Origin of the sequence: Chitinophaga sp. CF418 (genome assembly GCF_900142925.1) — a bacterium.
In the GTDB taxonomy this organism is placed as follows: domain Bacteria; phylum Bacteroidota; class Bacteroidia; order Chitinophagales; family Chitinophagaceae; genus Chitinophaga.
Window position 1 is genome coordinate 57,672 of sequence record NZ_FRCN01000011.1, and the last position, 57,671, is coordinate 115,342.

Below are 57,671 nucleotides of genomic sequence, written 5' to 3' on the forward strand. Positions count from 1 at the left end.
AGGCGACATGATAGATACTGCTTTACGCACATCTCCGGGTTCAAACTCATCTACCAGTCCCTGCAATGGCTGATGGAAGTTCCATCCGTTCCATTCGCGCGGAGTATAGTAGGTGGTAAAGTCTGAATAGCCCCAGGTATCGCTGGTCTGTACAGCAAACAGCATTTCATCGTTGTTGCTGGTCTCAGGTGTGAAGTTCGCTACATAAGTAGGCGCAAGATTATAATTGCCGCTGGTCAGTACTTTCTCACCATAGATGAGCGCCTGATCCAGTTTATCCCAGTACATGTACAGTTTACACAGCAGTCCCCAGGCAGAACCTTTGGATGCACGTCCTCTGTCAGAACCCTCATTCTTAGCCGGTAAAAGATCGGCTGCAGCCAGCAGGTCTGACTGAATGATAGCACGGAGACTGTCAGCACTTACTTTCGGTTTCACATAGTTGCTCTGCGCTACATCGTCTTCAGTAACCACAGGTGCTTCTCCATATACCAACAGCAGGCGCCAGTAAGCGAATGCACGCAGGAAACGGGCTTCACCCAGGCAACGGTTCTTGATGGTTTCATCCATGCCTTCGATCTTCGGAATATACATCAGCGCACTGTTCGCACGGTTGATCATTTCGTATTTCCATTTCCAGCCAAATCTTACCTGTGCATTGGCTGCATCATAAGTAAGGTTCTCAATGGCCACATCTTCAGAGTGGTCACCTGCACGGTACTGATCATCAGAAGGGTCATCAAAAGTAAATTCGGCATGTCCTGTGAAGTCTTCTTCCAGCAGTACGTTGTAGATACCAGTGATACCGTTGACTGCATCAGATTGTGAACGCCAGTAAGTGGCGGTTGTATAAGTGCCTTTCGGCGTTACGTCCAGGATGCTGTCGCATGAAGACATGGACAGTAACAGGCCCGCAGCTATTATTAAAAACTTATTGTGAATACGTGTTGTCATGATCCATTAGTTAAATGAAGCTTAGAAATTCATTGAAGCACCTGCGGTGAAACTTCTTGCCTGTGGGTAAGTGGCTACGTCCACACCTCTCTGTTTATTACCGTCTGTATAACCCAGTGCAGGATTCAGACCGGAATAATTGGTGATGATGAACATGTTCTGGCCTGCTACATATACACGGATGTTTGTAGAAGACTTGCTACCCCATAAGCGGGAAGGAATGGTATATCCCAATGCTGCATTACGGAGCGTAAAATAATTGCCACTTTCAATAAACCTGTCTGACGTACGGTAGTTACCGTTATTATCACTTAACGTCATGCGTGGTACACTGTTGCTGGTACCTTCACCATGCCAGCGCTGCAGTTCTTCTGCATAGTAATTATAGGAATAGGTTGGATCCAGCCCCTGCATTTTATCAGCATTGTACAATTTCACACCTGCTACACCTGTAAAGGACAGGCTCAGGTCAAATCCTTTGTAGTTGGCGCCGGCCTGCAGACCGTATTGGAGACGCGGATTAGGATCGCCCAGGTATACCCTGTCGGCTTCAGTAATAGCACCATCGCCATTCACATCGACAAAGCGCACATCACCTGGTTTGATGTTATCCTTTCTGCCATCTTTAGCGATATAAGGATCGCTGTCGATCTGTGCCTGGTTCTGATATAAACCGGCTGTTTTCCAGCCATAGAAAGAAGCGATAGGCTGTCCTTCATAAGTACGTGAGATCTCCTGGTTCTGACGGCCGTAGCTGCTGGAACCAATGTAAGTATTGGCAGAGTACAGTCTTGTTACCTTGTTCCTGATAACGGTAGCATTTGCCGCAATGTTGTAGGTAAATGCTTTTTTACCACCCTGGTAAGAAACTTCAAATTCCCATCCGTGGTTGTTCAGTTTACCGATATTCTCATCAGGCACAACGGAAGTACCATGCAGGTCTGGTTTTGCAGCAGGCACCAGCATGTCGATCGTGTTCTTATCGAAGTAAGAGATGGTTGCATTCAATGCGTTATTCAGGAATCCAAGTTCTGCACTGATGTTGGTCATATGCGCCTTTTCCCAGGTAATGTTAGGGTTTGCCAGGCTGGAGTTCCAGATACCTGTAAACGGCTGATCGCCGAAATTGTACTTACGATTCTTGATGATGGTAGCCAGGTACTGGAATTCAGTTACGTTCTGGTTACCCAGTACACCCCATCCACCAGTTACTTTCAGGTTGTTCATGAAGTGTACATTATCCTTGAAGAAGTTCTCGTCAGATATACGCCAGCCCACAGACACAGCCGGGAAGTAACCCCAGCGGTTGCCTTCTGCAAACCTGGAAGAACCATCCGCACGCATAGTAGCAGTCAGCAGGTATTTACCTTTATAGCTGTAAAAACCTCTTGCAAATCCTGATGCCAGGATGTTGGTAGCATAGTAGTTACCGGCAGCGTTGTAAACAATGCTACCGTTGTCCAGCACCAGTACATAAGGCGATTCATCATCGAAACCATTACGCTGTGCGCTGTAGTAGCTGCCACTGTATTTCTGGTAGGAAATACCACCGGTCAGGCTGAGCTGATGGTCTCTGGCAATTGTTTTATTATAAGACAGGAATGCCTCTCCCAGGTGAGTGCTGGTGCTGGTATTCGCCTGTGTTAATTCCGCATCGTCACGGGTACGTACCTGTGTTAATGTTTTAGGCAGGAAGTTGAAAGAGTTGCTCAGTGTACCATCAAACGCATAGTTCAAACGCAGTTTCAGGTCTTTGATGATCTCTACTTCAGCAAAGGCATTGGCCAGTATACGATAGTTCTTGGTCCAGGCTTCTGTTGTTTCTGCGGTATACACAGGGTTGTTGATATCGCCCAGTTCATTGTTTGCCTGTGCAGAACCATAGTTACCCATATCATCCTTCACTGGTATAGCAGGATTGAAACGCAGTGCGCTGAAGATCAGACCTGTCTGGGAAGAATAGGTATCCAGTGAGTTGCCTTTACGGGCAGTCAGCTGCAGGTTCTCTCCTACTTTCAGGCGACTGTTGATACGGTGCTCAGAATTGATGCGCACAGTATATCTTTTGAAATAGGTATTGGTGATCAGACCTTTTTCATCATAATAACCCATGGAGAACAGGTAGTTGGAATAAGCGCTACCACCTTTGATGGAAACGTCTGCATTGGTCACATGTCCTGTATTGAACAATGCCTTCTGCCAGTCTGTACGCTGTACTGCATAGTATGGGTCCTGCCAGAATGAAGGCACGCTGAGACCATCATTGGTATAACGTTCCTGTTTCAGTTTCACCAGATCAGGAGCGGTCAGTAATGGTATATAACGGTTTACATTGGAAATACCACGGTAGATGTTTACGTTGGTATTTAATTTCTCATTGTAAGATCCTTTTTTGGTAGTAATGATGATCACACCATTTGCCGCACGGGTACCGTAGATAGCGGAGGAAGACGCATCTTTCAGTACTTCCATGGAGGCGATATCATTATTGTTGATATCACTTAAACCAGTCAGGTTGGGAGCAGGTACCCCGTCTATAATGATCAGTGGTTCTGAGTTATTGATCGTACCTGTACCACGTATACGGATGCTGGGAGTAGTACCGGGAGATCCATCGGAACGAACGATGTCCACACCAGCCACACGGCCCTGTATAGCCTGGGCAGCATCACTCACAGGCAGGTTTTTGATATCAGCTCCTTTTACAGTAGAGATAGCGCCGGTGAGGTCGCGGCGGGTCTGCACACCATAACCCACTACTACAACGTCGGTCAGACTGGTAGTAGCAGTCGTTAATGTGATGTTGTCCAGGTTGCCGGTAGCACTTGCAGTCACGCTGGCGAAACCGATGGTTTTAAACACCAGGGAGTCTGTATGATCTACTTTAAGTATAAAGTTACCATTGGCGTCTGTTGCAACACCCCGGTTCTTTCCCTTTACACTTACGGTCACACCGATCAGGGGCTGACCTTTGTCATCCTTCACCTTTCCACGTACTGTAATGGAGGTATCTGCCGCCACAGCAGGTATTACACCGGCCAGGCTAAGATTGAACCCAGGTGTTTCAAATTTGCGGGTAATAATGATCTGTGTCTTATTCTGTTCAAAGTTCAGATCATTGGGCTCCAGTAACTGAAGCAGTATTTTCTCCACAGAAGTATTGCTGGCATTGATGCTCACAGGCCCTGCAGCTTTAATCTGGGACGAATTGTAGACAAAACGGAAAGGCGTGATCTGCTGGATCCTCTCCAGGACCGTTTCCAGCTTCATTTTGCTGGCTACGAGATTGATCTTTACCTCCTTAATATCCTGACCTTCAGTGCTCTTGGCGAACAGCGAAAGCGAAAAGGTATAGAAAAATACCAATATATAAGCCGAACATCGCATGAGGAATAATAAGTATTGAATACACGTCTTCCGTGTATACGCTGTTTTTTTCATAACTTTAATACGATTTGTTGTTATAAAATGATGAATCCAGGCCAGGGTATGCAGGTTTGGCGACATGAAATACCCTGCCATAAAACGCTCCCTGTATTTTCTTTTGCAGGGACGTTTTATTTATGCTACGTGCTGTTTGTCATTTTTAGCATATGATGTCCTGATATTTTGGTACGCTTCCTTAATTCTGTGACAAGTCTTTATGACAAGTTTCCATGACAAGTTATATGACAATCTTCCCCACTTATTACTGACATCCTTTTCCTTCCAAAGTAATAGTACTACTGTCCGCACTAAAGGTATAGGTCGCATTGTTGATCTTACATAACAGCTCTATCACACGTGAAACCGGCGATTCTTTCTCAAAAGTGGCGGTGATCATGCACTGTTCCAATGACTTGTTGGCAAAAACTATGTTCACATTGTATTTTCGGTTGATAGTCCTGGCAATTTCTTCAAATGACTGATCGTAAAATTCGAGTTGTCCCTTTGTCCAGGAATAGGCCACATCGGCTTTTACAGCTACTAATACCGGTGGCTGCTGGCTCGCATATTTTACCTGTTTATTTGGCGTTAAAAAGGTAACGGTTTTGGTCTTTTTGTCCTCTAACTTTACTTTCCCCTTCGTCACTGTAATGGCGAATGGTTCGTCGGGATATGCTTTTATATTAAAGGCAGTTCCCAGTACCTGTGTCACCATATTGCCCGACTGGATGATGAACGGTTTGTCCGGGTCGCTTGCTACATCAAAATAGGCCTCCCCTGTCAGGCTAAGCCGGCGTTCTCCCATAAATGGAAAATCTGTATAAACCAGCTTCGTAGCCGAGTTGAGCCACACCCTGCTGCCATCTTTAAGAACAACAAAACGGGGCTGTTGTTGTGCATTATATACCTGACGACCACTGAAAAATACAGATAGTAAGGTGGCAGTGAGCACCAGGAAGACGGCTGCTACCATCCGGTAAGGCTTTACTTGCATAAATATGCGCTTCCGGCGGCTTTCCTGTGCATTCAGCTCATCGATCCTCGCTTTCATCCTGCTTTCCAGCTCATACTCACTTTCTCCTGCCGGCAGCTCTACCACCAGTTCCCTGTCTTCAAAGGAATAATACCACTGTTCGATGAGTTTCCTTTCTCTCGCTGTCGCGGTGCCATCCAGGTATTTTGCAGTTAAGTCAGTTAGCTGCTCTTTAGTCATAATTTGATAGTAAATGCAGATAAAAAAAACTCCGTGACCAGATCACAGCAAACTGTATCCAATATAATAGTGTAAGAAAAAGCAGGCTACCCTACCTCATGATAAAAATATTTTTCCCGGAGAACGATTCAGAACAATAATAACATCAGCATATGCTTAAACTGGACCCTTAACTGGCGGAGCGCCCGGGTCATGTGCTTTTCCACGGCTTTGGTGGAGATATTCAGTTTTTCGGAGATCGTTTTGTTGGCAAGGCCCTCTTCCCGGCTATAGCGGTATACCAGCCGGCATTTTTCAGGCAGGCGATCTATTTCCCGCCGGATCTCTTCTTCCAGCAGGCGTGTATCGGCAGTACTCTGTTCTGCTGCCAGAACATGCAGCTCTTCCAGGGAACCTGTGTTCCTGGCCGGCTGGGCAAAATAATGGAAAATGGAATATTTGGTGGCAGTAGCCAGGTAAGTATACAGATGTTTGATCTCAGATCTTTCGCGGGAAGCCCATAGGCTCGCGAAGATCTCCTGTACTATATCTTCAGCAGCGTTGCTGTCTCTCAGGTGGTACAAGGATAAAGCGTATAATTTACGCCAATAACGACGGTAAATCTCGTCAAAGGCCTTCCCGTCAGAAAGCCTGACCTTGTCCATTAATTCATTGTCCTCCAATATGCTGTACGACATATGCGCCTATAAAGTGCCTTAAGGTAGCAATAATAATCTTTAATTCCAACCCTTCATTTTTTTAGAGGGCGGCGCAAAGGTGCAGTATTTTTTGGGAATACCTTCAAAGAATTAGTACCAGACATAAAAAAGGGGGCTCTTTGTTCTCTGAGCCCCCTTTTCCCGGTTTATAATTTTAATAATTTCTTCACCTGGTATTCATCCCCGACCTGCACTCCTATCAGGTAAATGCCCTGTTGCAGGCGTTCCGCATCAAAAGATAACTGGTAAGTATCCGATCCTGATGACTGCTTCATATCAACGATCTGACCATTGTTAAAGCTGATCACCCTTACATTGACCGCCGCCTGTTTAGTGAGGCGGATATCTACTTTATATTGTGTGGAAGCCGGATTTGGAGATACGATGATCTCTTTTATCAGCTTCTCCCTGTATCCAAGCAGGCTGTCGATATTGCCCTGTTCATCACGCGGCAATATGGTAATGCTCTTTTGTATGGATGAAGCACATTCACCAAGTCTTGCCAGCAAGCCAATATCGTAGGTGCCCGGCTTATCGAAGATGAGCAGACGGATGCTGCCATCGGCATTACTTCCTGCGTCGCGGCCTGCTATTGGCAATGTCCATTCCAGACGGGATGGCTTGGGACGGGATACATCCATGATCACCACTGTGTCGCCCACGGCATTGTAGCTGGACACCAGGAACTCCGTGGTCAATGCTTCCAGGGATGTTTGCAGCGAGAACGCAGCTTTCGCAAAGCAGCCTACTTCATTGGTCACAGTCAGGGTGTAATTACCGCCCTCTCCTATTGTTACCTGTTGCGTGGTAGCATTGAAACCGGCATCAGACTGCCACAGGTATTGTTTACCCGGATTACCGGCGCTCAGGTGCAATTGTTGACCTACACACAGTACCGTATCACGGAAGCCCAGGTCGATCTTTATTTCTTCCGGCTGAATGATCACCGTCTGATCTGTCAGTTCACAACCATGCGCATCTGTCATCGTCACACTGTAAATACCTCCTTCCAGTTTGTCTATGCGGGGCATTATGGCGCCGTTAGACCAATTATAACTATATGGCAGTGTTCCTCCATTCATAGCAACAGCAATGCTGGCATCTGCGGAATAACTACATACTGGTTGCTTCACTTCCTTACTGAACGTCAGCAGGGTAGGTTGTGATATGCGTTCAGATATATTCGCCTTACAACCATGCGCGTCTGTTGCAAGTAAGAGGTAATCGCCTGCCGGCAGGTGTTCAAACACAGGACCGGACTGCGCAGGCAGATTATTGAGGGAGAAACTGTAAGCAGCGGTTCCACCAGCAGCAGCTACTTCAATACGGCCTTCTGAACGGCCAAAACATTGTACATCATCCTTTGTAACCAACGATAAGGTAAACAACTCCGGCTGCACAAGGTCTGTTGAGAAAGACACATTACAAGCATTGGCATCGGTCACTTTCATTGCATAATGTCCGTGCGCCAAGCCCGTAAAGGCAGGTAATGTCTGCACACTGCTGTTTAATTGATAACTATAAGGTAGTGTACCACCAGTCGCCACCAATTCAATCTTACCATTAGTTTCACCATAACAACCAGGCGCCTGCTGTGCGCTTATACGTGCCGCCAGGGCATCCGGCTGACTGATAGTTACCGGTAACTGGCTGATACAGGCATTCCTGTCTCTTACATAACCAGTGTAGTTGCCAGCGCCTAACTGATCAAATACACCAGTAGATTGATAATTTACACCATCAATAGACCATTCATAAGTACCCACACCTCCTCTCGCTGTAAGCGTCAGTGCACCATTCTTCTCACCAAAACATTTTACCAGCTTCTTGTCCGTCAGCACCGGCTCCAGCAGTGCAGGCTCAGTGATACCGCTGCTGATCACGATATGACAGCTGTAAGGAACATCGCGTACATGCACTGTATAAGCACCTGCTTTAAGGCCTGTAAACACCGGGGATGACTGGAAAATGGTACCATCCAGGGAATATTCATAATTGCTGTTGCCACCTGTCACACCAGATACTGTCAGACTACCATTAGTGCCGTTCTTACAGGACACCGCAGAGGGTGTAACAACACCTCTGATAGTAACAGGACCATAAGGCGACAATACCCTGGTAATGATACAGCCATTGGCATCTTTTATATACACGGTATAATCGCCGTTCAACAACTGATCAAAAGTAGTGGCTGAAGTATAATTTAAGTCATCGAGGCTATATGCATATGGCGTCAAACCTCCATTTGTAGCCCTTATTACAATAGAACCCTTATCATCGCAGCTGGCCGGAGGATTGGATACCAGGTCCACTGACAATGGCGCATAAAGATCTACTATAGGTAAAGAGAAAGACTGCTCACAGCCATTCTGATCTTTCACTATCAGTGGATAATTACCTGCTGGCAGACCTGACCAGTTGCTTTCAGACTGATAACCGGCATTGTTGAAGTTGTAGGCATATGTACCCGCACCACCTTTCGCAATAAGACTGATAGCGCCTGTAGATGCACCGGCACAAAGCACATCTGTTTTAGTGGTGATGTCGATATCCATTTTACTGAATTCAGTAACTGTTTCCTGGATGGTGGTGGTACAACCATGACCATCTTTTACAGTGAGGTTGTAAACACCTGCTCTCAGGTTCTCAAACAAACCCGTAGCCTGGAATCCACCGCTATTGATAGCATAGGTGTAAGGTACTGTTCCGCCTGTAGCCTTTACTGTAATGCTGCCATTATTGCCGCCAAAGCAGCTCACTTTGCCAATACTGGTAGCTGATAACAACAGTGCAGAAGGTTCTTCCGTCAACCATGATTTGGACAACTGGCAACCATTACCGTCTTTCACAGTAATGGTCCTGTTACCGGCTGTAAGAGCTGTTATAACTGGTGAAGTACCAAATACGGCGCCATCCACAGAATAGGTATAAGTATTCGTACCACCGCTGGCTGTGATCCTGAGTTCACCGGTAGCACCAGCATTACACAATGCATCAGATCCGGTCATGGTAAAATCAACAGCAGATAATTGTGATACCACTGCTGTTTCCTGTCCCCGGCAACCTTTCTGGTCCTTGATGTAGATGGTATAGTTATTCGCAGGCAGATTATCAAACTGTGGCGAAGTACCAAACGCGATATTGTCGATAGCGAAGGTATATCCGCCATTGCCACCTGTTACATTATTCACGCGTACACTACCATTGGATTGTCCGAAGCAGCGTGCGTCTGTAGCTACCGCCTGTGCATCGATCTGTGTCGGTTGTGTTACCGTCACGTTAATAGTAGTAGTACAATTGTTATCATCTTTTGCAGTGATGGTATAAGTGCCGGCAGTTAAACCAGTAAAGGTACCGGCAGTAGCTACCAAAGGCGCAGTATTGATATAATAACGGATGGTACCTGTTCCTCCGGTTGCGATTACCCTGACCTGACCATCTGTATATCCGTAACAGCTTACCGGTGTAACTACATCCTGCTGCAATGTGAGCTGGGCCGGAGTATTAACTTTTACACCTGATACGCTGTTCTCACAACCTTTCGCATCTTTCACAGCGATAGTATATGTGTCTGCGCCTACCGTGAATTTTGTAACACTTTGCCATGCACCGCCATCAATGTTAAATGTATAAGGAGCAGTGCCATTCAAACCGCTAACGTTAATAATACCCGTAGGCGTATTATAGCAGGCCACATCTGTGACTGTTGTGCTGACAGCTACTTTCAGTGCCGGCTGACTAACAGTAACAGGCGTTGCGTTTACCGTACAACCTTTGCTATCATCTACACGCATGGTATAGGTACCTGCCGCAACAGTAAACACATTAGTTGTCTGTGGCAGTGCATTGTTGATATAATAAGTATAAGCACCATTACCGCCTGATGCAGTTACCGTAATAGTTCCGTTGTTCATATCGCGGCATATTGCATCTGTTGCAGTGACTTTGGTGATCGTCATTGCTGGCGGAGCAGACACCGTTGCCGGTTTGTTTAACTCAACACCATTCGCATCACGTACCCATACAGTATATGTACCACCGCTCAGGAAGCTGAACACCGGTGCACTTGCGCGATAAGCATCACTGTTTAGTTTATAAGAATAAGGCGGCGCTCCTCCTGTCACAGTTACCCTGATCACACCGTCTGCTACATCAGAACAGGAAGCAGCTGTAGTTGTCATAGTAAAATCAAGCGCCTGCAAAGTAATATTCAGCGGAGTAGCTGAAATACATCCTGCATTATCTTTCGAATAAAAACGATAGGTACCAGCTCCCAGCCCGGCAAAAGTAGCGCCGGTCTGCCAGTTAGTACCATCTTTTGAATACATATAAGGCGCACCACTACCACCACCCGCAACGAGTGTTACACTACCATTTGCGGCACCGCCTGAAGGCGCTACAATAGCGCCATTGCTGACTGTAACTGCCGCTAACATGGTCACTGTTTTATTTACGCTACAGGCATTCGCATCTGTCACCACAGCGGTATATGCAGTACCCGGCGTCAATCCTGTAAACAGGTTGTCGGCCGGATTCACTATACTGCCAATACTGAACTGATAAGGCGCCTTACCTCCTGATGCGCTCAACGTCACTGCCGGCGCGCCATTATAACATGAAATACTCGTAACAGGAATGATCTGCAGAGCAGGATCTATCACTATTTGACTGGGACTTTTCCAGACGCACGCCGAACTCTCCGTAGAACCAGCAAATTCAACCGCTGCGGCGTCATACCGTCCCGGAGGTACTGCTACATCAACATTCGCTTTATCTATCAACACATTTGTAACGGTTACTCCATTGTCCAGTTTAATATAAAACGCCGGACTACCAGTAAACACAGCACCTGAAGGTGTACGGATATCTGTAAAGTGAATGAACCCATTTTGTCCGTAACATTTAGGTGCTTCTGCACTTACGCTACCCGGTTTTGGCAAATCCTTCTCATAGGCGATAGGAGTTGAAGCTGGCACATCTACTGTAAAGCCATTATATGTGGCTACTGCAGAGAAATTAAAGTTAGTCCTGATAGGATTTACACCTCTTGCTGTCATAAAAGCTGCCACTTCATCATACTTCACTTCCAGGGACTTTCCTCCCGTCCTGTATAATACTTTACTTCCACCATCAGGCTGTATATACCAGTCAACGGAGGAGGGTGTTTCCGGTAAGCTTAACGTAACTTTTTCCGACTGACAATAGAGTACTTTTGAATTATCAGAAGATATTACCACCTTAAAAGATGAATAAGCGGCCGACATGGTAGAGCTAAGCCTCGGACAACTTACCGCTTCAATGGAATAGGAGGCGCTGCCACCACCGAAACCATCCTCTATAAAGTTTGGAGAGTTTCCAGTATGTCCACCCAAATTGATCTCTGTGGGCTTTGATATGGAATAAATATTATACTCCTCACCCTCCCAGAATCCATCACTTCCTCCCCAGTTCTTACTATATGCTGGGAAGACACTTCCTATTACGATAAAACCGCTGATATTGTTATTTGCGCAGCCCCCTGGCATGGAAACACTTGCGCTATACCAGATCTTATAAATAGTTGTCTGTGCAAAGACAAAAGCCGGCAGCAGGAACAAACCAATGAATACTATAAATACTTTATGCTTTAACATAAATAACGAACTAATAATTAACTGTTATTTCTTCCGTAAATAAGGATGCACCATCGCTCTGACGTTGCAACTTTACCTTATAACGATATACTGTATTAACCAACAGGTCTGTATCAATAAACTCCTGTACATTCCCATCCAACGTTTTGAATAAACGCATCGGGCCTCCCTCGGCAGAACGATATACCCAGATGCGGGTAGTGCCTTCCGCTCTTTTCCACTTCAGCTGGATATGCTTGTTATCACGATCAATCATCGCTTTCAGCGTCTTATCACCCTCCAATGTTCCCATATCAAGACGTTGCAGCGCAAGTGTTTTAGACATCCCCTTCAGGCCACTGTCATCAATTGCTGCAATGACATAATTATATTTCACACCTTTTTTTGCGGAAGTATCTGTGTATTGGCGAATGCTGTCTGCATTTTTAAAGACAGCTATTTCCTGCCATGCAGTGTCCACAGCACGCATCACCTTATGCAATACCACATCTTCACTGGTGCTGGGCTGCCATTGCAGAAAAACACCCTGCTGATCTGTATGCGCATCTGTAAATACAGGCGGCACAGGCGGTACTACATCAGGTCTTTTCAACTTTAATACCGCGGAAAACTCAGATGGATTATAATGCCCGTCAAGCGCCACGAGCTTGTAATAGACGTATTTGGTCAGCGTCTTCACAGTGATCGTATCTGTAAATGCATTTGTTTTCACAGGCGCTCTTGTTACCTGTACAAACTCTTCATCCGGTCCATTCGCCCTGAAAACACGGTAACCATACATATCTTCTTCCGTATTCGCTTTCCATTTCAATGATACAATACCTGAATCGCTGATCAGACCCGATAAGCTATCTGGCGCTGCCGGCGGCACACTGTCAAGCAGTTGTACGAATTGTGCGAAAGACACTGTTGAGCGTCCGTCCGCAGTATAGGCCCTTATCCGGTAGTAGTTGGAGCGCAAAGGCTGATTATCCATGAACACACTGTCCTTATCAGACAATAGCTGTTTATTGATCTTCGTGTATGTTTTTTTCAGCGCGCTGCTACGTTCAATATCAAAACCTTTCAGTTTTACAGGAGCAGGAGGCATCGTCCATTTGATCAGCACACCTGTGTTCATGATAGCTGTTCCGGTAATAGAAGGATGGGCATTCATCTCTTCCATCACTGTAGTGTGAATGGTATCAGACGCTGCACCTATCTGGCCAAAGGGAGTGATACCACGCACCCGGTATACCTTCGGCTCACCGGGTTTAGGTACAGTATCGATATAGAACATCCGCTGCTGTGGTTCTTTATTCTCTGCTTTATCTGTATTGATAATTGGTTCTTTTGTAACAGCACGGAAAGTCTTTCCATTATCGTCTGACCGTTCTAATACAAATGCATTATACAGGTTACTGAACAGCACTTTATCCCAGCTTAACATCACTGCCTTTGTTGTTTTTTCAGCACGCAGATCACGGGGAGCAGGCAATGGCCGTTTGTCGGCAGCGCCGGTATATACATAGCCTGTATCGCCTGTAATACCAGATATGAAAATGCGATATAGATATTTCTCATTCTTCCGGGTATCCTTATCTACAAAAGCCAGCGCGGAGGCTTTCGCCACCAGCCAGGACTGATCTGCTGCAAATAATGCGAAGCTATACCGGTTTTCCTGCTCAGTAGATTTCTGATAGAGCGCCATTACATTATTGCCCGCAGCACCCGAAGCATTGATACTGAAATCCTTTCCGTACAAGGCCTGTGCGGCAATAGCTCCCCAACGCTCGTCTGCATTGACCACTTTCTCCCATTGAGGCAGGGCAAGTGGTTTTAAGGGCTGAGTCGTTAGTACCTTCTCTTCCGGCTGGGGCAACATTTTACCATCTCTTAAGATGGTATAGCGCTTCACCATATACCCCTGCACATTGGCATTCCGCCAATAATCAGTATTTACCGGCGCCCAACGCAGCATGATCGAATCTTCTGCCGGAGACGCCATCACGGCGATCTTCACAGAAGACTTCTGCTGCGCTGTTGCCTGCATGGACCAAAAGCCGATGCAAACAACAACGATCCCTTTACACATATTCCTGACTGCTTTCATAAAATACTTCTCTATTTATATCCCTGAAAAAGGAACGGTGATTGTTTTTTCTGATGTTACTGTATTGATACCCGGCAGCACATACCTGATCTTAAACCTGTAGTTGCCCGGTGTAATACGTCTGAATTGTTTCTCCATGATTGTCTTCATCTCAGCCGGGATGGTCACTCCACCGCCGATCATGGCATTTACCACATTCGCCTGCATGTGTACAAAATCCCATGCGAAATAATAAGGCAGATTGTATACGAATGATGCATATCCCTGGCCTAAAGCAACGCTGTTTGCATCCAGCTTCAGTCCTGTTGGATTTTGTCTCAGGTAGATCGCTTTCACAGGTGGTGCACCCAGCAGGTCGGTATTTCTCCAGCCCAGTTTCAGGGAAGGCGCTACAGGATAGCCTGCATATACATAAGGGTAGATGTATTCCTTATACCAGGGGTTATCGTCCAGTATGGCTTCAAACTGCAGTATGGAACTGTTTCCATTTATATCAACCTCTTGTGCATCAAACAACTCATTGCTGTTCATCATATACCTGAGCTCATCGATACCGTTGTCCAGCGGCCAGCTGCTTGAGGTAGCCGGTACACGATCGATCTTTTCAGTGAATGTGCTGTACAGGGAGCTCCTGAACTGCAGGGTATATATCACACGCTCTGTCAGGTTGTTTACGCTACCTTCCGCTTGCTTCGTCTGTACGGTGAGACTACCGGTACCAGCGCCCTGATTGGTGGAAGATGTAGTCACATTCCTGTCTATTGACAGATCTCCTACAGTTGGCACGTGCAGCAGTTGCAGGGTGTAGGCCTTACCATTCTTCAGATCACGCGGCATAGAGAAACTCACTTTACCGGTAGTGTAGAATAATGTGAACTCTCTCGCAGGCTCACCGTCTGCAGTGATACGGCAGAGCTGTTTGAAATCATCACCCTTCGCAAAAAGGTTGTCCTGGCCTTTCTTCAGCAGGATATATCCTTTATCAGTTTCATCTTTATAGTAGTTCAGCTGATTGATCACCGGATAGGTATAAGCCACGTTATCAGGACGGATCTCCAGTGGTTCTTTATCTGTGACAAAATCATTCTCGATGGTTTCTGCATAAGGCACCCCGTCTACCAGATAAGGCGTCCAGCTGCCATTGCTTTCCTGTTCGAAACTCACGCGGGCAGTCATACGGAGCGTTTTCTCACCCGGCAGAATGTTAGGCGTATTCAGGATCACCACAGTATTATCATCATTCCATTCCATGGTAGCCGGAATATTGTTCGCCCCTTCTCTGACATTAAAGTATTCCAGTCTCGCGCGGAAGCTCAGTCGCTTACCGGCATCATCCGTAATATTGAATACCTGTCCTACAGGCATATTGAAAACGATCTGCGGAGCAGTGAAAACATCCACCGCCGTAGCTCCTTTGGAAGGTGTATAGTCGCCAATCACCTGTACACCCGCTTCTGCAAATATGTTGTTGCTGACGATCTTACATTCTTTACCCAGTGTTACTTCAAACTTACAGTTACCGCTGATCAGACCTCCGAGTATCCTGAACTTACCACCTACTATACCTCTCATCCAGGTTGGATTCGGTAGTTTAGCCTGCAGCACAACAGCTGCACCCAGGTCAATAATATCAAAGTTCCCTTTCTTGAAGAACAGGTTCACCCTGATACCGATTTTACCCTGGAAGTAAGCATACACCTGGCCATTCGCAAACCATCCGTTGATACCGATAGGACCTGAATTACCTTCACAATGGAAGGCATCTCCATAGTCTTTCAGCATCATGTCAAAACCTAGTCCTGCTGCGAAGCGCGCATAGAACATCAGGAAAGACATATCGCCGGTATCGAAGTTCAATCCGGCACCGAAAGCAAAGCCGGTACCACTTTTCAGGGAGTTCATGTCCCTCATGTAGTCGAGGTCGATACCTCCCAGTATCTGGCTGACGTTGGCCGGTGGCGGCGGACTACCCGGCAGGTCCTTACCCACCATGAAGTAAGAGCTGGCACGCGCCAGGCTTAGTATACTGATGCTGATCGGCTGATCCGGCGTACCTACAAACATATGCCAGCCATCAGGTCCTGTATAGATCTCACCTTCACCTGCCAGTCCGCGGGGACCAGAACCCTGTATAATACCAGCTACATTAATGAACGCCTTCAGGTTGGCAAAGAAGATGCTGTTCTCAAAGTCAATATCCACCATCAATCCTACTGATATCACTCCTTCCGGCACGACCTGGTTAGGATCGTATTTATCAGACTGCCCGTCGTTAGATTCCAGCTGTTTTGCGTACATGGATTTCATCATGTCCATACCCTTCAACATCGGAATGCTAAGCACATTACATTGTCCGCGGAAAGTGATACGGTTCACACCCCCACCCTTGTTAAAGGAGATCTCGAACGCTACCAGTCCATTGATCGCTTTTTCACTTCCGGCTATGAACTTGATAGATGCCTTGATACCAATGCCTGCATTCACATCAGGTTTATAACGTATACCTGTGGAAGTAGCGCCCAGTTCATATTTGGAAGCATCGTCCGTCAATGCTATCGGCTTCACGCCATAATAAAGACCTCCGCCGAAACCTTTCAAAGCAATAGCCGGCGGTATGATCAGGAAGGCAGTCGGTAAATCGACCATGATATCCGCATACCAGTATTTATGGTCCTGCACAGCACCAAACAAGGCAGTAGCATCCAGTTTAAGGGCGCCGCCACACATATTGATGCTGGCGCCTATATTACCTTTGAAGCCATCGCCATATATCTCATTATCATCAAAGAATTCGAGACTACCTTTTAATGCAAAAGCGCCCTGGTTGATGTCTATCGCGATACGGCTTACTTTCACATTACTGAACCGGTAATGTTGTCTTCCATCATCCCCCTGATCTACTTTTCCAAGGATGGCAAGAGACGCATCAGCAGCAAAACCATTCTTCGAATCTTTTGCGTTCATCAGGTTCACCGCCACATCAAACGCCAGCCCTCTTTTCTCTCCATCCTTTACAAAAGCGATCTTACTGATAGACATACCAAAGCCGCCCATCTTCGGCAGATTTAAGCTGCCTGATAAAGCGAATGTACCGCTATGAATATATGGCGCTTGTGTGGAGATAACCAGCTGCTCAAATTTGAGATCGGGTACAGTCAATTTTGTACCCTTACTGCTTTCACCGGAAGCGGCTTTACCCAGGATAGACAAAGTACCTGTAAGGCTTGCCATTGCCTGGAACTTACCGTCTTTCACTGCTACTTCCAGGTAGGAAGAAGGCAAGAGTGCTACATCAGCCGTGAATATGGGGAACTCAACGTTCTTTGTAGGCTTGATATTGAACACATATTCCTCTCCCGGATGGAACACCGCACTATAATCAAAACGGGTCGTATCTCCTGTAATAGGTACATTCACGCCACCGGCCAGAGAGCCAGCTGTCAGTTGGTTGGCAACGAAGTTCAGTTTAACTTCATCTACAGAGAATGACCATCCACCGAGATCACCATCTTTCAGCGGAATTAAATTTTTAGCAGCAATCTCTCCACTGAAACCTTTTTCATCGATAAGCGCATTTCTTACTGCGAGTGTTTTAGGCTTGTTGCTTGTCCTGTCTTTTATTTCGCGGGGTAGTTCCACCGTAAAACTGCGCAGGTAGAAACCACGCCAGAAGGCCTTGTCATCAGCAGTATATTCCGCAGGGAAAACCATTCCACTGCTGTTATTATCATCGCTCAGATCGATCACCGCATCCTGTACGGTAAAGGTCACACTCTTCACACCTCTCACCTGGAAAGGGTCAATGGCCACGGAAGCAAGGATATCGTGCAGGTTGGAGGCGGTGACCTCAAACTTACCTTTTACTCTGTCTGTCAGGTTCTGCGTACCATCACTGTTCACCTTCACGAGTTTTCTGCTCAGGTCTACTTCTGCACTCAGTCCTATTTTTCTGAAACCATTACAGTCAAACTCCACATAGGTCTTACCAGGCATAAAAGTGATAGCAGTGCTATCTCCAAAGAGATATAAAGGCACCTTATTCACCAGCTCCATACGGGCAGTGCCTACAAGTCCTCCGGCACTGCTCAGCGGCACGCCCCTGGCGGCAAACATCAGCTCCTTATCTGTACCTGGAAGTGTTACCACCATGAATGTGGTGATCTCTGCATGATTGGGCAGGAAACGGATACTGTCTACAATCACAGGCGGATTGCCGTTGTCAGTACCGCCGATTCCCAATGGCAGTTTATAACCACCAGCAGTATCTTTCAGTTTGTCGTATAGATTGGTACCATTGATCCCCTCAGTCACCCTGCGTTCCTGGATGATCTTCCAGGCATCGTGGATGTGTTGCTCCAGCGGCGTACGCTGCTGGGCCAATCCCGGTAATGTGCAGAGACACGCAATGAGGTATAGGTATAGGCGTTTCATCATAGTTTCTCCAGTATTCCGTTAACCCAGTTTAAAATTGACGTTTTAACATCCGGCAGTAAATCATCTTCTTTTGCAGTCTTCAATGCATTACTGATAAATGTTTTAAACGGCTGATCTTTTATGCTCAATGCATTGATCACTTTTTCTTCCTGGTCCTGTAATTTATTATCGTCGAGTATCTTTAATATCGTAGCCTTGTCCAGCGCCATACGGGCTGCCGTAAATGCTGTTATTTCCTCTGGCAGCTTTGTCAGCACAGTATCTGCAACAGTCAGTGTCTGCATCACCGCATCATTCACTTCTTCGGGCACTTTGAATCCTAACTGTGCATTATACTTGTCGATGAACTCCTTCGCAGTCTTATACTTCTCTTCAAAATCCTTTCTGAGTGCGGCTATCTTCTCAGCAGAATAATCATCCTTCATGGCAGATAATCCCTTACGGAAGATGCTCATCAGCTTCTTCAGTTCTTCCTTCACTTTTTCAAGGAGCGCTTTTGCCTGGTTGGCCAGGTTCTTCAGCTGCTCTGCTACTTTCTTCGCAGCAGTCGCCTTTTCTTCAGGTGTCATGTTCTCAGACTCCTGCAATTGTTGTAGTTCCTGCAACTTGTTCTGTATCTCGCCCAGCTTCTCCAGCGTAGCATTGTCCAGCTCATCCCATCCCTTCATTTTCTCCAACTCTGCCAGCATACCTGCAGCGTCAATTGATTTAAGACCTGCTGTGTCTATCTTGCCTACGATGTCCGTGATCTTTTCCAGGTAGCCGTCCAGCGACTCATTCATATTCTTAGTGACAGTATCGATATCATCGCGTTGCAACTCTATCACACCCACATACATCTTCTTGTCAGTATTCACACTGATGTTTTTAAACACAACCGGCAATGTCACGAAATTCAGGAAGGGCACCTTGATCTTTCCGCTTCCGGAGAATGAACCTTTGGAGCCTTCCGCCTTCTTCACTTCCACTTTAAAGTCGCCCGCGATGATCACATCTCCTTCTTTCAATTGCTCCAGTCCTTTACGGTTCGAGATCTCTCCTTCACCCACTACCTTACCACATACAAAATCGCCTGTCTCCATGGTTTCATTCGGCATAGTGAAAGACTGTACAACAGAGTAATCGCCATATCCCCATATACACTGGGCATTCACCTGGTATTCATATTTCTTACCAGGCTTCAGACCTGTAATAGTATATTGTGGCAGATAACTTGTTTCCTCGTACCACTGTGAAGGATTATCTCCCGCCTCACGGTAACGCACAGTAAATGCCTGCTGGGAAACACCTGATCGCCAGGTCAGTTTCAGTTCATTCTTACCCGACACTGCTGCCATCACATCTGCCGGTACACCACATTTTTCACCGTAAGTGAATCTCACCGCTTCACTGAAACCGTCGTTGATAAACATATCCTTTCCTTCCGCTTCAATGGCCTGTACCTGCACCGCATAGTTCTTTCCCGGCGTCAGCATCGGTTCGCCAGGCCCATATACCAGCATGGTCTGCGCCGTCATGGTTTCATATACCGGACGGGTAGTACGCAGGGCATCGTTAGGGTCACGGTCTGCAGGGATCAGTTCTACCAGCCTGAATTTATAAGCCACATTAAACGCTGCGTTGAACGAGGCAGTATGACGGGGCATCCACTGGAATACGACGTTCTGTGGCTCCATCGCATCTACCTTGGTATTGGCCATCGGTAGATTGATAATAGGTGGATAACTGAGGAAAGTAGATACAACGGCATTCCCCTGGTTGGAGACAACAATATTGCGGGTGTAGTCCATCACCTCTACAGTAAACTTGTAGATACCTTCAGGAAGTTTAGCGCCCTGTTTGGTCAGTGCACTGTTGTCCAGTCCCTGTATCAGGAGGTTCTGCGGATTCAGGTAAGTTGCCAGATCCGGCCCGCTGAGCGAGATCATCTCCCCCCCCTGTAAGATGATAGGTGCGGTATAAAAGCCCGGTTTACTTTGCAGCGTTACGCCAAAGCCTTCGATCTTTATTCTTAGCCGGCATTTGTAATCACTGACAGTAAGGTCTTTCAGCAGGATGTGCACCTGCATACGCTGCACATCGGGTGCTGCATAGTCGCTGAGGTACAGGCTGTACGGGGGATTGATCTGCATGGTGGCCATTACAGGATAACTTGTCTGTGCATAGGTCCTGCCGCAGCACAGCAATAGCGTCAACAACGCCCCCAACATATATTTAGTAAGTCTAAGCAAGGTTTCTCTGTACTTTTAAAAATTATAATTATATCCCAGCGTTGTGGTTAACTCGGATATCTTTTTATTGCTTCCTTTTGTATTCTGACGATTAAGGGCTGTTACCCCCAGGTTAAGGCTATGTACTTTCTTGATTGTATAAGCACTACCCGCTCTTGCAGTGAGGATGCGGGAAGTGTTCTCACCATTGGTAAAGCTGCCATTCCAGGTCAAGGTACCAGACAATCTCATTTTCTTATTCAATACACTTTTATTCACGCCCAGGGTCGGTCCGAATGTAACAGCTACCAGGTCGAGCGAGCTATTCCTGTTGGCGTTAAACCCAGCCATGATCGACATGTTCTTCGGTATCAGCTGCAGGTTATAGGAAGCATTCAGGTTGTAGAAAGTAGCGCCGGAAGCCTGCTTCACCCCTCCCTGTTTATCTGACGATTCCATATAGGAAACGTTACAGATGAACATCTGCATTTTCTCTTTACTCTGAGAGATGTTGTAGTTAAACCCTACGGAAGCATTGCTGGATAACTGGGTATAGTTCAGCGTATCCAGGTTCTCATAGGGGGTCAGCTCATTCAGGTAATCAAACTCGGAACGGATATTGACGAAAGACTGGAAATTGGAATAGCTGAAATTCCAGTTCATCTTCTTCGTAGCCGCAAAGCTGATATTCAGTGCTCCTACAAAACGACGCATCGTGCTAAGCTTATCATTATGCAGGTTATTGCGTTGCACACCCGCGTTCAGAGCGCCGGTAAGCCTGTCTTTCAGCATACGTAACTGGAAGTTGCCGGTGATGTTCTCGAAGTCGTTGGTGAAATAATAGGCGCCCAGTGTTTTATACTCCGGTGCTACCCATTCATAACCGAGGCCTATCGTATAATGCCCTCCATTGTAACTCAGACCTGTTTTATAAGCCGTGTACATGGCGGTAGAACTGTTCTTGCTGATCAATCCTCCGGTAGGCGCTTTAATATCACCCAGGCTGTCGGATGCGGCACGGGTATCTCTTGTCAGGGCGCTCACCGCCACTTCTGCGTTAAACAATAAGCGGTCGAAGAACTGTTTGGAAATATTCAGGCCCATGGCCACATTTTCCTGTGGCGTTAGCGTATATCCCTGTGGCACAGGGCGGATAGAGTTTTCGTCATCTTTTCCCCTGAATACCATTACCTCAATATTGTCCTTGCCGGTACTGTATCCCGCCTTAAAACCATAGCCCATACGCTTGTATGCCGGTATGATCTCAGGGCGAGAGGTATCTGCCTCCACTGCTTTCTGCAGGCGGCCATACATCACGCTGAACTTAAAGCGGCCCGGAGGCGCCAGGTCAACACCGATCCCGTTAAAGAGATGACCTGCCAGTGTATAACCGGAAAAGTTCATGCTGGAATAACCGATATGACCCGTTACCCATTTATAGGTCGGCGTCAGGCCATATTGATTGAAAGGCTGGGAAAACGCTACATTACTCTGATTGGAATAAGTGAAGCTGAATGGTACGGACCATCCATACAGATCAATATTCAGGTTACCGTTCAGGAAGAAATTGTAGGGATCTCTGCGTCCCTCTCCCAGTCCTGAGGACCAGTAAGCAATTTGTTCAAGACCAAGACCTCCAGTAATTTTAATTGGTTTCTCTTTTCCTATAGCATCCAGCCGTTGTGCATGCAGCTTGTAAAACGAACAACAAATGACAGCGATTAACAGGGTTAATGGCCGTAAGCACGTTACGAAACGATCATAGGTCGGGTATAACTTCGACAATACTTTGGGTTTTCTATTTACTAATGCTGGTCCCCTTTTAAAGAAAATGGCTCAAATCGGCGCAAATATATAAATATTTATTAATAAATAGAAAGTAAAATCCCTCCGGTTGCACGCCCTATCCTGAATTTCTATTACTTTTGCAGCCGGTATTTTTTCTCAGACAAGCTATAGACACAGTTAGTATTAAAGCATGCACATATTACTCAAAAGCGTACAGATAGTCGCACCAGCATCCCCTTTTCACGGGCAACAGCAGGATATTCTGATTGAGAACGGCATCATCCGCCAGATCGGGAAGGACATTTCTTCCGCTCAGGCCCGGGTGGTGACTGGCAATAATCTGCATGTTTCATTGGGATGGACGGATATCTTCGCGCACTTCTGCGATCCTGGCCAGGAATATAAGGAAGATCTCCAGAGTGGGGTTGCCGCAGCGGCCAGGGGTGGATACACCACCGTACTGATAGTGCCCAATACACAGCCGGCGCTTCACACAAAACCGCAGATCGAGTATGTGCTCAGCCGCACCCGCAACAGTGTCGTACAGGTGCTCCCTATAGGAGCGGTAACCAAGAACCTGGAAGGTACCTCCCTTGCTGAAATGTATGAAATGCAGCTGGCCGGGGCCGTAGCATTTTCTGACGGACTGAAACCTATCCAGTCGCCCGGTATCATGCTGAAAGCCCTGCAGTATGTAAAAGCAGTTAACGGCACCATTATCCAGCTTCCTGATGATCTGAGCATCTCTGCCCATGGCCTGATGCACGAAGGCATCTACAGCACCCAGCTGGGTATGCCGGGTAAACCCGCCATTTCGGAAGAACTGATCATCCAGCGCGACCTGGAGCTGGCGCAATATACCGACTCACGTATCCACTTCACAGGCATCAGTACACGAAAATCAGCAGATCTCATTGCCAATGCCAAAGGCAAAGGCATCAAAGTGACCTGCTCCGTAACGCCTTATCACCTGTCGCTTACCGATGCACACCTCGTCACCTATGATACCCACCTGAAGCTCAATCCTCCGCTGCGTAGCGCAGAAGATGTAAAAGCGCTGCAGGAAGCTGTAAAGACCGGTGTGATAGACTGCTTCGCCACCCATCACCTGCCGCAGGACTGGGATGCCAAACAGGTAGAGTTTGAATATGCAAAGAATGGCATGATAGGACTGGAAAGCGCCTTCGGTGTATTCCGCAAGCATCTGCCGGAAGTATCTGTGGAAAGACTGGTAGAGATGCTCTCTGCGCAGCCCCGCAAAATATTCAATCTGCCTGAACTAAGCCTCACTGAAGGTGCAGCGGCCAATCTGACCATATTCGACCCGGAAGAGGATTGGGTACTCACAGCAGATCACCTGGCCAGCAGGTCAAAAAATTCAGCGTATATTGGCGCGGAATTGAAAGGAAGTGTGAAAGGGACCATCAACGGGCAATATGCCCAACTTTAAAAAGTCATTCGTGTACTATGAGTAATGCATCATATCCTAATCCCGGTGTAAAATGGGGACTGATAGGCGGTTTAGTCGCCATCGCTATCGGCGTCGCCCTGTATTTTACCGATATACCTATGCTGTTTAGCCTGAAATACGGCATCCTCCTCCTGATTGTGTTTGGAATGACCGGCGTACTGGCCGGTCTGGAACGGAAAAAAGCCAGGGGCGGCCATATTGATTTCAAGGGAGCCCTGCAGCCTGTCTTTACCACTTTTGTAATCGGATCGCTGATCAGCAGCATTTTCATTTATGTGCTGGCTAATTTTATTGACCCGGGCATCATTGTGAAAATGAAAGAGGCCGCTATCAAAAGTTATGAAAGCATGGCGCCCATGCTACGCACAATTGGCACACCCAAAGACGAATATGATAAAGGATTGGCAGATATCAGGAACCAGGACTTTTCAGTGACCATCGCGGGTAGCTTCATGTCCTATCTCATCGGCCTTTTCCAGTATTTTGTCGTGTCTGCCATAATAGCATTTGCGCTCCGTAAAAAGTAGCGGACTCAGATTGGCACTTTATTAGATAGAATAGCATCCTAAACACATTGTTATATAACATGGATATTTCCGTTATCGTTCCTTTAAAAAACGAAGAAGAATCACTGCCCGAGCTGGCCGCCTGGATTGACCGTGTCATGCAGGAACATCAGTACTCGTATGAGGTATGGATGATAGACGATGGCAGCACTGATAATTCCTGGGATATAATCCAGCAGCTGGCAGCAGCTAACCCGAATGTGAAAGGGATCAAATTCCAGCGTAACTATGGTAAATCCGCCGCCCTCAATGAAGGCTTCAGGGCCGCCCAGGGCGATGTGATCATTACCATGGATGCCGACCTGCAGGATAGCCCCGACGAGATACCGGAACTCTACCGTATGATCAAAGAAGATGGCTTTGACCTTGTCAGCGGCTGGAAGAAAAAACGCTATGACAGCGCCCTTACTAAAAATCTCCCTTCCAAATTATATAACTATACCACTACCCGCATGAGCGGTGTCAGGCTCCATGACATGAACTGCGGACTTAAATCCTATCGCAGAAAAGTGATCAAAAGCATTGAGGTATATGGAGAAATGCACCGCTATATTCCTGTGATCGCCAAATGGAACGGTTTCAGGATGATCGGTGAAAAAGTAGTGGAACACCGTGCACGTAAGTATGGTACCTCCAAGTTTGGCCTGGAACGCTTTATTAACGGCTTCCTGGACCTGGCTTCCATTATGTTCATCAGTAAGTTCGGAAAACGTCCTATGCACCTTTTTGGGGCCCTGGGCACACTTTCTTTCATCATCGGTTTCGGCATCGCATTATACCTGGCAATTGAGAAAATTATCTATTCCCAATATAAGATGACCGAACGTCCTATATTCTTCCTCGCATTGCTGGCCATGATCATAGGGTCCCAGTTATTCCTTACCGGCTTCATCGGCGAACTGGTAACCAGGAACGCCCCTGAAAGGAATGAATATCTCGTGGAAACAATCCTGGACCGAACCAAATAATAGCTGATGGGCAAAAAGAAAATCCTCTTTCTCGGACCGGCCTGGCCCTACAGGGGCGGACTAGCCGCATACAATGAAAGGCTGGCGGAAGAACTGCAAAAGGATGCGGAAGTAGAGATCTGGACCTTCACCGTACAGTATCCTTCATTCCTGTTCCCTGGTAAGAGCCAGTACGCTACAGAACCGGCGCCGCCACACCTGAAAATACGCAGGCTGATCAACTCTATCAATCCGCTGAACTGGTTGAAAGTCGGCCGCATGATCCGCAAATGGCAACCGGACCTCATCGTCACCAAATACTGGTTACCGTTGATGGGCCCCTGTCTCGGCAGCCTGCTCCGCCTTGGAAAAGGCAAAAATACCCGGGTGGTTTCCATCCTGGACAATGTGATACCACACGAAAAAAGAGCCGGGGATGTACCCTTTACAAGGTACTTCCTGAAACCCGTAGATGCCTTCATCGCCATGAGCCAGTCCGTACTGGACGACCTCCGGCTGTTCGAACCCGGCAAACCGGCCTCCCTGATCCCCCACCCGATCTACGACAATTACGGTCCTGCCGTATCCAAATCCGTGGCCAGGGAACAACTGAAACTGCAACAAGACAAAAAATATATCCTCTTCTTCGGCTTTATCCGCCAGTACAAAGGGTTGGACCTCCTGCTCCGTGCCATGGCTGACGAACGAATGAAACAGATGGACATACACCTCATCGTGGCTGGAGAATTCTATGAGGATGCCGCTCCCTACCACCAGCTGCTGGAACAATTGCAACTGGGCGACAGGGTACTCATGCATACCGATTTCATCCCCAATGATGCTGTAAAGAACTACTTCTGCGCAGCTGACCTGGTGGTACAGCCCTATAAGAGTGCTACCCAGAGTGGTATTTCCCAGATCGCTTACCATTTCGAAAAGCCAATGGTGGTGACCCGGGTAGGCGGCCTGGTAGAGATGGTGCCCGACAACATTGTGGGCTTCCAGTGCGAACCGGAACCCGCGGATATTGCCGCCGCTATCGAAAAATACTACCGGGATAATCGCGAAGCCGATATGACAGCCGCTGTTCGCGTGGAAAAGAAACAGTACTCATGGGAACGCCTGGCAGGGGAAATACATAAACTGGCCGCCAGCAAATAAGGCGATCGTCCCATTTCTGTATGCTACAGGTCCAACTTAAGTCCAGCCTAAAGGCATGGTAAAAGCATGGTAAAGGCATGTATACGTCATGTATAGGCCATGTTTAAAACGTATTACATAACGGCATCATTCGCTCCAATCGGCTCCGCCAGGAGCCACGTGTTTGCAGCCCGGGGTGATAACCCCGGGAACCGGAAAACGGGGTATCCCCGAAACCGGAAAACAGGTCTGCATTGACATGCGAATTGGAAACGGGTCAAAAGCGAAAACATAAAACAAACCGGAAAGATCTTCCAACCGATCATTCCGGTTATTTTTTCTATAAGACATATAGACATATTTTAACTTCTTTTAAACAAGATAGAATCATATGCATGCGCAATTGTTTTATCTTGCAGCACTTATAAAAACGGAAATACTGTGATTTATCGTAGCAAAGCACCCTTACGCATTGGCCTTGCAGGAGGCGGAACAGATGTAAGCCCTTACTCGGATATGTACGGGGGAGCCATCCTGAATGCCACTATTTCGCTTTATGCGCGGGCAGCCATAGAACCAATCGCTGATAAAAAAGTCCTGTTTGAATGTGCGGACAGGTACGAAACACTGGCTTGTGACGCAACCTTTCCCCTGCCCCTTGACGGTAAGCTGGATATCCTGAAAGGCGTGATCAACCGGGTAGCGAAAGATTATGGCATTCCTTCCGGGTTTAAGCTAACCACTTTCGTGGATGCACCTGCCGGTTCCGGTCTGGGTACCTCCTCTACCCTCGTAGTGGCTGTATTGGGCGCTTTTGCTGAATGGCTGAAACTTCCCCTGGGGGAATATGATATGGCACACCTGGCCTATGTGATCGAAAGGGAAGACCTGAAACAGGCAGGCGGTAAGCAGGACCAGTATGCGGCAACCTTCGGTGGCGTGAATTTCATGGAATTCTACAACGGCGATAAGGTGATCGTGAACCCCCTCCGTATAAAAGAAAAATACCTGGATGAACTGGAGAATAACCTGGTACTGTACTATACTTCTACCAGCCGTTTGTCCAGTAGTATCATTTCCGAACAGCAGAAGAACGTACACGAGAAAAAGGAAGCGAGCATTGAGGCAATGCACCACCTGAAAGAGCAGGCTGTGATGATGAAGGAAGCCCTGCTCCGCGGTAGTATCGACAAGATCGGCGAGATTCTTGATTTCGGTTTCCAGCATAAAAAGAATATGGCGAAAGGCATCACCAACTCCCAGCTGGACGATATTTACGAAGCCGCCAAACGTGCAGGCGCTTCGGGAGGTAAGATCTCCGGTGCCGGTGGTGGTGGTTTTATGATCTTCTACTGTCCGGGCAATACCCGCTACAGTGTGGTGGACGCCCTCAAAGCTTTCGGCGGGGACGTAAAACGTTACCATTTTACACACAATGGGATCAATACCTGGTGTATCTGATCTTTTAACCAAAACGACTTACACGCTATGGCGAACAATATCATCAAAACAATACAGGAAAGCATTGCAGTAAAACAGGCCATTTGCCAGGACGAAACGCTGATCAATACTATCCAGCAGGTAGCCAACGTCATTACGGGCAGCCTGCAGCAGGGACATAAGATCCTCTTTTGCGGCAATGGCGGCAGCGCAGCAGATGCACAACACCTGGCCGCAGAATTCTCCGGCCGTTTTTATAAAGACAGAACGCCGCTGTACGCAGAAGCGCTCCATTGTAACAGCTCTTACCTCACCGCTGTTGGCAATGACTACGGCTATGACCAGGTATATGCGCGCATCCTGCGGGGTATCGGCCAGCCAGGCGATGTACTGGTAGGCATCTCTACTTCCGGCAATTCTGCCAACATCCTGGAAGCATACAAAGTAGCCAAAGGCAAAGGCATGATCGTTGTAAGTATGACCGGCCGTTCCGGCGGTAAAATGAAAGATGACAGCGACTACCTGCTGAATGTGCCTTCTGCCGATACACCACGTATCCAGGAATCACATATCACCATCGGACATATCATTTGTGAAATCGTTGAAAATAATCTCTTCCCATGATCAGGGAATGTATAGTACTGGCCGGCGGACTAGGTACACGTCTGCGCAGTGTGGTGGCCGATAAACCGAAATGTATGGCGCCGGTAAATGACAGGCCTTTCCTGTATTACCTGCTGCAATACCTGATTAAGCAGGGTATCACACATGTGGTGCTGTCGCTGGGGTATAAATCAGAACAGGTCATTGAATGGTGCGAAGAAGCAGGACTACCCATACAACTCTCCTATGCTATAGAGGCAGCACCATTGGGTACCGGTGGCGCTATCCTGAACGCCGTTTCCCATCTGAAGGAAAACGAGTGTTTTATTGTCAACGGAGATACCTTCTTTGATGTGTCGCTCTCCGCTTTTTACAACTTCCACCAGCAATCCCACAGTAAGCTGTCACTGGCCTTGAAACCTATGCGGGAGTTTGAACGCTACGGCAGTGTACAACTGGATAATGATGCGCGTATCACTGCATTCCTGGAGAAGAAATACTGCGAGGAAGGATTGATCAACGGGGGCGTTTACCTGACTTCCAGGCAATACCTGGAAAGCCTTCAGTTGCCTGCACAGTTTTCCTTTGAAAAGGAAGTACTGGAACCACAGGTGAAGCACGGACAGGTATACGGTTTTATCAGTGACACTTATTTTATCGATATCGGAATTCCGGCTGATTACGAGCAGGTACAAACAGATTTCCGTTCATAAAACCTGCAATGTAAGATTATGCATATTGACGCTTCATGGACATTATTCCTGGACAGGGACGGGGTGATCAACAACGAGATCAAAGATGGGTATGTGCTCAATTGGGATATGTTCCGCTTTGAAGAGGGCGTTCTTTCCGCTTTACCTAACCTGGCACGGAAATTCGGTCGTATTGTGATGGTCACCAACCAACGCTGTATCGGAAAAGGACTTTTAACAGAACAGGGCCTCCACGATATCCATGCTAAAATGCTGGACATCATCAGTAAAGAAGGAGGCCGAATAGATAAGATCTACCATTGCCCGGACCTTGATAATGACAGTCCCTGCCGTAAACCGAATGAGGGCATGGCCCTGCAGGCAAAGGCAGACTTCCCGGATATTGATTTCTCCCGGTCAATAATGGTAGGCAACACACTGAGCGATATGAAATTCGGTAAGGACAAAGGAATGATCACCGTATTCATCCCCTCCACCAAACCGGATCTCCCCTTCCCTCACCCGCTGATGGACTATCGCTGCAAAGGACTATTGGAATTTTCGGCCATCATACAATAATTTTGTGTCATATAACGTAATAAGCCTGTAGATAAAGTTTTCATTTCAAATAAAATTATGATCAGAGCCTGTCTTCTATTGTTATGCTGTACTTTCTTCACGTACGCCGGCCTCCAGGCCCAGCGTGCAAGGATAAGCCCTGCTAACGAAGCTGTCATGCGTACACAGCAGGACTCCCTGCAGATCCTCTCTGCCACCATCCTGAGAGGCAGGGATGAATCTACCAGGCAGCAGGCAAATGACCGTTTTATCCCCAAACTGGTACAAACACTGAAAACACCTTACTCCTTTGATTTTAAGTTCGATTCCCTGACCACCATCTCCATCCAGTACCCGGCAGATAGTACCTTCCGGATCTTTACCTGGGGACTGGAACAGGAAACCAGCTTTTATCATCACTACGGTGCTATCCAGATGAGAACTGAAGGAGGCGAACTAAAACTGTTCCCCCTGTTCGACGATTCTGATTATATGAACAATACCGACACCATCGCCGGCAACAAAGCCTGGTACGGCTGTCTTTACTATAAAGTGCTGCTGCGCCGCTACTTTAACCAGAATTATTACACCCTCTTCGGCTGGGATCCTAACAACGTACGCAGCCAGAAGAAACTGTTGGACATGCTGACATTCAAAGACGGTCAGCCTGTATTCGGTGGTCCGTTCTTCAGCTTTATGGAGGACACTATTCCTAAAAAAACACGTAACCGCTTTATACTGGAGTTTAAAAAAGATGCTACTATCAGTTTAAGCTACAATCCTGATATGGACATGATCGTATACGATCACCTCATTTCGGAAAGTAACCAGCCATCCAAACCTTCTACCTTCGTGCCCGACCTGGACTATGAAGGCTTTAAGTGGAAAGCCGGCAAATGGGTGCATATTGAAAAAGTATTCCATGATGCATTGCCGCTAGGTAAAGTACCTGTAGCGGCTCCGCTGAACCAGAAACAGAAGAAAATGACAAAACCGCGAACGGCAGAAGAGATCAATGAAGAGTTGCAACCGCAGCCCAAAAAGCCTAAACAATAAATAAAAAAAGGGTGTATCATAAGTCTGATACACCCTTTTTTATTTCCTCCTTACTGCACCAGCACCTCGTCCACAAACAACCAGGAAGTACTGCCCTTAAACAGATAACCATCCGGAATAGTACCGATCGTCTTTGCAGTGAAACGGATATACCGCGCTTTCTTCTTTTTCACATTGATCCGGAACGATTGCAGATAAGGCTCACCTCTCACCGATCCCTTCGCATTCCGCGCTGTGCCTGCCAGTTCATACTGCTTACCATCCACAGAAGTATATATTGATACTTCAGACGGCAGGAATATACCACTGTTAGGATCTGCAAGGAAGTTCACGCTCACATTACTAAGGTTCTCAATCGTCTGCATATCCACCACGGCACTCACATCTTTCCCTAAGAAACCCAGCCAGCGGCCGTCTTTGAATGCTGTCGTACCCATGATGCCATCCACCAATGTAGCCGCTCCTGCCGCAGGATACGAAGCATGAAAAGGCGTTTCCAGTGTTACGGGTTTACCCAGTGCTTTATTCACTGGAATGAACGCCTGACTACCTGCTATCAGCTTCCCCTTATCAAACAATGCCGCATATACGATACTGGCAGTATTTATTTTTAACGGTGAATGATATTCAGCTGCACCTGCATCAGGCAGACGATCTATAGCGTATTTCAATACAGCGTCATTGCTGCTGCTACTGATATTGACGTTGGCCGTATGGTCTGCATTGATCTCATAACGTATCACGGGATCGGGGCATACCTGCAGCAGGTCAAACCAGGCCATTCCCTGATCCGGTACTTCCAGCGTCAGGATAGCATTGGTAGAAGAATTCGCTGCCCGGAAAGTAAAACTGTATTTCTGCCAGTCATTGCTCAGCTTAAATACTTGTTCCTGCGCTGCTACCTCTATACCCATACGGAACGAAGGCATTTTATCCTGCTCTTTCGCCCTGGCCCAAACCGAAACAGTGTAACTGTTGCCGGCATTGATCACCATGGGCACCAGCCGGATCTTATTGCCGCCACTATCTGTGGGTGTGGTCAGGCGTAAGCTGAACATCCCTTCCTTACTCAGTCTCGAGTCGGCAAAGAACGTGGCCCCGGCATCTGCCTTCTCTCTCACTGTACTCTTTACATTAGATCCAATCGGCAAGCCCGGGCTCACTACTTTCTCAAAACCAGGATTCAGGGTCAGGTTACCCGGATATAACAAGGGAGAAGACTTTTCTTCCGCAGCACGTACCAGGTACACGCGAGTGCTGTAGGCATCAATGATATCGGAGATATCTCCGCCGGTGAACGGCACTGCCCTGTTCTCAAACCAGAGCTCCGCATCGGCAGACAGTCCTCCTTCTTTGACATCTGTATGCAATGATAATGTCTTAGGTTTATTCTCATTATTGACCGCCACGACCAGGAGGTTGCCCTTATAGCGGAATGCCCTCGTTAAAATAGTACGATCCTCGCTATGTACAGCCGGCGCCGGGTCGGCTGATAACAGGAAAGGCGTCATTTGTGCCGTCTCTACCGCCATATCGCTACAGGCCGACCAGGCAGAGACAGACTGCGGATTCAGGTTGCCCGGAGCATGTACGTAATACTGGATGCCTTTCGCACCGTTTACCAGCCCCATATACGTCATCAGACGTATTTCATTCGCTGTCGGTTCCCGCGACCACATTTCCTGCCCTCCGAAAGCCTGGGGCACCAGCCATACCGACTTCTCATACTGTAACCTGTTGTTCAGATACTGTACGTCTTCCGCTACCTTGTCTGCCTTCCCCGGTATGGGATAAGGGTCAGTCATGGCAATATCCATAGTATTACGGAAATCATTGATCTTTTGCGGCATCATAAACACCACAGAGATAGGGTGATAAGGGTCCAGCTCCTTAATCAGCTGATACGCCTTTTCCAGTACTGCAGGCGGCCTTCCCTGCCCGTCCGGTTCATCGTTGATGTACCAGGCTAATAAAGCAGGATGATCCCTGAACGCAAGTACCTCACGCTTCAATATGGCCAGCTTCTCATCCTCCGTCATGTCCAGTCCTTTGGCGCCGTTATGGCCGCCTCCCACCAGGGAGTTCACTCCATAATTCACCCGTACGCCCAGCTGTGCACAACGGTCCATATAGGCCTTCCGCTCTCCGAAAGTTGCCGCCAGGTTGCTCTGGTAAGTGCCTATCATATTAAAGCCGTGAGCAACCTCCTTTTCGGCCAGGTCACCCACACCTACACAATAGAAGCCAAAAGGGAAAAACGGTAGCCCGTCGGCTATCAGGCCGCCAGTCAGCCGGTCTATCTGCACTGCGTTCCGTTTTGCCGGCAATTGCCTGACCACTACACTACCACTATCCACCAGCTGCCTGGCATACAGCAGGCGGTATTGCAGCGAAGTTTCCCCTGCAGACAGTTGCTGTAATGCTACCGGCGCTGCCAGCCAGTGACCGCTGGCTCCGGCACTACGCCCCAGCTCCGTTGCATTATGGAATAACACAAGTTGATAATCCGCCGCCGGCAGACTATCAGGTATCACACAGACAACACTACCCGCCTGTAAGGGCTGGTAGTAATCATACCTGCTGAACACTTTAAATAGATGATTGCTGCGCTCCTGCGCACGTAAAGGCAATACTCCCAGCAGCGGGAGCAGCCATAGCATGATTCGTTTCATTGGACCCGTAATTAACCTGTTTCCAAGTTATACAAGCCATGCTGTTAATCCTAATTAGTGCTAATCCTAATTAATTAAAAAGCCGTCCGCTTGCGGCGGACGGCTTTTATAAATTGATGAGATATTATCAGAACAATTCTCCCTGAACACCATCCCCATCCGGTTCTTCCTCTTCAGACGCCAGTTCAGCACTGATCAGTTCTTCCCCGGCAATACGGGTACCTACCGTCCTGTAACTTGTCACTTCCACAAACTCAGCCAGATCTACTTCCTCCTCCTCCGGATTCCGTTTCTTACCCGTTCTCAGCAGTACCACAGGCTCTGCATGTGTAGTGATCATCTCCAGGTAGTTACCAGCACCTTCCTTGATGAACAGGAACTTGTTATTCAACGTCTGCGTTTCTACTTTGAAACGTTTGGCATTGAACTGTTTCTTGTCTGCATCAAAATAGATAGCAGAAACGATCTTCTCAGGATTGAACTTCTCAATATAAACAAGCTCATTTGGATCATAACGGTTCGTGAGCTCAAAGTTGGTCAGCTCGTAGGTACCGTTCTTGAATGCAACGAAGAGTTTGTCTTCTGCTTCAAATGAACCGATATAAACCCCTCTTTCCTCTGTATTGAGACGGCCCACTTCTGTGTCGTACCAGAGCTTCTGTCCCGACAGGGTGGATACACCTTTCTCCTTGAATTTCACACTGCGGATCGGGTATTTCGTTACCTGGTTACCCTGGGAGTTACGCCCCTTGATAGCGATGGTCTCAAAGTACAGGTCAAACTCTTTATTTCTTGCGGCACAGTTAGGGCTTAAGCGGATGCTTACCACTTCAGCTTCCCCATTCGGATTGGCAGTAAAATAATGCACCTTGGAGTTCTTTTCTCCCTTGATGGTCAGGTCATATTCCTTATCGCGTGTAATACCCGTTACATTGAAACGTTTGGCATAACTCATACCGGTTTTGCCATCCACATAGATCATGTTATAGGTAGTACGTTCGTCATTTTTCCTGAAGACGTCAATATGAATAATGTCTTTACCTACGAAGATCTTATCCGCTACTTTGGTAATGATCATTTTACCATCCCTGCGGAAGACGATGATATTGTCCAGGTCAGAACAATCTGCCACAAACTCATCCTTCTTCAGTGAGGTACCAATGAAACCCTCTGCCCTGTTCACATAGATCTTGGTATTGGCCATCGCCACCTGCTGTACCTGGATAGTATCGAAGGTTTTGATCTCAGTAATACGCTCACGGCCTTTACCATATTTCTTCAACAGGTTTTCGTAATAGTTCACGGTGAAATCGACCAGGTTAGCCAGGTCATGTTTCACCTGTTTGATATCCACCTCAATAGATTTGATCTGCTCATTCAGTTCATTAATATCCAGCCTGTAGATACGGCGTACCGGTTTTTCTGTCAGCTTGAGGATATCTTCGCGGGTGATCTCTCTTCTCAGGTTTTTCTTATAAGGGGCAAATCCTTTGTCGATAGCTATGATCACAGCTTCCCAGTCCTTGTGTTTCTGCTCCAGCTCCTTATAAATACCCTTTTCAAAGAAGATCTTTTCCAGGGAGGTGTAGTGCCATTTATCCTGCAGTTCCTGCAGTCTTATTTCCAGCTCACGTTTCAGCAATGCCTGGGTAAAGTCTACAGAAGACTTCAGCAGGTCGCTTACTGTCAGGAAGCGCGGTTTATCGTCGATGATCACACACGCATTTGGCGAAATAGAGATCTCACAATCAGTAAAAGCATACAGGGCATCGATGGTGATATCCGGAGAGATACCTGGCGCCAGCTGTACTTCTATTTCCACATCTTTAGCGGTATTGTCCACGACCTTTTTGATCTTGATCTTGCCGTTATCGTTCGCTTTCACGATAGACTCCATCAGGCCCGTTGTCGTAACGCCATACGGTACGTCTTTAATCAACAGCGTCTTCTTGTCCTTCTCTTCTATATGCGCACGTACACGTACCTTACCGCCGCGTTTACCGTCATTGTAGCTGGCTATGTCTATCATACCTCCGGTAGGGAAGTCAGGATACAGTTCAAACTTCTTCCCTCTCAGGAACTTGATGGATGCCTCCAGCAGTTCTATAAAGTTGTGTGGTAATATTTTAGTAGACAAGCCTACAGCAATACCTTCCGCTCCCTGTGCCAGTAGCAGCGGGAACTTCATGGGCAGGGACAATGGCTCGTTCTTACGGCCATCATAGCTCAGCTGCCATTGTGTGGTCTTGGGATTGAATGCTACATCCAATGCAAATTTGGACAGGCGTGCCTCAATATAACGAGCAGCCGCAGCATCATCGCCGGTACGCACGTCACCCCAGTTACCCTGGGTTTCGATCAGCAGGTCTTTTTGTCCCAGGTTAACAATCGCATCGCCGATGGAGGCGTCCCCATGCGGGTGATACTGCATGGTAGAACCTATGACGTTGGCCACTTTATTGAAACGGCCGTCGTCCATTTCCTTCATCGCATGCAGGATACGGCGCTGAACGGGCTTTAAACCATCTTCCACGCTGGGTACCGCACGCTCCAGGATCACGTAGGATGCGTAATCCAGGAACCAGTTCTCATACATGCCCCCCAGGTGGAGGATGTTATGTAATGATTCTTCTGTCGGTTGTGTATTATCGATGTCGCTCATAATCTTATTTATTGATCATCTTTTCAAATTCATCTCTCCAGATGCGTATGGAATCTTTCCGTACATCAGCCATGGAGTTCAGTTCTATAAAGCAGCAGTCTGTCACAGCTATCAGCTGATGCCATATATTGACTGGCACCTCTATCCTCGCGGGCGCTTCCATCTCCACCCGCTCGATCTTGCTTCCACCCAGCGGACACCAGTCCATTGCTGCTTTACCACTTACCAGGTACAGGACTTCCGGATTCTTATAATCCGCCTTCCCCTCATGATAATGTTGTCCGCTGCTGCTGCCGGCTTTCCGGTAACACAGAATGAAATCGCCGCTACGGTCTGTATTCCATTCATAGTTGCTGCCTCTTTCATCTTCTCCCACCAGCTGTACAGGCGTTACTTTTACCATGTGTTTATCTATTAACTGTAATTACTTTTCCTGCTTATAACACCGGTAGTAATTTCATTCAGAAATCTTTCGTTTATTACTGCTCTACTTACGCTGTCGGCAGTAGTTTCGCTTCAATATCCGTTGACCGTTTACTACCTTCCGCTTATTCTGCCGGTGGCAGTTTCACTTCAAAATCCCTGATCGTTTTCAGCTCTCCCTTACTTTCCAGTTTGCCCTGTTTGATCAGCTCTTTCAGCCTCCATCCCAGGAACTGGTCCATGACGGGATACTTCAGTTTACCGGTCACCAATCCCACCACTTTCGATGCTTTCTGAAACTCTGCAGTGCTCTGCTGCACCAGCTCCTTATCATAGAAAACAGCAGGTTCTCCCTTGATCTTTTTACCACCTTCCAGTAAACGAATACCAGCATTCTCGTTCATCATCCTGCTCCATTCATCTCCATCTATTTCAAATTCCGCCAGAGAAACAGGCCTCGCCAGTTTCTTTGCTTTCAGGAATTCTTTTGCCAGGATCTGATGCAGGTGAGTAGGATAAAATACACCTCCCTTTTCGTTCAGGAATGGAAGGTTATTGAGATAGATGATGTGAATACGTCCTGCAAAGTCGTACAACTGACTTACCAGCCAGTAATAACCGCATACGTCCCTTGAATTCTGTCCCGCCCATACATATACCTGCTGTTCCGGTTCAGATTTCAACAGGGCTTTGAGCTGCCGGAATTTCTCCTGGTCGCCGGCTTCCTCTTCCAACACAGCCACAGCCGGCGCGGTCTGAGCTTCAGGGGCGCCTTCTGCAACAGGTTGCGGCTGTATGCCAGCCAGCTGCATCCACCATTGTTTGCGGGCAGCCTGGCCATCTTTTGTGTCGAGGATAAAAAGAGGACCTATTGAGAGGTCGTCTTCAAAATAAAGTATGTCTCCTTTCAGCTGCTCATCCAGCTCGAATGCACCGGTCAGTGCTGTGGCCGATGATTCACCGAAAACGATATGTAACAGTGCCATTGATCTTTTAAAATAATGCTGATTTAATTACCTGCTTTTATTCCGCTACCGGTTCATCTATCAGGTCCTTTTCATAACGCAGGTTGCTGATAATGAACTCCTGTCTTGACTGTGTATTCTTACCCATATAATATTCCAACAGCTTCTGGATATGCGTGTCTGTCGACAGGATCACCGGTTCCACCTTCATATCTTCATTGATGAAGGCGCCAAACTCTTGTGGGGAGATCTCACCCAGCCCCTTAAAGCGGGTGATCTCAGGCTTGCCACCCAGTTTCCTGATGGCTTTCTGCCTTTCCTCATCACTGTAACAATAGAAAGTCTGTTGCTTGTTACGCACGCGGAACAAGGGTGTTTCCAGGATGTACAGGTGACCGTTCTTTACCAGGTCAGGGAAGAACTGCAGGAAGAAGGTGAGCAGTAACAGACGGATGTGCATACCGTCCACGTCAGCATCAGTGGCTATCACTATTCTGTTATAACGCAGGCCTTCCAGTCCTTCTTCTATATTCAATGCGTGTTGCAGCAGGTTGAACTCTTCGTTTTCGTATACGATCTTTTTAGTCAGACCGAAACAGTTCAGGGGTTTACCTCTCAGACTGAATACCGCCTGGGTTTCCACGTTACGGGATTTGGTAATGGAACCACTCGCAGAGTCACCTTCCGTAATAAAGATGGTAGTATTCAAACGTTTGGTTTCCAGGTCATTTTTATCCTTACCACTCACCTCTTCGTTCAGGTGGATGCGGCAGTCGCGCAACTTACGGTTATGCAGGTTCGCTTTTTTGGCCCTTTCATTCGCCAGCTTTTTGATACCGGCCAGCTCCTTACGCTCACGCTCACTCTGCTCAATACGTTTCTTCAGCGATTCCGCTGTGGAAGGATTCCTGTGCAGGAAATCGTCCAGGTGTTTGGACAGGAAGTCCAGTACAAACGCCTTCATGGACGGACCATTCTCAAATACGGTGAGTGACCCCAGCTTGGTTTTGGTCTGGGATTCAAATACCGGCTCCTGCACCCTTACTGAAACAGCAGCACAGATGGAAGCACGGATATCCGTAGCGTCATAGTCTTTTTTATAGAAATCGCGGATGGTCTTTACAAATGCTTCACGGAAGGCTGCCAGGTGCGTACCGCCCTGAGTGGTGTGCTGACCATTCACAAAAGAATAGTACTCTTCACCATATTGATTCTCATGGGTGATAGCCACTTCGATATCTTCCGCTTTCAGGTGAATGATCGGGTAACGCAGCTCATCCTCATTGGTTTTACGCTGCAGCAGGTCCAGCAAACCATTTTTGGAGACGTATTTTGTGCCGTTGAAGTTGACAGTCAGTCCGGCGTTCAGGAAACAATAATTCCAGATCTGGTTCTCCAGGAACTCGGGGATATATCTGTAGTTACGGAAAACAGTATCATCCGGGGTAAAGGTCACCAGCGTACCGTTCGGTTCCTTGGTCGCCGTTTCCTTGTGTTCTTTAGTCAGCACCCCACGCTCAAATTCCGCTACTTTGGAACGGCCCTCACGGATAGATTCCACCTTGAAATAGGTAGACAGTGCATTCACCGCCTTAGTACCCACACCGTTCAATCCTACAGATTTCTGGAAGGCTTTACTATCGTACTTGGCACCTGTGTTGATCTTGCTCACCACATCCACTACTTTCCCCAGCGGAATACCACGACCATAGTCACGGATGGTGACATTGTGCTCTGTAACCTTGATGTCGATCTGCTTGCCGAACCCCATGGTGTGCTCGTCAACACAGTTATCAGCCACCTCCTTTAACAGAATGTAGATACCATCGTCCATGCTGGAACCATCTCCTAATTTGCCAATGTACATGCCCGGACGAAGGCGGATATGCTCACGCCAGTCGAGTGACCGTATCGAATCTTCGGTATAGGAGCTCAAGAGATCTTTCTTATCCGTAGTAGCCATAATTATATAGAAATTCCAATTTACTTTGTTAAATGCCGGTTTCTATGCACCATTTATGCCAGGTTCCTCAATATCAGTCCGATGGGGCATTGCTCCGGAAAGGCAAATTTACTAAAACTTTTAGCAAAAGCCGGTTGCTGGCAAAAATAAAGGTTTCAGCGTATCATCCCAAGTATTAGTTATACACTATGCTTAAATAAATGAATAACAGTTATTTGAGGGCAGCACCAAAAAGTATCTTTACTCCTGGCAGGACTTTCCGGTTTTACGACGATAAAACAAATATAATTTCTTCAAATATTGTATAAAAGGGCTTAAAAATTTATTCACAAAAGTGATTCAGAAATGACAATTTATATAACTAAATAATTTATATTTACAAAGTCGTCTTTTTGAAAATAAACCTCCGTCCTAAACTATGAAAGCTACATTCTTTATCACACTGTTAGCAGTGCTGACCATTGCACTCATCGTTACTTACCTGGTAAATAAGGAGCAACGCTCTATGAGCCGCCTAAGCAACAGATTCATCAGATTGCTGGAAAGATTCAATTCCTGGCAGATGATGAGATAACATTATTTCATTATTAATAAGACATTTCCTATGAAAGCCGGTCTCTTATTTAAGTTGGCCTGTTTACTGATTGCCTCCATGGCCCTTGCCGTACATTTTATGCGTAAAGCGCTGGGGAAACTCGGGACAAGCAATGAACAGAAGTAAACCACTCATTATCCAGTAAAATTATAAAGGGCGCAAAGACAATCTTTGCGCCCTTTTCTATTCAACAAGTTTTAAGCAGTCGATTAAGGATCAAATTGAGCTCCTGGGAGGAAGGGCGTGTAGCTCAGCCGTCACAGGCAGGTTACGTGTTTGCCCGGGAACAAAAGATTACCTGTTGTAATATTTGTTCACGGCGTCAGTCCGGCTTCTCACATGCAGTTTCTCATAGATATTGTGTACGTGCCTGCGTACAGTTTCAATGCTGATAAACAGATTGCTGGCGATCTCCTTGTACAGGAATCCTTTCGATAACTGATCCAGGATCTCTTTCTCCCTGGATGTCAATGCTTCCAGCGCCGGATTAGGTTTTGCCTGCTTCTGGAAATAGGCCACCACCCTGCGCGCTATCTGTGAGCTCATGGGAGAACCGCCTTCATGCAGATCGCGGATGGCGCCCAGCAACTCACTTGGCGGCGTCTTTTTCAGAATATATCCGCTGGCGCCCGCTTCCAGTGCCTGGAATATTTTATCGTCGTCCTCGTATACAGTCAACATCATGAAATGCATATCCGGGTATTCCCCCTTTAAACGGGCTATACACTCGATCCCATTCATACCGCCGGGAAGATTAAAGTCCATCAACACCACATTCGGCAACAAATTCGGGATCTGCTCCACCGCAGTCTCCGCATTGTTGAACGCCCCAATACAAGCATACCCATCCGAGCCATTAATCAGTAATTCCATGGCTGTACGGATATCATGGTTGTCTTCTACAATCGCCACAGAAATAATATCCATGTTATCCTGAGATTTCTTTTTCGAGTATACAGTCATTTATAATCAGTTGTTATGTTTAGAGAGAGGTCAACGTAATACCACATTTATGTTATTTACAAATCTAGACTAAATTAATGGGATATCTAACAAAACTATCGTACCGTGATGCGATGTGATATCAGCATGTCCCCCTACCGCCTGCATTCTCTTCTGAATGTTCTTCAGGCCATTTCCAAACAACCGCACTTTCTCCTGATCAAAGCCTTTGCCATTGTCTTTTATCATAATCGTCATATTCTTATGCATCTCTATTTGTATTACTACCTCAGAGGCCTGTGCATGTTTTACCACATTATGTAAGGATTCTTTTACTGCCAGGTATATATTACGCCTGGTCCCGCCACTTAGTTTAATATTGGGGATAGATTCCGGGATATAAAACTGATGGGTTATATGGGCATGTTCCAGGAAGTCGGCTGCAAAACTACGCATATATGCAATCAGGTTTTCCAGGGAATCATTCGATGAATTCATCGCCCAGATGATTTCGCTCATTTTATCCACCAGCTCTCCCGCCGCTTCCGATATACGCTCCAGCTCTTTCGTCTGCGAAGTATCCGTTATTTTCCGCTTGGCAATTTCACTTAAAAGGCGGATCGTAGACAGCCCCGACCCGAGATCGTCATGCATATCGCTGGAAATCCTCGCCCGCTCCTGATCTACCGCCTGCTCTTTCTCCAGCTTCAACTTCTCGTGGCGGATCTTATAGTCAAGATATAATGTTGAAAAATAATAAGCTACTCCCAATAGTAGTAACAACAACAGGAACCTGAACCACAGTGATTGCCAGAATGGTATCCGTATCGTTATTTCCAGTGTGGTAGGCGTTGAGTTCCAGATATCATCGTTATTGGACGCACGCACATTGAACGTATAGGTACCCGGCCGCAGGTTCGTATAACGGGCCATCCGGAAGGCGCCAGCCTGTACCCAGTCCTCGTCCGCGCCATCCAGTTTGTACTGTACCTTGTTCTTCAGCGGATTAGTATATTCCAGCGGCACAAATTCAATGGCAATAGTATTATGGTTATAAGGCAGTTCTATCCTGCGAAGCAGCGACAGCGCCGTATCCGATTCATACGGTTTGTCCAGCACTTCCATCCGCATGATCACAACTTTCGGCTTCGACGGATTGTTCCTGAAGTCTTTAGGATAAAAACCGTTAGAACCCCGTATCCCGCCAAAGAAAAGTTCGCCGTCCACCGACTTGAAAAAAGCGCCGGTATTGAACTCATTGGATTGCAATCCATCTTCGTAATTGTAGGTCGTTATCTCATCATTGGCAGGATTGATCTGCGACAGTCCCTTGTTATGACTTACCCATATCCTGTCCTTCTCATCCAGCAGCACACCATACAGATAATCATTGATCAGCGCCGGATAATCATAGCTATTGTAATGCTTTTTACGCAGGTTGTCATCGTCCAGTATGAACAGCCCTTTGGAGGTAGCCAGCAACAGCTCTTTGCTCGCTCTTTTGGTGATGGATTTTACGATGGTACCCGGCGGCAGCGTAATAAGATCCCAGCGTGCACTGCCCACTTTTTTTACATAGGCGGCCACCTTCGTACCGACATACTTATTTCCAAGATAGTCTTCGTAATAGGTAGTCAGAATCTCATCGGGAAATTCATGTACGATCGCCACTTTGTATCCTCCCCGTTCTCCCCGGACCATCTGCAGCAGATAACTGCCATAGTTGAAATACACCTCTCCACTTGTACGTTTAAAGACAAAAGGATAAATATCTTCCTGTGGTGGTAAACCGGTGACTTTCATGTACTTTGTCAGGTCTTCAAACCTGCGGGTATGCACATTGAAAAGACCGATATGCATATCCGAAAAATGGAACCACAGGTGTTCAAAATCCTCTCTACAGATTGCATTCAGATTCTTAGCCGGAAAGATGCTCTTTCCCTCATCACCGGGAATACGTTCCATGAACTTCCCTCCTTTCTCATAAATATCCAGTCCGTCGTTCAGCAGGCCCACATAGAGCTTGCCGTCATCGTGCTTATACACAGCTCTCACCATATTGTGCGTAATGGCAGGAGAGCGGTACAGGTTAAAGACTTTTTTATTGGGAGAATATTTCTTGATGCCATCGCCATCCGTACCCACCCACATATTGTCCGCAGCATCCCGGTACAGGTAGGTTACAACGTTCCAGGAACGCGTTTCGGAACCGTTGAAGGAAACAATGCGGTTCACGATCTCATTACGCTTTACATTGTAAATCATAACGCCGTCAGTACCACCTATCCAGATATTGCCGTTATGGTCCAGCTCAAGGCATAAAGGAACGAAATTCGCGTCTTTAGGATCGCGTTGATCGAAAGACAGATCGCTGTACTTATTCAGTTTTTTATTAAAAATGACCAGATGACCTTTGCTGGCAATAATCAGGGTATCCTTGTTCAGATTGCGGAGTACGATGTGGGAAGTAATACCGGGCAGACAGTAGGTGGTCAGTCGCATATTCTGCGTATTCATGGCCAGCAGCTCACCCGCTTCGAAATTCATCCAGATGGTGTTGCCGTCTTTATATACGGCGCTGGCTGCTATACCCCGCTGTAACATGGGTTTAGGGTACAGTATCACCTTCTTCTTGGCGTAGGTGGAATCGTCGAGTACATAAAGCCCTTTTGCCGGCCGCCATACCCACAAATTATGATGTACGGAATCTTCCCCCAGTATCCTGAATTTAATGCCGCTGTCGCGCTCGCCGTTATTCTCGTAGGTAGTATCTTCCAGCATGCTTTCGAAGGAGTTCTTATACTCATCGTACAGACTGATACCATAGTTATGCGTCAGTATCAGCTGATGCCGCCGGTTACGGTACAGGGAGTAGCCCTTATACCCTTTCAGGGCAAAGCGGTTAATCAATGCACGTCCCCCGTTGTTGTTCCGGACCACCAGGTTTCCTTTTCCCTGACCGGCACGTTCCTGTAGACTAGGATTGAACCTGTATTCATTGAACCCATATCCGTCGAATCGGTTGATGCCATCATGCGTAGCAATCCACATAAATCCCTGATTATCTTCCAGGATATCATATACCGAGTTCTGGGATAAACCTTCATTTACGCCGTAAGAATCGAAAATGTAGGGCTTATCCTGTGCGCTCAACACAGATACGGATAAGGTACATAGGAAAAAAAATAATAAGGTCCTCGTCATCTGCGCCCGCGATTGCAATGCTTTTAAGTAATAGAGGTTATTAAAATACTGAGTCCACTATAACGCAGTGCTTGCAAATATATAAATCTACCGCACACTTTCTAATGATTTTGTATTTTTCTTCCCGCAATACAATCCCATTAAAAACACAAAAAAACATGCCCGGAAAAACTTCAGCAGCTACAGTCAAGGTTTCACAGTATAAAACACTCATTTTCACTCTGTTTTTGCCATTGCTTTTTTTACATGCAACGGCTCAGTCCGGGTACAGCATCCATCAACAGGATCCCCCTCCCATTAAAAGCATCCGGGGAATGAGCGTGCTCAATAACGGTGTTATCTGGATTTCGGGTACGGAAGGCAAAGTAGGCCGTTCTACCGATTATGGCGCTCACTGGGACTGGATCACGGTACCAGGCTATGATACCTGCGACTGGCGCTCGCTCGTAGCTTTCAGTGATAAGCGGGCGCTGCTGCTAAATGCAGGAGAACCAGCCCATTTGCTGCTCACCACCGATGGAGGCGCTACCTGGAAGGAAGTGTATTCCAATCATACAAAAGGCGTTTTCTTTGACGGCATGGCCTTCCGTAACGCAAAGGAAGGTATTGCCATCGGCGACCCCATCAACGGCAGGTTTACCATCATCCGTACAAAAGACAGTGGTAATACCTGGCAGGCAGATCCTTTTGAGGCCTCACCTCTTGCAAAAGAAGGTGAAGCTATCTTTGCTGCCAGCGGTACCAGCGTACGCATCATGCCCGGCGGACAAGCCTGCTTTATCACAGGTGGCACGAACAGCCGTTTCATCAGTGGATGGGAAAAGTGGTCACCCGTGGAATGGAGCTTCATACATGGTAGTTCCGGCACAGGTGCATTCTCCGTTGCTTTTGCAGATAAACAACATGGTGTTGCTGTGGGCGGCGATTACACAAAAGACACTGTTACTACCGGCAACTGTCTTGTCACAAAAGACGGCGGCCGTAGCTGGCAGCCAGTTGTTACGCCTCCGGCTGGTTATCGTTCCTGCGTACAATATATTGGCCATGATACATTCGTTGCAACAGGCACATCCGGCACAGATATTTCTGAAGATGGCGGTCTCAACTGGTATAAGATCAGTAAGGAAGGATATCATGTGGCAGGTATGGCTCCTGCGGGCAAACGTGTATGGCTGGCTGGCAGCAAAAAGCTTGCAAGTTTCGGCAGGTTTAAATTATAAATTTCCTCCACATAAAAGGGGTGCTGCTAAAGCACCCCCGGAGAAAAATAGGTTAAAGCAAAAAGTACATTATTGATTCTCAAGATAAGGTATACACGAATATGTTACATTGGTATTTTAGCGAATGTGTTAATTTTACCAGTAAACGATTAGTAAACAGCATCCATCGCAAAACAATGTGATAACAATATTTTTATCTAATTTGGGTGCTGACAGGGAATGGGAATCAAGGTGTTCAACGGTACTACAACTGTTACAAGCGGTATTATTACCGGAACGTTGATTCGGGAAACTTAAAAGCCAATTATGCAAGTAACAACCTCATCGGGTAAATATTCGGCCAAACATTATCCGGATATAATTAAAGAGTGGAAAAAAGAAGGGAACTACTTCTATTTTTATACATCAGAAACCATACTGGAAGTCAGAATCATTTCAGATAAGATCGTTCGCTTCCGCTACGCAGCAGACGGCAACTTTCAAAGGGACTTCTCCTATGCTGTCAGCGACCGGCTTGAAGAATCTCCGGTGAATTTCGGATTGCACGAATTCGAAGAGAATTTCGAAATATATACCGAAGCCTTACGCATTTATATCTCCAGGGATGATATGCGCCTTACTATCACTGATACCGAAGGCGTCATCATCAACCAGGACGAACTTGGCTTCCATTGGCAGTACTATCTGCAGAAAGGCGGCAAGATCGTATACTGCTCCAAACAGATCCAGGAAGACGAATACTTCTTCGGAATGGGTGATAAACCCACCGATCTGAACCTTCACGGCAAACGCCTGGAGAACTATGGAACAGACGCATATGGTTTCCAGAAAGACACTGATCCTTTATACCGTAACATTCCTTTCTACTATGGTCTGCATCGTGGAAAAGCATATGGTATCTTCTTCGATAATACCTTCCGTACCATCTTCGATTTCGGTAAAGAAAGAGAAAATGTGACCAGCTTCTGGGCAAGGGGCGGTGAAATGAATTATTACTTCATTTACGGGCCTGAATTGATGAAAGTGGCTGAAGGATATGCCAGTATCACCGGCACGGCGGAATTGCCGCCTTTATGGGCGCTGGGCTATCAGCAATGCCGCTGGAGCTACTACCCCGATAAAAGAGTAAAGGAAATAGCGACTGAGTTCCGTAAACGCCAGATCCCCTGTGATGTGATCCACCTGGATATTGATTACATGGAAGGATTCCGCTGTTTTACCTGGAGCAAGGAAGGATTCCCTGATCCCGTAGGACTGATTAAGGAACTGTCAGCACAGGGTTTCAAAGTGGTAGTAATCATAGACCCGGGTATCAAAGTAGATCCCGATTACAACATCTATAAACAGGGTATACAAAACAATTACTTCTGTAAAAGACAGGATGGTGCACTCATGGAAGGTGATGTATGGCCCGGCAAATGTGTGTTCCCCGATTATACCAATCCTGAAGTACGTAAATGGTGGGCTGGACTCTTCAAAGAACTGGTGGACGCAGGTGTCAGAGGTGTGTGGAATGATATGAACGAACCGGCAGTATTTGAAATGGGTACTTTCCCTGAAGACGTGCGTCACGATTACGACGGGGAAGCCGTGAGTCACCGTAAGGCGCACAATGTGTACGGACACCTGATGAGTAAAGCGACCGCGGCCGGTATGCGGAAATACCTCATGCCTAACAGGCCCTTCGTGATATCCCGCTCCTGCTATGCAGGTGCACAACGGTGGACCTCCTTCTGGACAGGCGATAACGTATCCAGCTGGGATCACCTGTGGCTGGCCTCTATTCAATGCCAGCGTCTCTCCGTATCAGGTATCTCCTTTGCGGGAAGTGATATCGGTGGTTTTATCGGTGAACCGGATGGAGAACTTTATGTACGCTGGATACAATTAGCTGTATTCCATCCGCTGATGCGTACCCACTCGGCCAGTAATGAAACCGGCTTTAACCAGGAACCCTGGAGCTTCGGAACAGAATATGAAACAGTAGCCAGGAAATTCATTCAGCTGCGTTATCACCTGCTGCCTTATCTCTACACTACTTTCTGGCAATACAGCCGCTGGGGCACACCTATGGTCCGCCCGCTGGCATTCGTCGCCCAGCACGATAAACAGACCTATGATCGCTCACATGAATTTATGCTGGGAGATTCCCTGCTGATCAGTCATGTGTCTCAACGGGGTATGAAAGAGAAGGAAATATACCTGCCGGAAGGACAATGGTACTATTACTGGAATGACCAGGTATATAACGGTGGACAGATTATCAAAATAGCCACACCGCTGGATGAGATGCCGCTCTTCGTAAAGGCGGGGACCGTAATCCCGAACTATCAGAAGATCCAGCACGTAGATGAACGCAACACAGAAGAGATGATCTTACAGGCGTATTATTCTACTGAGGAAACAAGCAGCTCCCTGTATGAAGATGCAGGCGATCATTATGGATATAAAAACGGGCAGTATAACGATATCCGGTTCAAACAGACTTCGGAAAAACATCGTTTCGCACTACGTAAAAAATATTTCGGTCAGTATAACGCCGCGTACAGAAGACATAACATAAACGTACATGGCTTACCGTTCAAAGCAAAGGAATACATTGTGGATGGACAGGCTATAAAGCTTACTGCTGCTAACTTTGTGGGGAATGTGTTAAATATTGTCGTAGACAGGAAATTTGAAAATATCGTTATCAGGTAGTATACTGCTTCGATCAGCTTCTCAATTATAAATCCCAAATTCTGCAGAGAATTTGGGATTTGTAGTTTTAAACCCTACATAAAAAAAAAGGGCACATTAGATTGAGATCTTAGTGCCTTTTCATAACCTATGCCAACTTTAGAGTTATCCAAAATTAACATGTTATAACTGATACACAAAGCATACGAACGTCGTAAAGCCAAAATGAACAAAATGAACGGAGTAAAATTCGCTGAACGGATGAGTTTTGTTAATATTAGGTTACAAAATGATTCCCAAATGATTAACAATATCATTTATTAACAACTCATTCACTTTCTTCATGAGTTAATTAGTGTCATGCCACCCGATTTGTTACTTTCATTAGTGTCGTACTCATGCTACAGTTTGTTAATACTACTCCACGATCATCATTTTTTTTGTGAGAATTTCAACCGGCCAAAGCTGTTATACAATGGGTTATACTATAAATCTGGCATACGCGGCATAATAGTTGTGCCTACTCTCACGATTCAATTCTATTTCCTCCGTTAAATGGAACCCATTTTTTAACCTTTCAAAATTCATTCTTATGGCTGCAGAACAAAGCAATCAATTCACACAAGAACAGGAAAAACTGGAAAGGGATCAGATGCGCGAAGCAAGGGACTCAGGAGCACATGCAGAGAACAAACAATCAACTACATCCGACGAAAAGAGTACTACAAACCGCAAAGATAAACGTGGTTTCGCATCCATGGATGCAGCGATGCAACGCGCTATAGCCAGTAAAGGCGGTCGCGCAGCTCATGCTCAGGGTGTTGCTCACGAATTTAACTCTGCTGAAGCCCGGGAGGCCGGACGTAAAGGTGGAGTAGCTGTCAGCAGAAACAGGCAGCACATGGCCGAAATCGGTAAAAAAGGTGGTGAAGCTGCTCACAACAAGAGGAAGAAGGATAATTCCAATTCGTCGGTGTAAACGCTACTCCCCATTTCAATTTCTCTTTCCTTAAAAAGGAATGCCTGGCATGTATTTCATATATACCAGGCGTTCCTTTTTTTTATATTTGTTGAATATTTTAATCGTTAAAACAAGCATCCTTGCAAAAACTAACTGCCAACTCCCGACAGCTTTATCCTTTTCTAATTCCCTATCTCATCCTCCTTATCCTGGTACTTGTCTTCAAAATATTATACTCCAAGGAGGACATTTATTTCTTCATCAACGGACTTCATTTCCCCGCGGGAGATGTTTTCTTTCCTTACATGACTGAATTCGGCAGCACCGTAACCGCTGTAGTGGCCTGCCTGCTCCTGCTTTTCGTCAGTTACCGCAGCAGTGTGCTTATGGCCTCCAGTCTCATACTGACTACGCTGATCAATGTGCCGCTAAAGAACCTGTTCTTTGCACCAAGGCCCAGGCTCTATTTTGCCGGAAGCGCACATCCAATCTACTACGTGCCCGATATGGAAGTACTTTCCAACAATTTCAGCTTCCCCTCCGGGCATACTGTATGTGCCTTTACAATGGCCATCGTGCTGACATACATTACTCCCCGGAAAACCTTCGGATATCTTTACCTCCTGCTGGCCCTCCTCGTGGCTTATTCCCGTATGTATATGAGCCAGCACTTCCTGGAAGATGTTACCGCAGGTTCTGCTCTTGCCACGGTGGTTACCATCATTTGGCTCTCCTGGTTCGATAGCAGGCCATTTCTTAATGATTCACGCTGGAATGGATCCCTGAGCAGGAAAAGGAATGCCGCGTAATATATACTACAAATAAAAGCTCCCTGGCCGACGACCAGGGAGCCTGAAGATTTTCTTTAATGAGACCATGTAACAGTTCTGTGTAACAGTTGGGCCCCGCCTTGATGGGGATTTATCCCTATAAAGTTCCTCCGGAAAGACTTATGACTTGCCTTTCTTCTTCTGATGTGGCAAAGATGCCGGTGGTGGTGGCGGTGCTGGTTTCGTAGTTGCAGGTTTTGCGGGCTCTTTCCCGAATTCTTCTTCTGTGATCGGCTCTCCTCTTCTGTAATATTCTTTCGTCATTTTACCTTCCTCATCATATATTTTCCACATCCCATTCCGCTGAGAACTGCCATCCCGCTTTACTTCCTCAAACCGCTCTTCTCCCGTAACAGGGTCTACGATCCTGTAATTGTCTATTTCCCCGTTAATACCCATTGCCACAAAAGATCCTTCGGCACTTACCAGGCCATTGGAATAAAAATAACGGCAGTAACCATTCAGCTGGCCATGTTTGTAGGTTTCTTCTGCAATCAGGCCGCCGGATAAAGCGTACTTCTTCCATACACCCTCCTTCAGGTTATCGACATAAGCCCCTTCCCAGCTATAGCCCGGCTCTCCGCGCACTTCAGGCATCTCCTCCTGCCATTCGCCCTGTTTGCGTTGCTGCGCATCGACCTTGTTCGGCTTGACCTGCGGCATCTGGGCAAAAGCCGCCAGCATCATGAACTGTAGAAATAAAAAGACACTCACTTTTCTCATAGGAATAATTTCGGCAAAAGTACTCATAAAAAAAAACCGGCACAACAAACGTTGCGCCGGTACTCAATAAGTCGTCTTTTTGCTTTAACCTCTTTTTTCCTATTTGCTCAATTTAATGTCGTCTACCTTCGTATTATCACCCCTCTTCACGGTAATACCCGTGATAGTAGTGTCCTTGTAACCATTCGAAGCATTTACAAACAGATTGTATGTACCTGCTTTCAGTCCTCTTACCTTATACTGTCCATCTTTCCAGGGTAATGCATAGGAAGTATCCTGGTCGTTGTACACAGTGATCACAGGGAAAGCATTCCATGGAGTAACCTTTCCGGAGATGCTGCCTGTCTGTTTCAAAGTGAACACATGGAGCACAGGACGCAGAATGAACTGTCCCTGACGGGTCTGGACGATAGAACGGTCAATGTCAAAGTCGAGCCAGAGGCGGAAATTCTTGTCAGAGAATTGCTCCCACTCGTCCTGACGCACCTGGATAATGATTTTTACCTGGCCGGAAGGTGATTTCAGCGGATAAGTAGTGCTGTCCTTCACCAGGTAGTTGTTGTCACCCAGGGTGATCCTGATCTTTTTCACCTTACCTTCAGGTACAATACCGTCGCCCAACAGCGTATCAGCGCCATTGCGCAGGGATAATACATCGTACACGCCGGCACGGATGCCAAGGGAATCCCACACATCGCAGTGATCCTTGTCATCGTGGTGGTCTTCCCACCAGCCGCAACGCTCGTAGTCGTTATCCCAACGGTCGTCGTCGTTGTCCGCATCAGTAGTACAGGTATCTACCAGTACTTCCACTTTGCGGATGTCCAGGAATACATTGTCAAAGTAACCCGGATCGTCAGCGAAATAAACACTTAATCTTTGTTGCCCTTCGCCAGGTGACATGGACGCGGAATTGTCCTTCTGGCAGGCATGGAAGGCAAAAGCCAACAATACTAATGTGGCTAATCCCCATCCGGTAGTTCGGAGATAGGTCTTCATAAAAAAAGAATGGTTTTGGTTAATAATACGCCCGCGTCAGATGGATTGCTTCCCTGAGTAAAGGCTGTATTTTAGATGGCAAAAATAAACAAAAGTTTAACAGAGAAGAAAAAACTATTATATGTCCACAAGCTCATCCTTATCAACCACTTACATTCTTATCGTATTACTCTTTTTAAAATAACCGCGCCCAGTGGGGGTATGCGCAGGCGCAGCACGTGGCTTTTACCGTTAAATGGTTCCTGTTGTGCCGTCAGGATGCCGGTATTGACTACGCCGCTGCCAAAGAAACGGCTGTCATCACTGTTGAGGATCTCCCGCCATTCACCGCCGCCTTCCAGTCCCAGCGCATAATGCTCCCGGGCTACCGGCGTCATATTCAGGATGATCAGTATATCATCTTCCGGGTTGTGACCCTTGCGCAGGTAAGACAGTACACTGATCTCATAATCGGATAAATTCACCCATTCAAAGCTATAATAGTCAAACTGCTTGATGTAAAGCGCAGGCTCTGATCTATACAGGTGATTCAGTTGCTTCACGAACTCCAGTAGTCCCTGGTGGGATTCATGCACCAGCAGGTGCCAGTCAAGTTCTGAACGGAAGTTCCACTCGCTTGTCTGTCCGAATTCATCTCCCATGAACAGCAATTTCGTTCCGGGATGCGTGAACATATAACTGTACATCAGGCGCAGGTTGGCAAACTTCTGCCAGTCATCTCCAGGCATTTTGTAGAGCATAGGCGATTTGCCATGCACTACCTCATCATGACTCAGCGGCAACATGAAGTTTTCCGTAAACGCATAGGCAATACTGAAACTCAGCTGGTCCTGGTGCCATTTACGGTGATAGGGATCACGTTTGAAATAAGCCAACGTATCATTCATCCAACCCATCATCCATTTCATTCCAAAACCCAGTCCTCCCATAAAAACGGGTTTGGACACCCCGTAGAATGAAGTCGACTCTTCTGCAATGGTCTGTACGTCCGGGAACAAACGATAGATCGTTTCATTCATATTTTTCAGGAAAGAGATCGCCTCCAGGTTCTCTTCTCCCCCATGTATATTCGGCTCCCAGGCCCCCGTATCCCGGGAATAGTTCAGATGGATCATAGAGGCCACCGCATCCACACGTAAGCCATCTACATGGAATTTATCCAGCCAGAAAACAGCATTACTCAGCAGGAATGAACGCACTTCATTACGCGCATAGTTGAAAATATAACTGTTCCAGTCGGGATGATACCCCTTACGCATATCTGCATACTCATACACATGCGAGCCGTCAAACCTGTACAGGCCATGCGCATCATACGGGAAATGGGATGGCACCCAGTCCAGTATCACGCCGATACCTGCATGGTGAAAGGCATCCACAAAAGCCATAAAATCCTGCGGAGAACCATATCTTGATGTAGGCGCATAATACCCCGTACCCTGGTAGCCCCAGGAGCCATCAAAAGGATGCTCCATCACCGGCATCAGCTCCACATGAGTAAAGCCCATTTCCTTTACATAGGGCACCAGCTTTTCAGCGATCTCGCCATAAGTGTAGAATACCTCATGATTATGTTTATCAGGACGACGCCAGGAACCCAGGTGTACCTCATATACGGTGAACGGACTTTCCAGGCTGTTGTGCACCTTACGGCTTTCCATCCAGCGCTTATCCTTCCACTTGTAATCCAGGTTCCAGGTTACGGAAGCCGTTCTCGGACGTACTTCCCAGTAGTTGGCGTATGGGTCTCCCTTCCTGAGCTCCTCTCCTGAATTGGAGCGGATAAAATATTTATAGAGGGCGCCTTTCTTTGCGTGCGGTACAAACCCTTCCCATATACCGGACTTGTCCCATCTGGGGTACAAAGTGTGACTATAATGGTCCCAATCGTTGAAGTCGCCGATCACTGATATGAAGGCGGCATTAGGCGCCCACACCGCAAAATAGGTACCCTTCACCCCTTCATATTCCACTGCATGTGCACCGAATTTCTCATATAAATGCGCATGTTTTCCTTCCTGGAACAGCTCAACATCCCGGGCGGAGAACAAGGAAAACGGCACTACTGCCTGAAGTTTCGGCTTTTTTTCTGTTGTCATAATTACGGTGCACTAAGGGTAACAATATAAACTAATTTTTCACATTTTGGCCCGCATGCTCTACTGAAAAAAGCAAGTTTCAGACCATTTACAACTGCGGTAACACCAAAAGAAAAGTCCACAGACAGTAGCCAGACATTCGAATGACTCCCATCTATGGACTGAATATTATGAAGCCGGCCGGGGGCTGTTGTCCACCAACCGCTCAGCTATTAATATTTCTTTTTAAAACCGCCGGGACGGCCAGCTCCGCTTCCGCTGCCGCTACCTTCCCAACGTCTGCCGCTACCGCCTTCACGTGGAGGACGGCCGCCACCGGAACGGCGTTTATCGCCATCCTGCGACATTTCAATACGCACGCTGCGACCATTGTATTCGGCTTTCTTGAATACCTGCTGGAATTTCTCCACCACGTCGTTCTCTACTTCGAAGAAGGAATAAACACCCTTCAGGTCGATGCGGCCGATCTTGTTGCCACGCACGCCACTGGTATCGCACAGGTAGCGTAACATGTCGCCACGGGTAAAGTCGTCTACAGAACCCAGGTTAATGAACAGGCGGGTAAATTTACCACCGCTGCTTCTGCGCTCAACACCATCCACTGATCTTCTTTCTTCCTTCACATTCAGGTCTGGTGCATCCTGGTAGTATTCCAGGAACTGGTTGAACTCCAGGGAAGCAAAACGTTTGATGATCTCTTCCTTGCTCATGGATGCAAACTCTTCGAATATGCGTTCCAGGTAAGGTTCTATCTGCTCTTCGTTTACTGTTACGTTGTGTACTTTATGTACCAGGCCAAACAGCTGTTTTTCACATACTGCGAAACCATCCGGTACTTCTACTTTGGTAAACTTCTTACCGATCACTCTTTCAATCTGGCGGATCTTTCCGATATCGCGACCGCTGATGATAGCGATGGATACACCGGATTTACCTGCACGTGCCGTACGGCCGGAGCGGTGAGTATAGTTCTCAACGTCGTCAGGCAGTTCGTAGTTGATAACGTGTGTTACGTTGTCAACGTCAATACCACGGGCAGCAACATCTGTAGCCACCAGTACCTGCAATGATTTCTCACGGAAACGTTTCATTACCTTATCACGCTGTTGCTGTGTAAGGTCGCCATGCAGTGCATCTGCATTATAACCGTCACGGATAAGTGATTCTGCAATTTCCTGTGATTCTATCTTGGTACGGGTAAAGATGATACCGAAGATCTCAGGGTTGAAATCCACGATACGTTTCAGCGCCGCGTATTTATCGCGCGGGCGTACCACGTAATATTCGTGCTCGATATTAACGTTACCACTGTTCTTGTTACCTACAGTCAGTTCAAAAGGATCTGACATGTATTTCTGCGCAATACGGCGAACCTCCTGCGGCATGGTAGCGGAGAACAACCAGGTGGTCTTCTCGTCAGGTGTATTGGATAATATATTGTTGATGTCTTCCTGGAAACCCATGTTCAGCATTTCATCTGCTTCGTCCAGTACAACATAACGCACATTGGTAAAGTTTACAGCTTTTCTTTCGATAATATCGAGCAGACGGCCCGGAGTAGCTACTACGATGTGCACTCCTCTTTTCAGATCGCGCAACTGCTGCACGATGCTGGAACCACCATACACGGCTACGATGCTCACATCACCCAGGTGCTTGCTGAAGTTCTTCAGGTCATTGGTGATCTGTAAACATAATTCACGTGTCGGACACAAGATCAATCCCTGTGGATGACGTTGTTTAATATCTATCTGCTGTAGCAGCGGCAGGCCAAATGCTGCCGTCTTACCTGTGCCCGTCTGGGCCAAACCTACAAAGTCCCTGTCACCCCCTAATAACACAGGAATAGCTTTTTCCTGTATTGGCGTAGGTGCGATAAATCCCAGGTCCTGGATTCCTTTTAAAATCGGCTCTTGTAAGCCTAATGTTTCAAATGTAGTCATTGATTTGCTTTGATCAGGCTCCGTCGGGAGCCTTGGTATACTATCTCAGCCCTTATGAACTGATTAATTTTTATAAAGTAATATATGGTCCGGTCAACACAATGGACACTACTGGCTTTTTATACCAGTTCACCTTCCAGGTCATAATCATATGCCTTGGTGATCCTTACATTGACAAACTCGCCGGGTTTCAGACGTTTGCTGGTGTTAATGATCACTTCATTATCCACTTCAACAGAGTCGAACTCTGTACGTGCCAGGTAACGGCCTGATTCTTTTTTGTCTACGATCACACGGAAAACCTTGCCAACTTTTTCCTGGTTCTTCTCCAGGGAAATTTCCTGCTGTACTTCCATGATATCCTGTGCCCTGCGTTCTTTCTCTTCTGCAGGGATATTGTCTTCCAGCTCGTAAGCGCTGGTGCCTTCTTCATGACTGTACGTAAATACGCCAACCCTGTCAAAGCGCATCTTTTCGAGGAAAGCTTTCAGTTCTTCCACGTCTTCCAGCGTTTCTCCGGGATAACCGGTGATCAGCGTGGTACGCAGACAAATACCAGGTACCTTTTCACGGATAGCAGTAACAAGTTCCTCCATTTCCACGCGGGTGATCTGGCGTTTCATGGATTTCAGCATATTATCAGCCGCATGTTGCAACGGCATGTCAATATAGTTACAAATATTGGGGAATTCATTCATTACGTCCAGCACTTCCATCGGAAATTTGTGCGGGTAAGCGTAATGCAGGCGGATCCACTCCAGCCCCTTTATATTTGCCAAAGCCCTTAAGAGGTCGGCCAGCCGGCGCTGTTTATACAGGTCCAGGCCATAATAGGTCAGTTCCTGCGCGATCAGCATGATTTCCTTCACACCTGAATTCACCAGTTTCTCCGCTTCCGCTACCAGTTGCTCTATAGGCCGGGATACGTGCCCTCCCCTCATCAGCGGGATAGCGCAGAATGAACAGGTACGGTTACAGCCTTCAGCTATTTTCAGGTAAGCATAGTGCGTGGGAGTGGCCAGCAAACGTTCGCCGATCAGCTCCGCTTTATAGTCAGCATCGAATTTCTTGAGGATCAGTGGCAGCTCCATGGTACCGAACCAGGCGTCTACACCAGGTATCTCCGATTCCAGGTCACCGCGGTAACGCTCACTCAGACAACCGGTAACATATACCTTTTCCAGGCGTCCGCGGTTCTTTAATTCAACCTGTTCCAGTATCGTGTTGATGGATTCTTCCTTGGCCTTATCGATAAAACCACAGGTGTTTACAACAACTATATTATGGTCTTTCTTGATGTTTTCATGCACCACATCAATGTCGTTGGCCAATAACTGACCGCTGAGCACTTCAGAATCAACCATGTTCTTGGAACAGCCAAGCGTAATAATATTAACCTTATCTTTCTTTAAAGTTTTTGTCTTCAAGCGCGAATATTTTAATCTGGCAAACCGGCCTGACACCTGTTTGCTTACCGCCACGAAGACATCCAGACACGAACCGAAGAGAACAGCGAGACTTACTGTTAAGTGACTATGAGCCTTAGTGGGGGTTATTTAACTAAAGAATTGCAAAGGTAACATTAAATTGCGAATTGTCAATTATTCCATTACGAATTATGTGTTAACAACCTTTCGGCTCTCCGTTTTGCCACTTTGCGTTTGTAATGATACCACCACTCCGGCACCAGCTTGATCAGCAGGTTGTTCATCCCCCGCAATCCTACCAGGTGATACAAACCATTCAGTTTTCCCGCCAGCGTCTCATCCAGCGCACGCAGGCTCATCGCAAACCCGCTTTCCATATACTCCATATGGTGCCAGTAGCCGGCAGGCATAAACAGTGTATCTCCATGTTCCAGTATGGTGGT

Annotated in this window: 36 protein-coding genes (2 of these 36 cut by a window edge); 14 read left to right on the forward strand and 22 right to left on the reverse strand. The window is 46.9% G+C overall.

Annotated elements, in window-relative coordinates:
* The 9 genes from F3I09_RS22970 to F3I09_RS23010 all read right to left on the reverse strand — a co-directional run.
* Positions 1 to 954 carry the 5' portion of a RagB/SusD family nutrient uptake outer membrane protein gene (locus tag F3I09_RS22970; protein WP_149697397.1) on the reverse strand. Its footprint begins 516 nt before the window's first position, so the window shows 954 of its 1,470 coding nt (coding positions 1–954); the start codon lies at positions 952 to 954; its stop codon lies off the left edge, out of view.
* Between the two features lie 21 nt (positions 955 to 975).
* Positions 976 to 4,341 carry a TonB-dependent receptor gene (locus F3I09_RS22975; protein WP_188133925.1) on the reverse strand — a complete coding sequence of 1,122 codons (3,366 nt, stop codon included), beginning with the start codon at positions 4,339 to 4,341 and terminating at the stop codon, positions 976 to 978.
* Between the two features lie 301 nt (positions 4,342 to 4,642).
* A complete protein-coding gene (locus F3I09_RS22980; RefSeq protein ID WP_149697399.1) occupies positions 4,643 to 5,593 on the reverse strand; it encodes a FecR family protein in 951 nt (316 codons plus the stop codon).
* A 128-nt stretch (positions 5,594 to 5,721) separates the two neighbouring features.
* Entirely contained in the window at positions 5,722 to 6,270 is a 549-nt protein-coding gene (locus tag F3I09_RS22985; RefSeq protein WP_149697400.1) for a sigma-70 family RNA polymerase sigma factor, read from the reverse strand.
* A gap of 167 nt (positions 6,271 to 6,437) precedes the next feature.
* Positions 6,438 to 11,924 carry a T9SS type A sorting domain-containing protein gene (locus F3I09_RS22990; protein ID WP_149697401.1) on the reverse strand — a complete coding sequence of 1,829 codons (5,487 nt, stop codon included), beginning with the start codon at positions 11,922 to 11,924 and terminating at the stop codon, positions 6,438 to 6,440.
* A gap of 10 nt (positions 11,925 to 11,934) precedes the next feature.
* Positions 11,935 to 14,016, reverse strand: coding sequence for a hypothetical protein (locus tag F3I09_RS22995; protein ID WP_149697402.1), 2,082 nt, complete (start codon positions 14,014 to 14,016; stop codon positions 11,935 to 11,937).
* A gap of 15 nt (positions 14,017 to 14,031) precedes the next feature.
* On the reverse strand, positions 14,032 to 18,450 hold the full coding sequence (locus tag F3I09_RS23000; protein ID WP_149697403.1) for a hypothetical protein: 4,419 nt from the start codon (positions 18,448 to 18,450) through the stop codon (positions 14,032 to 14,034).
* A complete protein-coding gene (locus F3I09_RS23005) occupies positions 18,447 to 20,681 on the reverse strand; it encodes a fibronectin type III domain-containing protein (protein WP_149697404.1) in 2,235 nt (744 codons plus the stop codon). Before F3I09_RS23005 ends, F3I09_RS23000 begins: the two co-directional genes overlap by 4 nt.
* A 15-nt stretch (positions 20,682 to 20,696) precedes the next feature.
* Positions 20,697 to 22,445: a hypothetical protein gene (locus F3I09_RS23010; protein ID WP_149697405.1), complete on the reverse strand. Its 1,749-nt coding sequence runs from the start codon at positions 22,443 to 22,445 to the stop codon at positions 20,697 to 20,699.
* Positions 22,446 to 22,638: 193 nt separating this feature from the next.
* On the opposite strand from F3I09_RS23010, the gene F3I09_RS23015 reads away from it, so the two are divergent.
* The 9 genes from F3I09_RS23015 (at position 22,639) to F3I09_RS23055 (ending at position 30,921) form a co-directional block, all read left to right on the forward strand.
* Positions 22,639 to 23,898 carry a dihydroorotase gene (locus F3I09_RS23015; protein WP_149697406.1) on the forward strand — a complete coding sequence of 420 codons (1,260 nt, stop codon included), beginning with the start codon at positions 22,639 to 22,641 and terminating at the stop codon, positions 23,896 to 23,898.
* A gap of 17 nt (positions 23,899 to 23,915) precedes the next feature.
* Entirely contained in the window at positions 23,916 to 24,446 is a 531-nt protein-coding gene (locus F3I09_RS23020) for a DUF4199 domain-containing protein (RefSeq protein WP_149697407.1), read from the forward strand.
* A 59-nt stretch (positions 24,447 to 24,505) separates the two neighbouring features.
* Complete coding sequence (locus F3I09_RS23025) at positions 24,506 to 25,453, forward strand: glycosyltransferase family 2 protein (RefSeq protein WP_149697408.1); 948 nt, start codon at positions 24,506 to 24,508, stop codon at positions 25,451 to 25,453.
* Positions 25,454 to 25,459: 6 nt separating this feature from the next.
* Positions 25,460 to 26,593 (forward strand): glycosyltransferase, encoded by a 1,134-nt coding sequence (locus F3I09_RS23030; RefSeq protein WP_149697409.1) that lies wholly within the window; start codon positions 25,460 to 25,462, stop codon positions 26,591 to 26,593.
* A gap of 420 nt (positions 26,594 to 27,013) precedes the next feature.
* The gene (locus tag F3I09_RS23035; RefSeq protein ID WP_149697410.1) at positions 27,014 to 28,033 is read left to right on the forward strand and encodes a dehydrogenase; all 1,020 of its coding nucleotides are present in this window, start codon (positions 27,014 to 27,016) and stop codon (positions 28,031 to 28,033) included.
* 27 nt (positions 28,034 to 28,060) lie between these two features.
* Positions 28,061 to 28,636 carry an SIS domain-containing protein gene (locus F3I09_RS23040; protein WP_149697411.1) on the forward strand — a complete coding sequence of 192 codons (576 nt, stop codon included), beginning with the start codon at positions 28,061 to 28,063 and terminating at the stop codon, positions 28,634 to 28,636.
* Entirely contained in the window at positions 28,633 to 29,328 is a 696-nt protein-coding gene (locus F3I09_RS23045) for a nucleotidyltransferase family protein (RefSeq protein WP_149697412.1), read from the forward strand. Before F3I09_RS23040 ends, F3I09_RS23045 begins: the two co-directional genes overlap by 4 nt.
* A gap of 18 nt (positions 29,329 to 29,346) precedes the next feature.
* Entirely contained in the window at positions 29,347 to 29,886 is a 540-nt protein-coding gene (locus F3I09_RS23050) for an HAD-IIIA family hydrolase (protein WP_149697413.1), read from the forward strand.
* A gap of 57 nt (positions 29,887 to 29,943) precedes the next feature.
* On the forward strand, positions 29,944 to 30,921 hold the full coding sequence (locus F3I09_RS23055) for a hypothetical protein (protein ID WP_149697414.1): 978 nt from the start codon (positions 29,944 to 29,946) through the stop codon (positions 30,919 to 30,921).
* A gap of 50 nt (positions 30,922 to 30,971) precedes the next feature.
* Here the strand turns inward: F3I09_RS23055 and F3I09_RS23060 are convergent, their stop codons facing one another.
* The 5 genes from F3I09_RS23060 to F3I09_RS23080 all read right to left on the reverse strand — a co-directional run bounded on the left by F3I09_RS23060 (position 30,972) and on the right by F3I09_RS23080 (position 39,606).
* Positions 30,972 to 33,593 carry a carbohydrate binding domain-containing protein gene (locus tag F3I09_RS23060; RefSeq protein WP_149697415.1) on the reverse strand — a complete coding sequence of 874 codons (2,622 nt, stop codon included), beginning with the start codon at positions 33,591 to 33,593 and terminating at the stop codon, positions 30,972 to 30,974.
* 127 nt (positions 33,594 to 33,720) lie between these two features.
* Positions 33,721 to 36,255 (reverse strand): DNA gyrase/topoisomerase IV subunit A, encoded by a 2,535-nt coding sequence (locus tag F3I09_RS23065; protein ID WP_149697416.1) that lies wholly within the window; start codon positions 36,253 to 36,255, stop codon positions 33,721 to 33,723.
* 4 nt (positions 36,256 to 36,259) lie between these two features.
* Positions 36,260 to 36,658, reverse strand: coding sequence for a cupin domain-containing protein (locus F3I09_RS23070; protein WP_149697417.1), 399 nt, complete (start codon positions 36,656 to 36,658; stop codon positions 36,260 to 36,262).
* Positions 36,659 to 36,803: 145 nt separating this feature from the next.
* Positions 36,804 to 37,664 carry a DUF1835 domain-containing protein gene (locus F3I09_RS23075; RefSeq protein WP_149697418.1) on the reverse strand — a complete coding sequence of 287 codons (861 nt, stop codon included), beginning with the start codon at positions 37,662 to 37,664 and terminating at the stop codon, positions 36,804 to 36,806.
* 37 nt (positions 37,665 to 37,701) lie between these two features.
* Positions 37,702 to 39,606: a DNA topoisomerase IV subunit B gene (locus F3I09_RS23080; protein WP_149697419.1), complete on the reverse strand. Its 1,905-nt coding sequence runs from the start codon at positions 39,604 to 39,606 to the stop codon at positions 37,702 to 37,704.
* Between the two features lie 418 nt (positions 39,607 to 40,024).
* Between F3I09_RS23080 and F3I09_RS34165 the strand changes: the two genes are divergently transcribed.
* A complete protein-coding gene (locus F3I09_RS34165; RefSeq protein ID WP_188133926.1) occupies positions 40,025 to 40,180 on the forward strand; it encodes a hypothetical protein in 156 nt (51 codons plus the stop codon).
* 315 nt (positions 40,181 to 40,495) lie between these two features.
* Here F3I09_RS34165 and F3I09_RS23085 read toward each other — a convergent pair whose 3' ends face one another.
* On the reverse strand, positions 40,496 to 41,128 hold the full coding sequence (locus tag F3I09_RS23085) for a response regulator transcription factor (RefSeq protein ID WP_223233347.1): 633 nt from the start codon (positions 41,126 to 41,128) through the stop codon (positions 40,496 to 40,498).
* Positions 41,129 to 41,233: 105 nt separating this feature from the next.
* Positions 41,234 to 44,296 (reverse strand): triple tyrosine motif-containing protein, encoded by a 3,063-nt coding sequence (locus F3I09_RS23090; protein WP_188133927.1) that lies wholly within the window; start codon positions 44,294 to 44,296, stop codon positions 41,234 to 41,236.
* A gap of 365 nt (positions 44,297 to 44,661) precedes the next feature.
* Between F3I09_RS23090 and F3I09_RS23095 the strand changes: the two genes are divergently transcribed.
* The 4 genes from F3I09_RS23095 (at position 44,662) to F3I09_RS23110 (ending at position 50,016) form a co-directional block, all read left to right on the forward strand.
* Entirely contained in the window at positions 44,662 to 45,567 is a 906-nt protein-coding gene (locus tag F3I09_RS23095; RefSeq protein WP_149697421.1) for a YCF48-related protein, read from the forward strand.
* 306 nt (positions 45,568 to 45,873) lie between these two features.
* Positions 45,874 to 48,267: a glycoside hydrolase family 31 protein gene (locus tag F3I09_RS23100; RefSeq protein WP_149697422.1), complete on the forward strand. Its 2,394-nt coding sequence runs from the start codon at positions 45,874 to 45,876 to the stop codon at positions 48,265 to 48,267.
* Positions 48,268 to 48,838: 571 nt separating this feature from the next.
* On the forward strand, positions 48,839 to 49,225 hold the full coding sequence (locus F3I09_RS23105; RefSeq protein ID WP_223233348.1) for a KGG domain-containing protein: 387 nt from the start codon (positions 48,839 to 48,841) through the stop codon (positions 49,223 to 49,225).
* A gap of 122 nt (positions 49,226 to 49,347) precedes the next feature.
* Positions 49,348 to 50,016 carry a phosphatase PAP2 family protein gene (locus F3I09_RS23110; protein WP_149697423.1) on the forward strand — a complete coding sequence of 223 codons (669 nt, stop codon included), beginning with the start codon at positions 49,348 to 49,350 and terminating at the stop codon, positions 50,014 to 50,016.
* A 141-nt stretch (positions 50,017 to 50,157) separates the two neighbouring features.
* On the opposite strand, the gene F3I09_RS23115 is transcribed toward F3I09_RS23110, so the two are convergent.
* From F3I09_RS23115 to F3I09_RS23140, 6 genes are all read right to left on the reverse strand, one after another.
* Positions 50,158 to 50,760, reverse strand: coding sequence for a toxin-antitoxin system YwqK family antitoxin (locus tag F3I09_RS23115; protein WP_149697424.1), 603 nt, complete (start codon positions 50,758 to 50,760; stop codon positions 50,158 to 50,160).
* A gap of 99 nt (positions 50,761 to 50,859) precedes the next feature.
* Positions 50,860 to 51,759: a DUF4382 domain-containing protein gene (locus tag F3I09_RS23120; protein ID WP_149697425.1), complete on the reverse strand. Its 900-nt coding sequence runs from the start codon at positions 51,757 to 51,759 to the stop codon at positions 50,860 to 50,862.
* Positions 51,760 to 51,917: 158 nt separating this feature from the next.
* Positions 51,918 to 53,858, reverse strand: a complete 1,941-nt coding sequence (gene glgB / locus F3I09_RS23125; protein WP_149697426.1) for a 1,4-alpha-glucan branching protein GlgB — start codon at positions 53,856 to 53,858, stop codon at positions 51,918 to 51,920.
* 212 nt (positions 53,859 to 54,070) lie between these two features.
* The gene (locus tag F3I09_RS23130; protein ID WP_149697427.1) at positions 54,071 to 55,801 is read right to left on the reverse strand and encodes a DEAD/DEAH box helicase; all 1,731 of its coding nucleotides are present in this window, start codon (positions 55,799 to 55,801) and stop codon (positions 54,071 to 54,073) included.
* Positions 55,802 to 55,920: 119 nt separating this feature from the next.
* Positions 55,921 to 57,228, reverse strand: coding sequence for a 30S ribosomal protein S12 methylthiotransferase RimO (gene rimO, locus F3I09_RS23135; RefSeq protein ID WP_149697428.1), 1,308 nt, complete (start codon positions 57,226 to 57,228; stop codon positions 55,921 to 55,923).
* 182 nt (positions 57,229 to 57,410) lie between these two features.
* Positions 57,411 to 57,671, reverse strand: partial view of a cupin-like domain-containing protein gene (locus F3I09_RS23140; protein ID WP_149697429.1) — the 3' end only. Its footprint extends 615 nt past the window's final position; the window shows 261 of its 876 coding nt (coding positions 616–876); its start codon lies off the right edge, out of view; it ends in the stop codon at positions 57,411 to 57,413.

Excerpts from the sequence above, each read along its gene's own strand:
- F3I09_RS23025 (WP_149697408.1), top strand. The coding sequence starts at position 24,506 with ATGGATATTTCCGTTATCGTTCCTTTAAAAAACGAAGAAGAATCACTG.
- F3I09_RS23095 (WP_149697421.1), top strand. The coding sequence starts at position 44,662 with ATGAGCGTGCTCAATAACGGTGTTATCTGGATTTCGGGTACGGAAGGC.
- F3I09_RS34165 (WP_188133926.1), top strand. The coding sequence starts at position 40,025 with ATGAAAGCTACATTCTTTATCACACTGTTAGCAGTGCTGACCATTGCA.
- F3I09_RS23130 (WP_149697427.1), bottom strand. The coding sequence starts at position 55,801 with ATGACTACATTTGAAACATTAGGCTTACAAGAGCCGATTTTAAAAGGA.
- F3I09_RS23055 (WP_149697414.1), top strand. The coding sequence starts at position 29,944 with ATGATCAGAGCCTGTCTTCTATTGTTATGCTGTACTTTCTTCACGTAC.
- glgB (WP_149697426.1), bottom strand. The coding sequence starts at position 53,858 with ATGACAACAGAAAAAAAGCCGAAACTTCAGGCAGTAGTGCCGTTTTCC.
- F3I09_RS23065 (WP_149697416.1), bottom strand. The coding sequence starts at position 36,255 with ATGAGCGACATCGATAATACACAACCGACAGAAGAATCATTACATAAC.
- F3I09_RS23045 (WP_149697412.1), top strand. The coding sequence starts at position 28,633 with ATGATCAGGGAATGTATAGTACTGGCCGGCGGACTAGGTACACGTCTG.
- F3I09_RS23075 (WP_149697418.1), bottom strand. The coding sequence starts at position 37,664 with ATGGCACTGTTACATATCGTTTTCGGTGAATCATCGGCCACAGCACTG.
- F3I09_RS23030 (WP_149697409.1), top strand. The coding sequence starts at position 25,460 with ATGGGCAAAAAGAAAATCCTCTTTCTCGGACCGGCCTGGCCCTACAGG.
- F3I09_RS22980 (WP_149697399.1), bottom strand. The coding sequence starts at position 5,593 with ATGACTAAAGAGCAGCTAACTGACTTAACTGCAAAATACCTGGATGGC.
- F3I09_RS23050 (WP_149697413.1), top strand. The coding sequence starts at position 29,347 with ATGCATATTGACGCTTCATGGACATTATTCCTGGACAGGGACGGGGTG.
- F3I09_RS23100 (WP_149697422.1), top strand. The coding sequence starts at position 45,874 with ATGCAAGTAACAACCTCATCGGGTAAATATTCGGCCAAACATTATCCG.
- F3I09_RS23120 (WP_149697425.1), bottom strand. The coding sequence starts at position 51,759 with ATGAAGACCTATCTCCGAACTACCGGATGGGGATTAGCCACATTAGTA.
- F3I09_RS23085 (WP_223233347.1), bottom strand. The coding sequence starts at position 41,128 with ATGGATATTATTTCTGTGGCGATTGTAGAAGACAACCATGATATCCGT.
- F3I09_RS23080 (WP_149697419.1), bottom strand. The coding sequence starts at position 39,606 with ATGGCTACTACGGATAAGAAAGATCTCTTGAGCTCCTATACCGAAGAT.
- F3I09_RS23060 (WP_149697415.1), bottom strand. The coding sequence starts at position 33,593 with ATGAAACGAATCATGCTATGGCTGCTCCCGCTGCTGGGAGTATTGCCT.
- F3I09_RS23070 (WP_149697417.1), bottom strand. The coding sequence starts at position 36,658 with ATGGTAAAAGTAACGCCTGTACAGCTGGTGGGAGAAGATGAAAGAGGC.
- F3I09_RS22985 (WP_149697400.1), bottom strand. The coding sequence starts at position 6,270 with ATGTCGTACAGCATATTGGAGGACAATGAATTAATGGACAAGGTCAGG.
- F3I09_RS23020 (WP_149697407.1), top strand. The coding sequence starts at position 23,916 with ATGAGTAATGCATCATATCCTAATCCCGGTGTAAAATGGGGACTGATA.
- F3I09_RS22975 (WP_188133925.1), bottom strand. The coding sequence starts at position 4,341 with ATGCGATGTTCGGCTTATATATTGGTATTTTTCTATACCTTTTCGCTT.
- F3I09_RS22990 (WP_149697401.1), bottom strand. The coding sequence starts at position 11,924 with ATGTTAAAGCATAAAGTATTTATAGTATTCATTGGTTTGTTCCTGCTG.
- F3I09_RS22995 (WP_149697402.1), bottom strand. The coding sequence starts at position 14,016 with ATGAAAGCAGTCAGGAATATGTGTAAAGGGATCGTTGTTGTTTGCATC.
- F3I09_RS23000 (WP_149697403.1), bottom strand. The coding sequence starts at position 18,450 with ATGATGAAACGCCTATACCTATACCTCATTGCGTGTCTCTGCACATTA.
- F3I09_RS23040 (WP_149697411.1), top strand. The coding sequence starts at position 28,061 with ATGGCGAACAATATCATCAAAACAATACAGGAAAGCATTGCAGTAAAA.
- F3I09_RS23115 (WP_149697424.1), bottom strand. The coding sequence starts at position 50,760 with ATGAGAAAAGTGAGTGTCTTTTTATTTCTACAGTTCATGATGCTGGCG.
- F3I09_RS23015 (WP_149697406.1), top strand. The coding sequence starts at position 22,639 with ATGCACATATTACTCAAAAGCGTACAGATAGTCGCACCAGCATCCCCT.
- F3I09_RS23105 (WP_223233348.1), top strand. The coding sequence starts at position 48,839 with ATGGCTGCAGAACAAAGCAATCAATTCACACAAGAACAGGAAAAACTG.